Genomic DNA, 56,545 nt, shown 5'->3' with positions numbered 1-56,545 from the left:
TCGCGTAGGCCTCGGCCTCGAACCAGCACACGTGCACCACCGGCTGGTGCGGTCGCAACGGCGTCATCACGCCGAACACGCGCCGCCACCAGTGCCCGGCCGGATCGCGCTCCCAGAACTGCGGCGCGGTCAATTCCGCGTCCTGGCGATGGGCCCAGCCCCGGGCCGACCACAGCTCGGGACGGTCGTAGCCGCCGTCGTCGAGGAAGGCGAGGTACTGCTCGTTGGTCACCGGGGCCGCGTCGATCGCGAAGCCGGGCAACTGAATCCGGTGCGCGGGGCGCTCGTTGTCCAGGGCCCACGGGTCGGTATCGGTGCCCATGGTGAATTCGCCTGCGGGCACGACGACCTCACCGCCGACGGGAGCGGCGACAGTGGGCACCGCGCGCGCTCGCAGCACCGGCGCGCCGGTGCGCAGCTGATGGGTGGCCAGCATGGTCTCGTCGTGCTGCTGCTCGTGCTGGGCGATCATGCCGAACGCGAAGCCGCCGTCCACCAGCGGCGAACCGCGTAAGTCGCTGCGGTCCAGCACATCCCACACCTTGTCGCGCACGGTGCCGACGTAGTCGCGCGCCTGCGCCGGATCCAGCAGCGGCAGCGTGGGGCGATTCGCCCTCGCGTGTTTGAACGCGTCGTAGAGCTCGTCGATATCGGCGCGGACGGCGTCGCGACCGCCGACATCGCGGACCAGCCACAGTTCTTCCTGGTTGCCGATGTGCGCGAGGTCCCACACCAGCGGGCTCATCAATCGCGAATGCTGTGCCACCAGTTCGGCTTCGTCGATGCAGTCGGTCAGGGTGAGGGTGCGGCGCCGGGCCCGGGCGAGCACCTCGGCGATTCGATCGCGTAGTCGTTCGGTGCCGGAATTGTCGGCGGAGGGCAGGTAATGGACGGTCACGGTAGGTCTCCGGGGTTGGTTCCTGGCGGCTGCGCGCAGGCAGCGGTGCGGCCGGGCGCGCGCATGCGCGGGGCCACGCGGGCCCCGCTCTGGTCGGGAGTCGGGTGCGTGGGGGCGGGCGGCGGCAGGCCGCCCACCGGGCCGCCGTGTCGCGGACACGTCCGGATCACCGGGGTGCTCCTCGACCGCCTACCTCTGTGCTGACCGCGGCGTCCGCCGCGGTGGGTGGGCGGCCGCTGCGACATCGTCGCGCGGCGAGTTCGATCAGCCGGGCGGCCTCGGTGCTGCGCGCGTTGGCCGCGGCAAGAGTGAGCAGTTCGACGGCCACCGACCGGATGTCGGGATCGGCCAGGCCGTATCGGGCCGCGTCGAGCCAATGTCCGGCCAGCGGCGCGGCGACCGCGGTCGCCGCCGCCACCACGGTTTCGGCGGACATCAGCGCGTCGACGACGTGGATCGGCACGGCCCAGGCGTCACCGGGCTGCGCGTCGAGGTAGCGGACCTCCAGGTACCCGGAGGCACGGACCGGCGGGAAGAGCGTGGTGAGGTGATAGTCGAGATCGTCGCGGCCGGGCCTGCGGCCCACCTCGTCGTCCAAGGCGCCGGAGAGCCAGTCGGCGAAGGTCGCGCCGGGCGGCGGCAACCAGCCGGTGTCGGTGCGGTGGCCGTCGGCGGCGGGCACGTCGTCGTCGGGTCTTCGGACGCACAGCAGCGGCACGTCCAGCGCCCATCTGCTGTAGCCGCGGATCGGATCGGCCCAATCCATCAGCGGGGGCCGGGTCCTGCCGTTGTCCAGGCGCAGCCAGGCCCGCATGCGCTGCGAGGCCCAGTCACCCGGCGGCGCACCGCGCAACGTGGGCGAGCAGGCGAAGGCGGCCAGCAACGCCGGACCGACGGCATACAGTGCCGTCCAGCGGGCGGCGATCTCCGCCCGATCGGCGCCGGCGTCCACCGCGACCTGGGTCGCCGCGGTATTGCACATCATGAGTTTGCCGTAGGGGCCGATCCCGCTGAACGTCTGTTCCATGGCGCGATAGCGCGGCAGCTGGAGTAGGCGTTTGGGTCTGCGGTCCGCGTCGGCGGCAACGGAAACGGTCCGGATGGACCGGGATTCGAGGAGTTCCCGCAATCGGCGGGCATCGTCGCGAAGCGAAAGACACAGCTGCGCGGCATCAGCGAACGGTGCGCTGGACAATTCGATCTGACCGCCGGGTTCGATGGTGACCCGGCTGCCCCCTGGCAACGCTAGCGCCGGAGAATCGGGGGCGATGGACCGTGGTGCGTAAGGTCCGAGGGCATCCGCAAGGGCAGTCAGCTGCGGACGCGGGGCGGCCGAGGGGCCTGACGTCGAACACTCACCCTGAACGGTGAGCCATTCCAGTTCGGCGCCGATCAGCGCGGGTGGTCCCTGCTTGAAGCAGACACCGCCGATATAGGCCTCGGCGGCGGCTCGCGAACCGAGTTCCGGATCGTGGCTTACGCGGCTGACCAGCTCCGAGTGTTCCAGCGTGACCGCCATACCAACCTCCAGTGTGGATCCGAGCGCTGTGGTTTCGTGTCCGCCGTTGTGCTGTTATCGCGACGTTGTGGTGTCGTGCCCCGCGCGTTGCGATCTCTCCAGAGTAGCGAGGGGCACCGACAAGAATCTGACGGAAATCTGAATACGGCGCCCACCAGGCCCCGCGGTGACGCCAACTACTGTCGCAGGCATGCTGGATCACGATCGCGTCCGAGCCGATACACCCGGTTGCGCCACCGGCGCCGAACCGGGGCAGGTCTTCCTCGACAGTGCCGGCTCGTCGCTGCCGCCGCGGGTCGTCCTGGACACCGTCATCGCCCATCTCCGGCGCGAATCCGAGATCGGTGGCTACCGTGCGGCGAACGAACGGCTCGACGATCTCGCGGACGTGAAAACCGCGATCGGCGCGCTCATCAATGCCGCACCGGCCAGTATCGCGTTGAGCGACAGCGCATCTCGTTCCTGGGCCGACTTCTTCTACGCGATCCCGCTGGCCCCGGGCGATCGCATCCTGATCTCCGAGGCCGACTACGCGAGCAACGCCATCGCGGCATTGCAGCGCGCCCGCGCGAGCGGGGCCACGGTCGAGACGATCCCCAGCGACCACACCGGGCAGATCGATCTCGACGCGCTGACCGCACTGGTGGACGAGCGGGTGCGGCTGGTCTCGCTGCTGCACGTGCCCACCAACGGCGGCCTGGTCAACCCGGTCGCCGAGGCCACCCGGATCGCGCGCTCGGTGGGTGCGCTGGTGCTGCTGGACGCCTGCCAGTCGACCGGGCAGCTACCGATCGACGTCACCGCGTGGGACGTGGACGCGCTCTCGGCCACCGGGCGCAAATGGCTGCGCGGCCCGCGCGGCACCGGATTCCTTTATGTCCGACCGGAATTGGCCACCTCCCTGGAACCACAGCGCCTCGACCTGCACAGTGCGCAGTGGTCCGGCCCGGACGAATACCGGCTCGCACCCGACGCGAGCCGTTTCGAGTTCTGGGAGTGCGATGTCGCCGCGCGACTCGGCCTCGGCGCCGCCGTGCGCTATCTACTCGAACTCGGTCCCGAGAACGTGTACGCAGCCGTCGCCGAACGCTCGGCGTATCTGCGCAAGGCGTTGCCGGAAATTCCCGGAGTCACGGTGCGCGACATCGGCATTCGGCACAGCGGCACGGTGTCGTTCACCGTCGACGGCCACGAGCCGATCGCCGTGCGCGACCGGCTCGCCGAGCGCGACATCACCGTGACGGTGAGCCACGCCGGTTCCACCCTGCTGGACATGACCGCGCGCGGACTGACCTCCGTTGTCCGCGCGTCCCCGCACTGCTTCGTCGGCTTCGCCGAGCTGGACAGGTTCGTCGCCGCGGTCGCCGACCTGTAGTCGGCGGCTCGGCGGCCTTGCGCCGCAACGATGTTCAGGACAGGTGCAGATCCAGCGCGCGGTCGACCAGTGCGCGCACGTCGACCGTCGGGCCCACCAGCGCCAGACTGCGATTGGCCCGCAGCGCGGCGATCCCGTGCAGATTGGTCCACAGCGCGATCGCCCGCTGCGCCGGATCGGCCGCACCGGGCCCGGCCGCACCGACCAGCGCCGCGAACCGCCCGTACAGCGGCAGCGTGGTCCCGCGCAGGTTCTCACCGGAGCCCTCGAGCAAGTCGTGCCGGAACATCAGGGTGAACATCTCCGGCCGCTCGCCCGCGAACTCCACGTAGGCCACGCTCATCCGGGCCAGCCGCGCGCGCGGCGGCGCGGTGTCCACGTCCACGGCCGCGAAGCGGTCGATGAGATCGGCGAAGCCGCGGGCCGCGACGGCCGCCAGCAATGCGCGGTGAGTCGGGAAATGCCGGCGCGGTGCCCCATGTGAGACACCGGCCGCCCGCGTGATCGCCCGAAGTCCCAATTGCGCCGCACCCACCTCTTCGAGCAGGTCGACACCCGCGTCGACCAGGCGTTCACGCAGCGGCTGAGTCTCGACCATGCAGACATTGTCTACGAACCGCATCAATTCTCCTCACGCCGGGCGTAGACACTGTCTACTATCGTGCGGTAGACAATGTCTACCAAATCTTTCTGGAGGTCTTCGTGTGGTACTGGCTCTTCAAGTACGTCTTGCTCGGCCCCGTCTTGCGGGTGCTGGGTAGACCCGAAATCGAAGGGCTGGACCAGGTTCCGCGCACCGGGCCGGTGATCATCGCGGCCAACCACCTCGCGGTGATCGACTCGCTGTACCTGGCCCTCGTGCTGCCGCGGCGCGCCACGTTCCTGGCCAAGCAGGAGTACTTCACCGGTACCGGCCTGCGCGGGCGCTTCCAGCGCTGGTTCTTCTCGGTCTCCGGACAGGTGCCGGTGAACCGGACCGGCGGCAGCGCCGCGGCCGACGCGCTGGCGGCCGCGACCAGGATCCTGGAATCCGGCGGCGTCTGGGCGATTCATCCCGAGGGCACCCGCTCCCCGGACGGGCGCATCTACCGCGGTCGCACCGGCACCCTGCGGGTCGCGATGGCGACCGGCGCGCCGGTGATCCCGGTCGTGCTCTCCGGCACCGATCGCGTCAACCCCCGTGGCGCCCGGCTCCCCCGCTTCGGCAAGGTGCGGATCAGCTTCGGCGCCCCGCGCTACTACCTGCCCGCCGACCAGCACCGTGCCGCGCGTACCGCGACCGACGAGTTGATGCGGGAAATGGCCGCACGCTCCGGCCGGCACTACGTCGACCGGTACGCCGCCACCTTCCGCTGAGCCCGCACGCCGACCCGCGACACTCCAGCAACCGCCGACACGCTGGAAAAGGGTTAACGCCACGCGGGAATGGCGGGATAGTGGAGTGCAGGCCGGCAGGCGGCCGGAGCCGGTGACGAGGGAGTAGACGTTGAGCAGGTTCACCGACGAGATGTATGCGACGGCGCAGGCGTCGAGCCGGGGGCTGGTGACCGGTGAACCGGAGGCACCGCTGCGCCGGAGCTGGGGCGAGATCCATCGGATCGCCAGGCGGATGGCCGGCGGCCTCGCGGCGGCGGGCATCGGGCACGGGGACGCCGTCGGTGTGCTCGCGGGGATGCCGGTCGACATCGCCCCTGCCTGCCAGGCGATCTGGATGCGCGGCGCGTCGATCACCATGCTGCACCAGCCGACCCCGCGCACCGATCTGGTCGTCTGGGCCCGCGACACCGAAACCGTGCTGACCATGATCGAGGCGCGCGCGGTAGTGCTCGGCGCGCCGTTCGAGGCGGCCGAGCCGATCCTGCGCGAACGCGGCATCACCGTGGTGCGCATCGATCAGCTGCACGACGGCACCGACACCGATCCGGTGCCGACCACCGAGGACGATATCGCGTTGCAGCAGTTGACCTCCGGTTCCACCGGGTCGCCCAAGGCGGTGCGGATCACGCACGGCAACTTCTTCGTGAACGCCTACGCCATGTTCGACCGGGTGAAATTCCAGCTCGACGACGACGTGATGATCAGCTGGCTGCCGCTGTTCCACGACATGGGCATGGTCGGATTCCTCAGCGTCCCCATGCAAATCGGCGCCGAGGTGGTCTGCGTGACGCCGATCGACTTCCTCAAGCGCCCGCTGCTGTGGGCCGAGCTGATCACCAAGTACCGCGGAACGGTCACCGCCGCACCGAATTTCGCGTACTCGTTACTCGCGCGCAGGCTCAAGCAGGCCGACGACGGCGGGCTCGATCTCAGCAGCGTGCGCTACATGTGGAACGGCGCGGAACCGGTCGACCCGGACACGATGGAGGCGCTGGCCGCCGCCGGTAAACGCTTCGGGCTCAACCCGATGGCGCTCACGCCGGTGTACGGCATGGCGGAAACCACGCTCGCCGTGTCGATTCCGGATCCGGGCCTGGGTCAGGTCGTCGACGTCATCGACGCCGACCTGCTGGAGGCGCTCGGCAAAGCGGTGCCGGTGCCCGACGAACACGCCCACCACGGCAACGTGCGCAGGCTGCCGACGCTGGGCTACCTGGTCGATCATCTGGAGGGCCGGGTGGTCGACGCCGAACGTCAGCCGCTGCCGTCCCGTTCCGTCGGCGTCATCGAATTACGCGGCCCGGCAGTCACTTCCGGCTATGTCACGGTCGATGGCTTCCGGCCCGCACAGGACGCCGCGGGCTGGCTGGACACCGGCGACATCGGTTACTTCACCGACGAGGGCCTGATCGTGGTGTGCGGCCGGATCAAGGACGTCGTCATCATGGGCGGGCGCAACATCTACCCCACCGATATCGAACGCGCCGCCACCCGGGTGGCCGGTGTGCGTCCGGGCAACGCGGTGGCGGTGCGGTTGGACGCCGGGCAGAAGCGGGAGAGCTTCGCCGTGGTGGTGGAGAGCAACGACTACCAGAATGCCGAAGAGGTCAAGCGGATCGAACGCGAGATCGTGCACGCGGTGTTCTCCGAGGTCGGCGCCCGCCCGCGCACCGTCGCCGTGCTCGGCCCCGGCGCACTGCCCAAGACGTCGTCGGGCAAACTGCGCCGCGCCGCGACCGCGGTCCATCTGCGCTGAGGCCCGCTACCGGCCGACGATCGAACAGCGTTGGCGGCGTGGGGAATTCGCGCCGCCGACCTCAGTGCACGCGGTTCTGCGCGGCTTCCAGGCCGACCCGGAGCAGCAGCTCGACGGCGTCGGCGGCCTGCTCGACGATCACCGGAATCTCCTTGCGCTCCGGCGTCGCGAACGGCTTGAGCACGTAATCGGCGGGGTCCTGGCGCCCCGGCGGCCGGCCGATGCCGATCCGAGTGCGCAGATAGTCCTTGGTGGTCAGCGCGCTGGAGACGGAACGAAGGCCGTTGTGGCCGCCCTCGCCACCGCCGCGCTTGAGCCGGATCTCGCCGAACGGGAGGTCGAGCTCGTCGTGCACGACGATCACCTCGGTGGGCGGCACGGAGAAGAACTTCGCCAGCGCCGCGACCGGCCGGCCGGACAGATTCATGAAGGTCCGCGGCTTGGCGATGAGCACCTGGCGCCCGTCGAGCCGAGCCTGCAACAGGTCGGCGCCGGACTTCTTGTGCACACCGAAACGGCCGCCGACGCGCTCCGCGAGCACGTCGGCGACCAGGAACCCCACGTTGTGCCGGGTGCGCTCGTATTCGGTTCCGGGGTTACCCAGTCCGACCACGAGCGCGGGCCCGGTCACGGAGTCGGTCATCGAATGACCTGATCCAGCAGTACTTACTCGGCGCTCGCGGCTTCGCCCTCGGCCTCGTCGCCGTCCTCGGCCTCGGCCTGCGGCGCGGCGATGACGTTGACGATCAGGGTCTCCGCGTCGACGTTCAGGGTGACGCCCTTGGGCAGCGTGAGCTCGCCCGCGTTGATCTGCGTGCCCGCCTCGACACCCTCGACCGAGACCTCGATGGACTCGGGGATGTTCAGCGCGTCGGCCTCGATGGAGATGGTGGTGGCGTCCTGGGTGACCAGGGTGCCCGCGGCGGCCTCACCGGTGATGACGACGTTGACGTCGGCGTTGACCTTCTCGCCCTTCTTGACGATGAGCAGGTCGGCGTGCTCGATGTAGCGGCGGATCGGGTGCACCACAACGGATTTGGTCAGCGCGAGCTGCTTCTTGCCGTCGATCACCAGGTTCAGCACCGCGTTGGTGCCGTGCTCGCGCAGGATCGCGGAGAAGGCCTGGGCGTTGACCGACAGGTGCTGCGGGTCGGCCTGGTGGCCGTACAGCACGGCGGGCACGTTGCCGGCCCGGCGGGTACGGCGGGCGGCGCCCTTGCCGAACTCGGTACGGACGGCGGCTTCGAGAAGGTTGGCGTCGGACATGACTGGATCTACTCCCTACGGCGGTTCCGGGCTGTCAACAGTGCGCCAGGGACTGTTCTCCGCCCTGGCTTGGTTGGTCTACTCGTCGGGGCAAGAGGATGCGAACGAGGACGGCCGGAAGCCGCGCCGCGTCGATCACGGTGAACGCAAAATCAGGTCTGCGGTCACCCTCGCCGAGACAACCCGAACACCATACCGCAAGGGTTATGTACAGACGGAATCGGGTGACCCGGGCGGTTCCGGGACGCGGGTCGCGTCGCGACCGACCCGATCGCGTAGATTGGACCGGTTGCCGATCAGGTCGTCTGTGAAAGGTTGTTCCGTTGACCGCCTCCCCCGAGGGTCTCCCCGCCGAGGTTTCCCGACGGCGCACGTTCGCGGTGATCTCACACCCCGACGCCGGTAAGTCGACGCTCACCGAAGCGCTCGCGCTGCACGCCAGGATGATCTCCGAGGCGGGTGCGATCCACGGCAAGGCGGGCCGCCGCTCCACCGTCTCGGACTGGATGGAGATGGAGAAGGCGCGCGGCATCTCGGTCAGTTCGACCGCGCTGCAGTTCAACTACCGCGCCGAGGGCGCCGACGAGGACAGCGTGATCAACCTCGTCGATACCCCCGGCCACTCCGACTTCTCCGAGGACACCTATCGGGTGCTCACCGCCGTCGACGCCGCGGTGATGCTGATCGACGCCGCGAAGGGCCTGGAGCCGCAGACGCTCAAGCTGTTCCAGGTGTGCCGCCACCGCGGTATCCCGGTCATCACCGTGATCAACAAGTGGGACCGCCCCGGCCAGGCGCCGCTGGAACTGCTCGACGAGATCAACGAACGGATCGGGCTCACCCCGACGCCCCTGTTCCTCCCGGTCGGCATCGCGGGCGACTTCCGCGGACTGCTGCGCCGCGGCGAAGAAGGCGCGCCGCGCGAATACATCCACTTCACCCGCACCGCGGGCGGCGCGACCATCGCGCCGGAGGAGTCGCTGACCCCCGCCCAGGCCGAGGCCCGCGAGGGCGAGGCGTGGACGACCGCGGTCGAGGAGAGCGAACTGCTCTCGGCCACCGGCCAGGACCACGATCAGGAACTGTTCCTCGCCGGCCAGACCTCCCCGGTCATCTACGCCTCGGCGATGTTGAACTTCGGTGTGCGCCAGCTGCTGGAGACGCTGGTCTCGCTGGCGCCCGCTCCCGGCGCGCGCGCCGATGTGAACGGCAAGGAGCGCGCGACCACCGAACCGTTCAGCGCCGTGGTGTTCAAGGTGCAGGCCGGTATGGACGCCGCGCACCGGGACCGGCTCGCCTTCATGCGCATCGTGTCGGGTGAATTCGAGCGCGGCATGGTGGTGACGCACGCGCAGACCGGCCGCCCGTTCGCGACGAAATACGCGTTGACCGTGTTCGGCCGGGAACGCACCACCGTCGACACCGCCTACCCCGGCGACGTGGTCGGCCTGGTGAACGCGACCGCGCTCGCCCCCGGCCACACGCTGTTCGTGGACAAGAAGGTGGAGTTCCCGCCGATCCCGTCCTTCGCGCCGGAGCATTTCGCCGTGCTGCGCGCGGAGAGCGCGGGCAAGTACAAGCAGTTCCGCAAGGCCATCGACCAGCTCGATTCCGAGGGCGTCGTGCAGGTGCTGCGCAACGATATTCGCGGCGACGCCTCGCCGGTGCTCGCGGCGGTCGGCCCGATGCAGTTCGAGGTGGTCACCGCCCGGATGACGACCGAGTTCAGCGTCGAGACCCGGATGGAGAACCTGCCCTACACGCTGGCCCGGCGCACCGACGCCGCCTCCGCGGACGAGCTCGGCAGGCAGCGCGGGGTAGAGGTGTTCACTCGCAGCGACGGTGCGCTGCTCGCGCTGTTCAGCGACAAGTGGCGGCTGCAGTACATCGAGAAGGAATTCCCGAAGCTGACGCTGGAGCCGCTGGTCGCGACCGCGGACTGAGCGCGCTCGGTCAGCCTGCCTCTGGCGTCGCCCCCGGATCGCGCTCGACCGCGGAGATGACGCCCTCCTCCCTGGAGATGAGTCCCCACCTGCTCGACGTGAGGCGCAGGCTCGGCAGATCGCTCAGCGACAGCACCACCTCGTAGGTGCGCTCGTAGCCGGTGTGCGAGATGCGCCAGCGCCCGTCGGCGCAGCGCACGTATTCGTCGGAGTAGAAGGCCGCACCGCGCAGCAGCATGTTGTGCCCGGGGATGAGCACGGTGTCGGCGAGATACCAGGTGCCGGTGGCGGTGTCGCCGTCGACGTCGATCTCGGGGTGATCGCAGCGATGCTCGGTGATGACGTGCGGACCGAGGGTGTTGCGCATGAAAGCCAGGAACGCGTCGCGCGATTCGAATTGCAGATATTCGCTGTAGGTGGCGGTCGCCTCGGGAATCATGGTGTCCGCGAACTCATCCCAAGATTTCGTGTCGAGGGTGCGTAGATAGCGGAACTTCAATCTGTTGATCGCGGCGATGTCGTCCATTGCCGCACCGCCTGTTCCGGAATCGCTCGGCTCGCGCCCGTCGGCCACGCCCGCCCCCGGGTCGCCGCGGCCCTGCCCGTCGGTTCCCTGCTCCATCCTTCAACAATCCCATCCGAAGCCATATGACTTCACGACTTGAAGGATTTGTACCAGATCGCTATCACTCTTCGTCGGAGATTCCGACGTAGGTCGACCTTCCGGACAGAGTCGGGACCCCGCCGGATCAGTTCGCGATGGTGAAGCAGGTGCGGCAGAAGTCCTCGCCGAATTCGGTGAGCCGCAGACTCTTGCGCACGATCTTGGGCGCGCGGCCCGCTTTCTTCAGCGCGGCCTCCACCACCGGCTGCACCTCGAGCACCATGTACCGGCTCAGCACGACCGGATCCTCGGAGATCAGGGTCAGGCCCAGCCGGTTGAGGTTGATCAGATAGGGGCGCGAACGATCCGGGTAGCGCACGCCCGCCTGCTCGGGCACCGAGGTGAGATCGCCCTGCACCAGTTCCGAGCCGATGCCGAGCGGCCGGTTGGTGCGCACGTCGACCGAGGGCTGCGGGCCGTTCTGCGCCATGAAGCGCAGGATGCGCGCCTCGTCGGGCGCCAGTTCGTCCAGGATTCGGTCGTAGGCCGGGTGCACGTCCTCGGTGAAGTAGACGTCCGCGGAGCGGGCGAGCAGCGCGTCGCCGCGCCGGCGCAGCTCGTCGGTGCTCGCCGAGCGCAGGTAGGAACCGACCGCGAGGGCTTGCTGCTGCGCGCCGCTGTGATTGCCCGGCCCGTTCGGCGTCGGCACGTAGCTGACGATCTCGCGCACCGAACCCTCGGTGACGCCGAGCGCGCTACGAGCTATGGAGCGCAACGCATTTCCGGTCCGCTCGGCGATATCGGCGGAGGATTCGCCGTCCAGCGCGGCCTGGGTGATCTCCTTGGTGACCTCGTAGGTGGTGCCGACCGCCCACTGCCCGCCGCGCACCACGGTGCCCGCCGCCAGACCCGCGGCCCGGAACACCCCGCGAATCAGCCGGGCCTCGTTGCTGATCTGCCGCTGTTCGACATCAGAGCTGCGCTCCACAGCGCGGGAACCGGCTCGAGCGATGTCCTGTCCGGTCCTGTCGTTTGCCACGTCATACTCCGATATCGCCAGGTGAACGAATCCGCCCCACAGATTACTGCCCCCTGTGTCGTTGGTCATTGTCGCGGTAGGACCGAGCAGGAGCGGCATTGCCGACAAACACTGTGACCGATATCTCGGCACGGTTCACCGCGGAGCCACCCGCGCGAGCGGATCCGGTCGGTCTCGCCACAATAGAGTCCCGATGCCGACAGGGTGCTACTTTGATGTTCCGGTGAGGCGGCGGTCACCGGAGTGTCGGCAGGAGGGTGTCGTGTTAGAGAGCGTGTTCGGAATCCACCCGACAATCCTGCTCGAGCTATTGACGATCCCACTTTTTACCGGGGTCATCGGGTACATAACCAACTGGACCGGCGTGCTGATGCTGTTCCGGCCGATCGCGTTCCATGGGGTGCGACTACCCGGACTTCGCGCGTTGTACCCCTTCCTGCCCAAACGAATTCAAGTGCTGCCGCTGCTGAGTTATGACGGGCGATTCGGCTGGCAGGGCATCGTGCCCTCGCGTGCGGACAAGATGGCGAGCATCGCCGTCGACAAGGGGCTGGCCAAACTGGGCAGCGTCGCCGACTTCTACCGCGAACTGGAGCCGGACAAGCTCGCCGAACATCTCGCGAGCATCGCCGACGAACAGATCCAGGACATCGTCGAAGAAATTCTCAAACGGGAACATCCACAGCTCTGGTACAACCTGCCGACCCAAGTCCGCGAGATGGTGCACGCGCGGGTCAAGCAGCAACTGCCGGATATTCTGCGTGAGCTCACAGATGAATTGGGCGCGAATATTGATCAACTGCTCGATGTGAAGCAGATGGTGATTCGCTACTTCCAGGCCCGGCCGCAACTGCTCAACACGCTGTTCCAGGTACTCGGCGCAAAAGAGCTGCGGTTCATGATCAACTTCGGCTTTTTCTTCGGCGCGCCGATGGGCGCGATCGTGGTCGCCGTGCTGCACCTGACCGGATGGTCGACCCTGGTCGTGTTGCCGATCGGCGGCGTGATCATCGGCTGGGTGGTCAACTGGGTCGGCATCAATATGATTTTCGCGCCCGCGTACCCGAAGTGGTGGTGCCCGTGGCGGCAGGGGCTGCTGATCAAGCGCCAGTCCGAGATCACCGACGGCTACGCCGAATTGGTGTCCAGTCAGGTGATGACCGTCGCCAACATCGGCGACGAACTGCTCAACGGTCCGCGCTCGGACCGGACCATGCAGATGCTCGAGGACACGCTGCGCCCCGCCGCGGACCGCGCGCTCGGCCCCGCCCGGCCCGCCGTCAAGTTCATGCTCGGCAGCCGCGAATACGATGCGCTGCAGTCCACGCTGACCACCGAGGCCATGACCATCGCACCGATCGCGTTCGCCGATCCGGAGTTCAACGTGCGCCAGGGCAGGCATATCAACCAGTACATCGCCAAGCAGATGGCGGCGCTGAAGCCGCCGGACTTCGTGGACATGCTGCGCTCGGCCATCAAACAAGATGAGTGGCTGCTTTTTCTGCATGGCGGCGTGTTGGGACTCTTCGCCGGATACGCTCATATCCTGATCTTCGGAACAGGAGTGGCGACCACATGGCTGTAGCGAAACCCGGCCCCGGCGACGATGCCGGGGCCGTCGAGCACCATCCCGAGGGCGCCCCGGCGTCCACGGAACTCGCGCGACGGCCGGACAGCGAGGTCTTACGCCGCCCCGAATCCCCTTCGCGCGTCTCCTATCCCGTGGCCACCGCGCGTGCGGCCACCGGCGTCGCACGGGTCACCTGGAGCGCGCTGACCGGTATGACCGCGTGGAGCGTCGGCACCGCGGTCGGCGTCGGCGCGACCGTCGTCCAGCGCAGCATTCAGGGCGTGCCGCCGCGAGAAGTGCTGGCCGAGGCCGAATCCGAGGTGCGCGACCGGGTGCGCCGCGCGCTCGGGCTGCCGGAGGCGCCGAACGAGCCTGCCGGACAACCCGTTCCGACGCTGCGCGAGCAGGGCGCGGCGCTGCTGCGCCTGTCGGCGAGCACGCACGGCGAGGACGAGAACCATCCGGCCTTCGCGGGCATGCTCGCCGAGCTGACCCCCGACGAGGCCCGCATCCTGCGCTTCCTGCACATGGACGGCCCGCAACCGTCGATCGACATCCGCACCGGCCGCCCGCGGCTCGGCGCGGAACGACTCGGCTCCATGCTGACGCTGGTCGGCGAGCAGGCCGGACTGCGCTTCCCGAACCGAATCCAGCAGTACCTGACCAATCTGCGCAGGCTCGGCTTGGTCGAACACACCCGCGAGCCGGTCGGCAATCCGAACCGCTATCAGCTGCTGGAAGCCCAGGCACCGGTGCGAGAGCTGTTGAAGCGCTCCGGATTCGGCACCAAGGTGAGCTACCGCAGCGTCGCGCTCACCGGGTTCGGCGCGGACTTCGTACGCACCTGCATTCCGGTCGTCGTGTCCGACGATCGCGCCGCCGGCCACTAGGGCCTGACCCGGGCACCGCCGCGCAACAGCTGTGACTGCTGCGCGGGGGTGTGCGAGATCGGTGCCGCCGGGCTAAACGTCCTCCGCCAGCTCCATCCAGCGTTCCTCGGCGGCTTCCTTGTCCGCCACCACCTGCTTGAGTTCGGCGTTGAGCGTGACGAGCTTGTCCGGGTCGATGGCGGCGTCGGCGAGCGCGGTGTGCAGGCGCTGCTCGCGTTCGTCGAATTTCTCGATGGCGCGCTCCAGCCGGGACAGCTCCTTGCGGGCGGCACGCTGAGCGGCGGCGTCGGTCACCGGCCCGGTCGGCTTGTCGGCCGCGCGCGTGGCGCTCTGCCCTTGTGCCGCACGCTTTTTCAGATACTCGTCGATGCCGCCGGGCAGGTTGGTGAGTTTGCCGTCGCCGAACAGCGCCCAGGTCGTATCGCAGATGCGCTCGATCAGATAGCGGTCGTGACTGATCACCACGAGGGTGCCTGCCCAGTTGTCGAGCAGGTCTTCCAGCTGCTGCAGGGTGTCGATGTCCAGGTCGTTGGTCGGCTCGTCGAGCAGCAGCACGTTCGGCTCGGCCATCAGGATGCGGGTCAATTGCAGCCTGCGCCGCTCACCGCCGGAGAGGTCACCGACCGGGGTGCGCTGGCGCGCCGGGCTGAAGCCGAGTCGCTCGGCCAGCTGACCGGCCGAGATCTCCTTGTCGCCCAGCATGATTCGCTGCGCGACCTGCTGCACCGCCTCTAGCACCCGCATATCGGTCGGCAGATCGTCGAGTTCCTGCCGCAGCCAGCCGATCTGCACCGTCTGACCCTGAATCCGCTTGCCCGCGGCCGGTTCGGTGTCCCCGGCCAGGGTGCGCAGCAGCGTCGTCTTGCCGGAACCGTTCACCCCGACCAGACCGACCCGCTCGCCCGGCGCGAGCCGCCAGGTCAAGTCGCGCACCAACTCCCGGCCGTCCGGCGTGGTGAGGGTGGTGTCCTCGAGCTCGATGACGACGCGGCCGAGGCGCTTGCGGGCGAACGCGGCCAGCGAGACGCTGTCGCGCGGCGGCGGCACATCGGCGATCAACGCCTCGGCCGCCTCCACCCGGTAGCGCGGCTTGGAGGTCCGGGCCTTCGCGCCACGGCGCAGCCAGGCCAGTTCCTTGCGCGCCAGATTGCTGCGCCGCGCCTCGCTGGCATCGGCCTGCCTGGCCCGTTCGGCGCGGGCGAAAATCCAGTCGCCGTAGCCGCCCTCGTAGCTTTCGACCTTGCCGCCGACCACCTCCCAGGTGTCGGTGGCGACGGTGTCGAGGAACCAGCGATCGTGGGTCACCACGACCAGCGCGCTGCGGCGTTCGAGCAGATGCGCGGCCAGCCACTGCACGCCTTCGACGTCGAGGTGGTTGGTCGGTTCGTCGAGCACGAGCAGGTCGAGGTCACGGACCAGGGCGGCGGCCAGCGCGACGCGGCGCCGCTCCCCGCCGGAAAGGTTGTCGATCGAGGTCTGCAGGCCGAGCCCGGCGATGCCGATGCCCTCCAGCACCGAGCGGATTCGCGGATTCGCGGCCCACTCGTGTTCGGCGACCTCGTCCGGCCCGCCCGCTACCCCGTTCAAGTCGTCGGCCAGTCCCGCCAGCACGACCGACCCGACCGTCGCCCCCGCGGGCAGCACGCCGCGCTGCGTCACCACCGCGAGGCGCAGCCCGCCGACCCGGCTGACCCGGCCGCTGTCCGGCGGCTCGAGGCCGGTGAGCACCTCGAGCAAGGTGGTCTTGCCACCGCCGTTCAGACCGACGACCCCGATGCGCTCGCCCGCGTGCACGCCGAGTGACACGTTGTCGAGCAGCGGGGTGATCCCGAAGCTCTTGGAGACTTGCTCAAGGTTGATCAGGTTGGACATGGATCCTTCCGGGCTGCGCGGGGGCGGGACTGATACCGCCCTGAGCCAGGGTACTGAGCGCGTCCGCACGGGCCTCGACCAGCTGAGCGGTCCACGGGGTTGCGCAACGAACGGCGTTCGCCTAAATTCTTTGGTACGAACATCGTTCGTCACGAACAAAGTTAGTTCAATTAGGGCTCCCCGGAAGTACAGCCGCAGATGGGAGCCCCGCCTCGCAAGGTGAGGTGTGCGAGGGCGGCTCGATCCATTCGCGTTCCCTCCTGGAGGTTCTCCCATGCATGTCGGTCTCGGCCTGCCCATTTCCGATCCCGCAGCACTGCTCGACTGGGCCAGGCGCGCCGACGCCGGCCCGTTCAGCACGCTCGGCCTGCTCGATCGGCTCGTCTACGACAATCCGGAACCCCTCGTCGCACTGGCCGCGCTCGCCGGCGCCACCAACCGCATCAAGCTGCAGACCGAGGTGCTCATCGCGCCACTGCGCGAGCCCGCGCTGCTCGCCAAACAGGCGGCCACCCTCGATCGCATGTCCGGCGGCCGCTTCGTGCTCGGCCTCGGCGTCGGCGGTCGCGCGGACGACCACCTCGCCTCCGGCACCGACCTGCGTACGCGCGGCCGCCGCCTGGACGAACAGCTGGAGGTGCTGCGCCGCGTCTGGTCCGGCGCACCCTACGGCGCCGACTGCGGCCCGATCGGGCCCGCCCCGTCACGTCCCGACGGACCCGAACTGCTCTTCGGCGGCTTCCAACCCGCCGCGCTCGACCGCGTAGGTCGCTGGGGTGGCGGACTTCTCGCCGCCGCCGCGCCGTCCTGGGCCGGTGGCCTCTTCGACACCGCCCGGCGCTCCTGGACCGAGCACGGCCGCCCCGGCGCGCCGCGCATCGTCGCCCAGGTCAACGTCGCACTCGGCGATCGGCACCTGATCGATGCCGCCCGTGCCGCCATGGGCGCCTACTACGAATTCAGCGGTCGCGCCGACTACATGGTCGACGGCATGCTCACCACCCCCGACGACATTCGCTCGGCGATCAAGCAATTCGCGGATCTGGGCGCCGACGAGGTCATGCTCTATTGCTACGGCGACGACGCCGACCAGATCGACCGGCTCGCCGACGTGATCGCCTGATCAGTGCTTTCCGGGCGGCTCACTGTTGAGCACCCGGGCACCCGCGACCGGCCCGCTGGCGGTGCGCACGCTGCGGCACACACCCGCGCCGGCCAGTTCGGCCGCCACCGCCACCGCGGATTCCTCGCTCGCGCAAAGGAATGCGCAGGTGGGTCCGGAGCCGGAGACCAAGCCCGCCAGCGCGCCGGCATCGACGCCGGCGCGCAGCGTACGCCGCAACTCCGGCTGCAACGACAGCGCCGCCGCCTGCAGGTCGTTACCCAGCAGCGGGGCGAGCTGTTTCGGATCGCCGAAGGCCAAGGCCTGCATCAACTGCTGGGGTTCACCGAGCCGCGGCGGGGTGCCGTTGGCGCGCAGCCGGTCCAGTTCGGCGAACACCGCTGGCGTGGACAAACCGACCTTGGCCAGGGCGAGCACCCAGTGAAACGTGTTGCGGGACAGCACCGGAAGCAGGCGCTCGCCGCGTCCGGTGCCGAGCGCGGTACCACCGTGCAGTGCGAACGGGACGTCGCTGCCGAGTTCGGCGGCGAGCGCGGCCAGTTCCTCGCGGCCCAGCCCGAGGTCCCACAGCTCGTTGAGGCCGACCAGGGTCGCGGCGGCGTCGGCGCTACCACCCGCCATGCCGCCGGCCACCGGAATGCCCTTGGCGATGGCGATTTCCACCAGCGGCGCCCGGCCCGCCAGATGCGCGAGGCGAACCGCCGCTTTCCACACCAGATTGGTGCGGTCGGTCGGCACCTCCGCGGCGCCCTCACCGGAGACCCGCACCGCGAGCGAGGCCGCGGGGGCGATCTCCAGATCATCGCTGAGCGACAGCGCCTGGAAGACCGTCGTCAGATCGTGAAAGCCGTCCGCGCGCAGGTCACCGACGCCGAGATGGAGGTTCACCTTGGACGGTGCCCGCACGGTGATGGGACTGGGGACAACTGACAGCACGATGCCCTAGCGTAACGGGTGGGCTCGGCGGTTGCTCGCGTCGATATGCGCCTTTCACCCGATGTGAATCTTTCGGTTACGGCAACCCGCCGCCGGGGCCGTCTATCCAGCGATCAACGCTCCGGCAACCCTCGGGTCGCGGCGCGGAACGAAGCCTTGCCACCAATACCCCTTGGGGGTATGTTCGAACTGTCGGGGTACCCCCGGCCCGTATGATCGACCTAAGCGAAGGAGTCGGAGATGCCCAGTTCCACCTACACCGTCACGGGGATGACCTGCGGGCACTGCGTGAGCTCCGTCAAGACGGAGATCGGCAAGATCGACGGCGTCACGAGCGTCGACGTGGATCTCGCCAGCGGCGCGGTCACGGTCGCGAGCACCGCGCCGATCGCGGACACCGATATCGCCGCCGCCGTGGACGAGGCAGGTTACGAAGTCGCCGTCTGACCGCGCGGCTCGGCCGAAACCGGCCGGTCCCCTGGGTTTTTCGGACACCGAGAGCCGGACGGCACCCCGCCGTCCGGCTTCTGTGTGCAGGCACTGATATGGCGTATTCCGTAGTGTGCCCACACGAATCATCCACAGGCTCATCCACATCCGGCGGAGGGTCGCGCCGGTGCCGTGGCCACCTCCCGGCAGGCCAGCGGTCAAGATCAGCTTGCACCCGCGCTGAGCTGTAGTTCTCGCGTTACGCGGATCGATAAGGCAGCCAATCGAATCGGCCGCGAGCCCGGGCCGCAACCCCCGGCCCGCACGGTGTCAAACCTGAGTTATCCACAATCCACATCGCCGAATGGGTTGGCAACGCGGGGAAACCGACCAGTCCGGCGAACGAGTCAGGCTTGCGCGGCCAGCCGGACGAAAGCCGCGGTATCCAGCGTCTCACCGCGCGCCGTCGGCGCGATGCCCGCGGCGACCAAGCGCCGCTCGGCTTCGGCGGGCGAGCCCGCCCAGCCGGAAAGGGCCGCGCGCAGCGTCTTTCGCCGTTGCGCGAAAGCGGCGTCGACCACTTCGAACACGCGGCGACGATGCTCGGCATCGATCGGCCACGGCGGTTCGGCGTAGCGCTCGACCCGGACCAGACCCGAATCGACCCGCGGCACCGGCCAGAAAACCTGCGTGCCGACCGCACCCGCGCGCCGGACCTTGCCGAAGAAGCCCGCCTTCACACTGGGTACGCCGTAGACCCGGCTGCCCGGCTCGGCGGCGAGCCGGTCGGCCACCTCCGCCTGCACCATCACCAAAGAGACCGCGAGGCTGGGCAATTCGGCCAACAGGTGCAGCAGTACCGGCACCGCGACGTTGTACGGCAGGTTCGCCACCAGCGCGGTCGGCGTCGCGGGCAGATCCGCGGCCGCCACGCGCAACGCGTCCGCCGGCACCACCGACAGCCGGTCGGCCAGGGCCGGCGCCCGGTCGGCGACGGTCACCGGCAGGTGGCGCGCGAGCACCGGGTCGATCTCGACCGCGACCACCGAATCCACCACATCGAGCAGGGCCAGCGTCAGCGAACCCAGTCCGGGCCCGACCTCGAGCACCACGTCGTCACGCCCGACCCCGGCCGCCGTGACGATGCGCCGCACGGTGTTCGCGTCGTGCACGAAGTTCTGCCCGAGCTGCTTGGTCGGCCGCACGCCGAGTCGCTCGGCCAGCACCCGCACCTCGGCGGGGCCCAGCAGGGCGGCACTCCCACGACCAGCAATTTCGGCTTCGGACACCCAGAGAACCTATCAACCCCGCCGCGGCGTTCCTACCGCTCGGCCGGGCTCGCCTTGATGCGGTCCAGGAACGCGTCGATGGCGCTCTGCATGGCGGGGTTGATCTGGGTGTGCTTGCCGGTGCCGAGGACGGTCTGGAAGTCGACGCCGTTGGCGGCGAACTGCGCGGCCAGCGCGCCGTGCAGCGGGGCGGGCACGACGGTGTCGGTGACGTTGAGCAGCAACAGGATCGGCGCGTTGTATCCGGTGGTGGGCACGGTCAGGTACTCGTTCAGCGCGGACCGGATGGGCTCGGTGGCGAGCGACTCGTCGAGCAGATCGGCGACGCCGAGCCCGCGCACCCGGTCCCCGATGCGGTCCAGGCACAGGGTGCCGACGCTGTCCAGCACGGCGCGGCCCTGCGGGGTGAGGTACTGATCGACGCGCACGTCGGGGTGCGCGGCGCGCAGGCCCGCCAGGATGCTGACGAAGAAGCTCATCGCGCCGTCGGCGTCGGGCAGCGGGGGCACCAGCGGACCGGCGAGCGGCAGCACCTTCTCCACGTCGGATTCGGGGTCGATCGCCACGGTGCCGCGGAAATCGAGGTCCGGCGCGTAGGTCACCTGCCGGTGCGCGGTGGCCAGCGCGGCCTGGCCGCCCTGTGAGCCGCCGAAGACCGCCCAGGTGCGGGAGAGTTCGGGATGGGCCGCGCGGGCGGCGTGCAGCAGGTCGAGCGTGGCCGTCGCCTCGGTGCTGGTCTCGAGATAGGGATGCGGGCCGGTGTTGAACCGGCCGAGCCCCAGGTAATCCGGCGCGACCACCGCGAAGCCGCGGGACAGGAAGCCCTGGATCAGCGCGTCCTCTTTGGCCCGGCTCTCCGGATACGGCCGACCGGCCGGATCCGACTGGCCGCCGCAGCCCATGCCGAGCCCGGTGGTGCCGTGGTCGTAGGCGATGATCGGCCAGCCCGCCGCGGGGGCGGTGCCGCGAGGCACGAAGAGCGCGCCGCTGGCCGGCCGGGGCGTCCCGTCCGAACCGCGCATCCAGTACTCGACGATCGAACCGCCCGAGGTGCCGCGCCACCCGTCCGGCTGCGCGATCTCCGAGATCAGCGAGCCGGGGGCGGCCGCGTGGGCGGGGGCGATCTGCCCGAACAACGCGGCGCTAGCCGACAAGATCGTCACCGCGACTGCCCGCCGGCACATCTGGAGAACTCGCACCGCACACCTCACAACCCGACCCACACCGTCACCAAACCTGGACGAGTGTATAGATCAATCGGATAGTGCCAGGTCGGCGTGGCGCGGCCGCGAATCAAAAACGAATTCGCGAGTCACCGGGCGTGACCGGCGTCACCGGTCAGCTGATGCCGAGCCGGCTGGTGCAGGCGGGCCACGCGCCCCAACCCTGGCGGGCGCGAGTGACTTCGGCGATGGCGATCTGTTCCTCGCGGGTGGCGAGATCGGCGCGCGGCGCGTACTTCAAACCACCCTGACGTTCCCAGGTGCCCTGGTCGAATTGGATGCCACCGTAGTAACCGTTGCCGTTGTTGATGCTCCAGTTGCCGGTGGACTCGCAGCGGGCCAGCGCGTCCCAGATCGCGCCGTCACGCACCGGCGGCACCTCGGTGCCGGGCTTGGCGCCCTTGCGCACGGTCTTCGGCTGGGCCGTGACCGTCACCGTCGAGTTGATCGGCTTTCGGTCCACCTCGACGCCGTTGACCATGGTGACCGCGAACGTGACGTCCTGCACGCCGGGCGCGCCGGGGGTCTCCACCACCGACCGGCTCATGTTCATGGTCGGGTCTTCGATCACGTTCTCCGGCGGATCGAGCGGTAGCGTCTCGGTCCGGTTCTCGGTTCGCTTACGCGTCACCGTGATTCGCTGACCCTCGGTGAGCGGCGTGGACGCCGCGGGCTCGACGGTGTCCTGTTCGAGCAGCGGAACGCCCGCCACCGCGAGGAATTCGCCGACCGTCGGCGCCGCGAGGCGGACATCGACGAAGGAGCCGGCGCCGTCGCGCAGCGCGACCGATCGCGGCGTCGCGACCTGCAGCGCGGCGCCTTCCAGTGGCAGCTTCTCATTGCGCGCGGGGGAAACGTAGACCTCCCGGGGCAGCTCGAGTTGTTCGAGCGCCTCACCGGCGGTCAGGCCGGTGGTCCACACCTTGCGCGCCTGGCCGTCGACCTGCAGTTCGACCTCGCGGGCCCGATTGAGCGTGATGGTCGCGCCGTCACCGATCCGCGCGGCCAGCGCGGGAGCCACCTTGTCGCGCTCGGTGACGGCGAAACCCGCCGCCCGCAGCACGCCGCGCACATCGGTGGACATCGTGGTCTCGAACAGCTTCTCGCCGTCCACGACCACGGTCACGGTCTTGCGGTTCACGATCGCCAGGCCGGCCCCGACGATCAACGTCATCAGCAGCGCCGCGACCGCCGCGTACAGCAGCGGCGAACGGGACTGGTTGATCCGCGCGATCGGCCACAGCATCGCGGAGCGATCCAGTGGGACGTGGCGGTCGGGCGACGGATGGGCCATGGTCACAGCACGATAACGAAGGGGTCAGGGGTCGACAACCTAAAGTTGCTTCAGCTGGGGCTTTCAATATCACGGAGCGATATCGACACCGCAGGTTAATCACGAAACGGGGCTATCACAGTGACGTAGGACACACTTCGCATATCCAGGCCCCTTGCGGGTATCCGCGCGGGGCGGCCGGGATCCGGCGCTTCGGTCAAATGCCGTAGACGCGGCGCGCGTTGGCCGTGCTGAGCTTCGCGAGTTCCGCCGGATCCTGTTCTCGAATTTCCGCGAGCGCGCGCACGGTGTACGGCAGGCAGTACGGCTCATTGGGCGCGCCGCGAAATGGATGCGGGGTCAGATAGGGCGCGTCCGTTTCGACCAGAATTTGCTCGTCGGGCACGACCTTCGCGGCCTCACGCAACTCGTGCGCATTCTTGAAACTCACCGTGCCGGAGAAACTCAGCACATAGCCCTCGGCCACGCAGGACAGCGCCATATTCGTATCCGACGAAAAGCAGTGGAAGATCACGGTGTCCGGCGCGCCCTCGTCCAGCAGCACGGTCAGCAGATCGTGATCGGCTTCGCGATTGTGGATCATCAGCGGTTTGCGCAGCTGCTTCGCCAGATCGATGTGCCAGCGGAAGCCCTCGATCTGCGTCTCGATATCGGCACAGCCGTCCAGCTTGCCCGGCCAGTAATAGTCCAGGCCGGTCTCGCCGATCGCCACCACCCTGGGGTCCGCGCCGAGCCGTGCCAACTCCGCCTTCGCCGCGTCGTCGAGCGCGTTCGCACGCGTCGGATGCAGGGCGACCGCGGCGTACACGCGCGAATCCCAGTGCGCGGCTTGCACAGCCCATTGCGCCGCCGCCAGATCGTCGGCGACGGTCACCACCTGCCCGACGCCGACCGAGGCCGCCCGATCCACGATCGCCGCGGTCGAGGCCGCGTCGGTGGCGCCGCAGGCATCGAGGTGGGTGTGCGCGTCGATGATCGGCGCGAGCGGCTCGGGCAGGTCCGGAGCTGGGCGCTTGCCGCTCATCGGACGCCCCCGGCGACCCCGGCGACGGTGCAGTGGATGTTCACGCGAACGAGGAAGACCACGCGGATTACAGTAGACGCACCATGAGCGACGTCGACCGCCCCGCCTTCTACATCACCACGGCCATCGCGTACCCCAACGGTGCGCCGCATATCGGGCATGCGTACGAGTACATCTCGGCCGATGCCATCGCCCGGTTCAAACGTCTCGACGGGTACGACGTCTTCTTCATGACCGGCACCGACGAGCACGGCCAGAAGATGCAGCAGACGGCCGTCGCCGAGGGCATTCCGGTGCAGGAGCTCGCGGCGCGCAACTCCGATGTGTTCGAGGCGATGGACAAGACGCTCGACATCTCCTTCGACCGGTTCATCCGCACCACCGACGAGGATCACCGGGCGGCCAGCGTGGCGATCTGGGAGCGGATGCTCGCCAACGGCGACATCTACCTCGGCAACTACTCGGGCTGGTACTCGGTACGCGACGAGGCGTTCTACACCGAGGAAGAGACCACGCTGCTCGATGACGGCACCCGGATCTCCACCGAGTCGAAGACGCCGGTCACCTGGACCGAGGAATCGAACTACTTCTTCCGGCTCTCCGCCTACCAGGACAAGCTGCTCGCACTGTACGAGGAACATCCCGAATTCATCGCGCCCGCAACGCGACGCAACGAGATCGTCAGCTACGTCAAGGCGGGGCTGAAGGATCTGTCCATCTCGCGCACCACCTTCGACTGGGGTGTGCCGGTGCCGGGTCATCCCGATCACGTGATGTACGTGTGGGTGGACGCGCTCACCAACTACATCACCGGCGTCGGCTTCCCGGACACCGAATCCGCTGCATTCCAGCGGTTCTGGCCCGCCGACGTGCACATCATCGGCAAGGACATCACACGGTTCCACACCGTCTACTGGCCCGCGTTCCTGCTGTCGGCCGGGGTGCAGCTGCCGAAACGCGTTTACGTGCACGGGTTCCTGTACAACAAGGGCGAGAAGATGTCCAAGTCGGTCGGCAACGTGGTCGACCCGCTGGCGCTGGTGGAGAGCTACGGTCTGGACGCGGTGCGCTTCTTCCTGCTCCGTGAGATCTCCTACGGCCAGGACGGCAGCTACAGCCACGAGGCGATCGTCGGCCGGATCAATACGGATCTGGCCAACGAATTCGGCAATCTCGTGCAGCGCAGCACCAAGTTGGTGGCGCGGGACTGCGGCGGCGTGGTGCCGACGCCCGGCGAGTTCACCGCCGACGACCGCGCGCTGCTCGACCTCGCCAACGGGCTGCTCGACCGCTGCCGCACCGAATTCGACACTCAGCAGCTACATCTCGCGCTGGAGGCGATCTGGCTGACGCTCGGCGAGACCAACCGGTACTTCTCCGCGCAGGCGCCGTGGGCGCTGGCCAAAGCGGGTACGCCCGAGGATCTGGCGCGCGAGGCGACCGTGCTGTACGTGACGCTCGAGGTGCTGCGCATCGTCGCGATCCTGGTGCAGCCGGTGATGCCGGGTTCGGCGGGCAAGATCCTCGATCAGCTCGGCCAGTCCGAGCGCACGTTCGCCGATATCGCGACCCCTATCGCGCCCGGTGTCGCGCTGCCCGCGCCGGAACCGGTGTACCCCAAGTACATCGAGCCCAAGGAGTAACCGCGCTCTCGGCGGCCGACCCCCTACCGGTGCGTAATCGCCTGGCGCGCACCGGGATAATGCCGGGTTACGGTTACTCGTGGTCGGCCGACGAGGGAGGGCAGTTATGCGCCGGGAGTTAGCGACAGAGGCGACAGCGCGGGTGGCGGGCGGCACCGCGCGGCCGAGTTCCGGCTTCGCCGACCGGCATCGGGCGGCCCGCGACGCGGTGCTGGTCTCGCAGCGCGGACGCCTGATCGAGGCAATGGTCGAATGCGTGGACTGCAAGGGCTATCCGGCCACGACGCTCACCGATATCGTTGCCCGGGCCCGGGTTTCACGCAGCACGTTCTACGAGCACTTCGCCAACAAGGAGGAGTGTTTCGTCGAGGCGGTGCACACCGGCGTCGATATCGTGGCGAGCCGGATCGCCGAGGAACTGGCGCAGCTGGCGCCGGACGCCGACGCCGCGGCGCGGATCGAGTCGATCGTCGTCACCTTCTGCGAAACCGTGGCCACCGAACCGGATTTCGCCCGGCTGATCCTGGTCGAATCGTTCAAGGTGAACCAGCAGGCCGTCGATTACCGCGATCTCGCGGTGGATCGCTTCGCCGAGCTGTACCGGATCTTCTATCAGCAAGCGCGCCAAGCGGATCCGGCGCTGCCCGCGCTGTCCGACGAGCTGATCGCGCTCATCCCGGACGCTATCGGCGAGCGCACCCGTCGCGTCATCATCGCCCAGGGCCCGGCGCACGTCCCCGCGCTGGCCCCCTTGTTCATCGAGTTCGTCACCACGACCCTGGCGCTCTAGGACCTGTCCAGGCCCGCCCGCCGACGAGTGGCCCGGGGCCACCCGTCGGCGACAGTTCACTTCCAGCGGGCGAGCAGCCGCTCGATCTCGGTGGTGAGGGCGCGCTGCAAGAACGGGCCGAAGCTGATCCGGGCCACACCCTGATCGGCAAGCACCGCCTTGTCCGACTTGTCGGGCAACCCGACCATGCTGATCGGCAGCGGCAATTCGGCGGTGAGCCTGCGCACGTCGGCGTCTTCGCGCGCACCGGCCGGGAAGAGCACGTCGGCGCCCGCGGCGGCGGCCAGGCGCAGGCGTTCGATCGCCCGGTCCACCCGGTCGGACTCGTCGCCGTCGGCCCGGATGAACAGATCGGTCCTGGCGTTCACCACGACGTGCACACCGGCCGCGTCGGCGAACTGACGCAGGCCGTGCACGAGGTCGGCGTGCTCCTGCGGCGCGCGCAGCCGCCCGCCCTCGCTGTGCACCGTGTCCTCGATATTGAGGCCGACGGCCCCGGCTTCGAGCAGGCCCTCGATCAGCTGGGCGGGCTCGAGACCGTAGCCCGATTCCAGGTCCACCGACACCGGCACCTCGACGGCCTCGGTGATCTGGCGGACGCGGGTGAGCGACTCGGCGAAGGTCATGCCTTCGCCGTCGCTGCGACCGATCGAGTCGGCGACCGGGTGGCTGCCCACCGTGAGCGCGGAAAATCCCGCGGCCACAGCAACTTTCGCGGACCACGCATCCCAGACGGTGGGCAGGACGGCCGGATCGCCGGGGCGGTGCAGCGCGAGGAATTCCTTGGCCTTGTTCTCGAGTGAAGTCATGGGACCATCTTCGCTCAGGGCGGGGTCAAGCGGGTGATCGCGCCGGTGAAGCTGGTGACGTACAGCGCGCCCGGATCCCAGCCGGGGCCCGCACCGAAGCGGGCCGAGGTGGCGAACGGGATGCCGTCGGCGACGACACAGGTCCGGGCGGTGTCGGGATCGATGCGCAGCACCCGCCCCGCCGCGTTCAAGGCCAGGTACACGGCACCGTCGGGGCCGACGGTCAGATCGTCGGCGGCATTGAGCGGACCGAAGCCGGGCACGGTGATCCGGGCGGGTTCCGCGTCCGGCCGCGTCAGGTCGACCGCGGCCAGCGTGGTGACGGGCTCGAAGGTGGTGGAGACGAAGAGTTTGCGCCGCGTGCCGTCGTAGGCGAGGCCGTTCGTCGACGTCAGCTCGGCGACGAACGGACGCGCGCCGGTGCCGTCCGCGTCGATCCTGGTGAGCGTGTTCGGTGAGCCGAGGTCCCGGCTCACCACGAAGCCGCCGTCGGGCAGCAGGGCCAGGCCGTTGGGCGCCGTCAGCCCGCGGGCCACGGTCGCGACGGTGCCCCGATCCAGGTCCAGCGCCTCGATCGTGCCGTCGGCTCGCCCGGCGAAACCGCTGCTCAACGAGCCGCCGGTGGTGAAATACGCGGTGGCGCCGGACACTACGATGCCGCCTGGGGAACTCGCCTGTGCCAGTTCCGTGCGCGACCCGTCCGAGCCCAGTCGGCGCAGCGCTCCGCCCACGCCGGACGCGGGCACCTCGGACAGCAGCATTCCGCCGCGGCCATCGAACGCCAGGTTCTCGAGGATGCCGTATCCGGACGCCACAGTCGACGACGCCCACCGCGCACACCCTTCGGCGGGGCCGTCCTCGGCGACCGCCGAGCCCGTCGCCGCGACCGTGGCGAGCGCGACGCCCACCGCGAGCACGCTGTCGACCAGAACACGGCGCATCGCCATCGAATCGTCCTCCCCTGCAACACCGTCTGTCGCGGCCCCAACCTAGCGCCCGGTGGACGAGCGGGCGGGAGAATCCGATCCCTTTGTCAGGCTGCCGATTTCCGTGGCCGCGACCTGTCGGGTCGCACAACCGCGCCGGTCAGTCCGCGTCGTCGCGGCGCGCGGTGAGCACGGCGTCGTACAGTTCGTTGCGGGAAACGTTGTGGTCCGCGGCGATTCGGGCGCAGGCGGCCTTGAGGCGCAGGCCGTCCGCGGTCAGCGCTTCGACCTCGGCGACTAGATCGGCGGGGTCCGCCGATGTCGGTTGCGCGCCCGCGAGCACGACGGTGATCTCCCCGCGCGCGCCGTCGACGGCCCAGGCGGCGAGTTCGGCGAGGGTGCCCCGCACCACCTCCTCGTAGGTCTTGGTCAATTCCCGGCAGACAGCGGCGCGCCGGTCGGGGCCGAGCACCTCGACCGCGTCGGCCAGGCAGTCGGCGAGGCGATGCGGCGCCTCGAAGAAAACGCAGGCTCGCGATTCGGCGGCCAAGGTGCGCAACCACTCTCGCCGCTGCCCGGACTTGCGCGGTGCGAAACCGTCGAAGCAGAACCGCTCCACCGGCAGCGCGGACAGCGCCAGGGCCGTGGTGACCGCCGACGGTCCGGGCAGGCAGGTCACCGGTAGATCGCGTTCGGCGCAGGCCGCGACCAGCCGGTAGCCGGGATCGCTGACCGACGGCATGCCCGCATCGGTGACCAGCAGCACCGTGCGTCCCGCCGCAATATCGCCGAGCAGCGCCGGAATCCGCGCGGTCTCCACGTGGTCGTAGAAGCTCACCACCCGGCCGGTGATCTCCACCCCGAGCGCCTTGGCCAGCGACTTGGTTCGCCTGGTGTCCTCCGCCGCGACGATGTCGGCCGACCCGAGCGCGTCGCGCAGGCGCTGCGACGCGTCCCCGATATCGCCCATCGGCGTCGCCGCGAGCACCAGCCTGCCCGCTCCAGTCGCCTCGTCCGCCACCGTTCTCCCGTCTCACGCGTCCGCCGAACACCGAACCCGAGCAGCCTAGCCACCCGTGGCCCGCCGCTCGAAGACCCTTCTCCCGAAACGTCCCGGCGACCACACCGGCCCCGGCCGTTCGGTATGTGATCGTGACCACGCGCCGGCTACCCGCGTGCTATGTGACCAACACAGCGGCGTACTCACCGATGCGGGACCTCACGGGGCGCACAGCATACGATCGGGGCGTGACACAGGTGACCGACCAGCGCGCGACCGCACCGTTCGGGGCCGTGCCCTCCTGGTCGAGCCCCGCGCCACGGCGGCCGTCCCCCGATTTCGGGCCGACCGACACGCTGCGCGGCTGGCTGGTCACCGCGTTCCTCACCGCGATCGCCGCGGTCACCCGGTTCACCATGCTGAACTACCCGACCGACGCGGGCACCCCGGTCTTCGACGAGAAGCACTACGCACCGCAGGGCTGGCAGATGCTGACCGGCGGTTGGGTCGAGGACAACCCCGGGTACGGGCTGGTGGTGCATCCGCCGATCGGCAAGCAGCTCATCGCGATCGGCGAGGCGATATTCGGCTACAACGGCTGGGGCTGGCGTTTCGCCTCCGCGGTCGCAGGCACCGTGCTCGTGCTGCTGGTGATCCGCATCGTCCGGCGGATGGCCAGATCGACGCTGATCGGCGCGATCGCGGGCATCCTGCTGATCGCCGACGGGCTCACCTTCGTCTCCTCGCGCATCGGCATGCTGGACATCTTTTTGGCGCTGTTCGTCACCGCGGCCTTCGGTTGTCTGATCGTCGACCGGGACGAGGTGCGGGCCCGGATGGCCCGGGCAGACGCGGAGGGACGGATCGGGGTGACCCGGTGGGGTCCCCGGCTCGGCGTGCGCTGGTGGCGTTTCGGCGCGGGCGTCATGCTCGGCCTGGCCTGCGGAACGAAATGGTCCGGCGTCTATTTCATCGTGGCGTTCGGGCTGCTCAGCGTCTGCTTCGATCTGACCGCACGGCGCGCGTACGGCGTGCGTAGTCCCTGGTACGGCACCGCGCTCCGAGATATCGGGCCCGCGCTGTACGCGCTGGTGCTGGTGCCGCTGGGGCTGTACCTGGCGAGCTACTGGGCCTGGTTCACCAGCGAGACCGGTATCGATCGCTACATGGCGGGTAACCCGTCCGCACCGGCGGATCCGATCGGCACCGGCGGCTTCTGGTCGCACATCGTGCCCGACGCCCTGCGCTCGCTGTGGTATTTCAACGCCAGGGCCTTGGAATTCCATGAGGGCCTGACCAATTCGGCGGGCAACCACCACCCCTGGGAATCGAAGCCGTGGACCTGGCCGATGGGCCTGCGTCCGATGCTCTACTACTACGCCGACAACGGCGTCAGCGGTTGCGGGCAGACCCAGTGCGTCAAGGCGGTGATGCTCATCGGCACCCCCGCGATCTGGTGGCTCGCCCTCCCCATGATCGCGTGGCTGCTGTGGCGCAGCGTGGTACGCCGGGACTGGCGCTACGCGGCCGTGCTCGTCGGTTACGGCGCGGCGCTGCTGCCCTGGTTCCTGACCCTGGACCGGCAGATGTACTACTTCTACGCGGTCGCCCTCGCACCGTTCCTGGTGATGGGCATGGCCTTGGTGCTCGGCGACGTGCTGGGTCCGTCGCGGCGAATACCGGTGCCGCGCAGCCCCGTCGGCACCTACCTACCGGTGGCGCCCGACGAACGACACGCGCTCGGACTGCTCGCCGTCTGCCTGTACCTGGGCCTGGTGATCGCGAACTTCATCTGGCTGTGGCCGATCCTCACCGCGCTGCCGATCACGCCGGGCAACTGGCACGACCACCTGTGGCTGCCCAGCTGGCGCTAGGTTCGCTCACCCTTCCAGGGCGGCCTGCACATAGCGCAGCGCCGCCGCGTCGTCGAGACCGAGCCGGCGGACGGTGGCGACATAGGCCGTCGCCGCCCGTCCCGCGACATCGCGCGTCGGGTCGCCCGAGGAGGCGATGAAAGAGCCCTGCCTGCCCCGGGTTTCGACGACACCGTCGGCCTCGAGTTCGCGGTATGCGCGCGCGACCGTGTTCGGCGCCAGGCCGAGTTGCGCGGCCAGCGCCCGGACAGTGGGGATCTTCGTGCCCGCGGTCAGCACGCCCGAGCGCACCTGGGCGATGATCCCCATGCGTAACTGCTCGTACGGCGCGACCGCCGACTCATGTGACACCGTGATATTGAACATCGCTCACTCACAAGTCATCCCGGGAAAGTGGACAGGACAGGCAGCGGGGTCCGCCGCGGCCGGAACCCAATTCGGAGCCGGGGATGCGCAGCACCTCGATGCCCGCGTCCTCCAGCCGCGCGTTGGTCATCTCGTTGCGCTCGTAGGCGGCCACCACGCCCGGCGCCAGCGCGAGCGTGTTGTTGCCGTCGTCCCACTGCTCGCGCTCCGCGGTGACGCCGTCCAATCCGGTGTCGATCACCCGGAGTTTGTCGATGCCCATCGCTTTGGCCGCCGCGACCAGGAACGGGTCGGGTCCGCTCATGCTGACCCGGCCGTCGCCGTTGCGGGCGCTGTAGTCCTCGTCGCGTTGGATGGTGAACGCGCACAACGAGTCACGCACCGCGGGGTACATCACCAGGGCGTCCTGGTCGACCATCGTGCAGACGGTGTCCAGATGCATGGTCGCCCGGTTCTGCGCGATCGGGACGACCAGCACCGTATGTGCGAGATCGTCGTCGAACAGGCTGCGCGCCAACGCTTCCGCGCCCGCGGGCGTGGTGCGCTCGCCGACGCCGACCGCGACCACCCCGGGCCCGAGCAGCAGCACGTCGCCGCCCTCGATGGGTGCGGTGTGCGATTCGTAGGCGCGGCGCACGCCGAGGAAGCGGGGGTGGAACGCGTAGATCAGGTCGGTCAGCGAGGTCTCCCGGATCCGGGCGGGCAGCGCGAGCGAGGTGATCGCGACGCGCGGGCCGACCCAGAACGACGAGTCCCTGGTGAACAGCAGATTGGGCAGCGGATCGATGACGAAGTCGGCGCCGTGGTGCATCCGCCGGACCAGCGAGGTGGCGTCCGGGCCGAACGGCAGTTCATCGAAGGTCATGCCGGCCATCAGGATGTTGGCCAGGTCCCTGGCCCGCACCCCGCGCAGGAAGGCGGCGAGCTGATCGGCCAGCGAGTGGCCGAGCCTGCGCGCGTCCACGGCGGCGGAGATGCCCTGGATCCGCGCGGCGCCGCTCACCGCGAGGGTTTCGGCGAGCAGGTCGGCCAGCAGCAGCACCTCGACGCCGCGTTCGCGCAGCACCCCGGTGAACGCGTCGTGCTCCTGCTGCGCGCGCTCCACCCAGGGGATGCCGTCGAACAGCAGCTGATCGTTGTTGCGCGGGGTGAGCCTGCGCAATTCGTCGCCGGGCCGGTGCAGCAGCACCGTGCGCAGCGTGCCGACCTCGGAGGTCACCGTCAACCGCGAGCCGGGACCGTCCGGATCCAGCCCGTCCGCGTCCGAACCCTCTCCGTGCCGCGCGGGCACAGCGTCTGCTCCCATGCTCAGACCGTAGTTCGCCGCGGCCACAAGAGCACGTAATTCCGGCCTTCGTTGCGGTCTTGCCGCGTCCACAGCAAACCGGAGCCTCGCCCACCGCCGCCGGCATTAGTTGACGTATCCCCCTTATGACCAGGCCAGAAGCGGTTCGGACCAGGCGAACGGGAGGACATGCCGTTGTCCCGATTTCGCCCCAGGCACCCCTAACCTCAAGTATTGTTCAGGGGAATGGAGGAGCGTGAATGTCGACAGCCGATTGGCGTGCGAAGGAGCTGACCCCCGGGCAGCTTTCCGAGCGTAGCGGAGTAGCAGTGTCCGCGTTGCACTTCTACGAACGCGAAGGACTCATCAGCAGCCGCCGGACCAGCGGTAATCAACGCAGATACGCCCGTGAGACGCTGCGGCGCGTCGCCTTCATCCGCATTTCCCAACGAGTCGGCATCCCGCTCAGCGAAATTCGCGACGCCCTCGATCAGCTGCCGGAAGGCCGCAATCCCACTCGCCGGGACTGGGAGACCCTGTCCACCAACTGGCGCGCCGATCTCGACGACCGCATCACTCAGCTGATTCGATTGCGCGACAACCTCACCGGCTGCATCGGTTGCGGCTGCCTGTCGCTCGGCAGCTGCAAACTGGTCAACGAACACGACCGGCTCGGCACCGAGGGCCCCGGCGCCCGCGTGCTCGATGTGCAGCTCAACTGCGCCGCGCGGCCAGCAACCGGGTGAATCGGGCGCTCGCGCGCCGCATCACGAATTCGTAGGGGTACGCGAATTTCCGCGCCCACCAATAGCCGAACCGGATGTCGAAGGACGTGTAGATCAGGAACCGGTTGCGCGCCATACCGCGCAGGATCGCCTCGGCCACGTGCTCGGGTGCGACCGCGTGCTTGGTGAACGACGCGGTGAGCCGCTGGATGCGCGGTTCCTCCCGGTCGACGCCGACCAGTTCGACGCTGTGCACCAGCGGGGTGTCCACCGCGCCGGGCACCACCAGGTGCACCGCGATGCCGTGCTGATCCAGATCGAAGCGCAGCACCTCCGAGACGCCGCGGATGCCGTACTTGCCCGCGCTGTAGGCCGCGTGCCAGGGCAGCGCCAGCAGACCGGCCGCCGAGGACACGTTGACCAACGCCCCGCCCTTGGCCGCGCGCACCATGGGCGGCACGAAATTCTCGATCACGTGGATCGGGCCCATCAGATTGACGTCGACCATGCGCCGCCAGTGCTTGTGCTCGAGGTTCTCCACGGTCCCCCAGGCCGAGGTGCCCGCGACGTTCATCACGATGTCGAGGCTGCCGTGCTCGGCGTGCACCTGTTCGGCGAAGGCGGTCACGGCGTCGTAGTCGGTGATGTCGAAGGCCTTCGCGACCAGCACGACCCCGCCGTCGCGCCGGATATCGGCCACCGTCGTGTCAAGCCCGCCTGCATCGATATCGGTGAGCACCAGCTGTCCGCCCGCCGCCGCGGCGGCCTGCGCGGTGGCCCGGCCGATCCCGCTGGCAGCGCCCGTGATCAGCACTTTTGCGTCCCGCACCGTCCTGCGGCCCGATCGCCCCATACCTCGCACCACTGCGCATCCCCATCTCGAATTGCTCGAACCGGCTCACCGCAGGGTACTTGGACCGGGCTCAGCGGCCCAGTACGGCGAGCATTCCGGCCACCGCGCGCGGCCAGGTGTACTGCTCGGCACGACTGCGCGCCGCCCTTCTGCGGCCCGCGGTCGGCATCGCCAGCACCTCGGTGACCGCCTGCGCGAACGCGGAGCCGCGGTCGGCCGCCACCGCGCCGCACTCGGCGGTCAAGATGTCGGCCAGCGCCGAGGAGCGGCTCGCCACCACCGGCGTGCCCGCCGCGAGCGCCTCCAGCGCGGCCAAGCCGAACGTCTCGTGCGGCCCCGGCGCCAGCGAGACATCCGCGGTGGCAAGCAGTTTCGCGACCTCGGTGCGTTCGGAGATGAACCCGGTGAAATGCACGGCGGGCAGCCCACCGGCCAGTGCGGGCAGCGCCCGCGCCCGGCGTTCCAGGGCTTCCCGGCGCGGCCCGTCACCCGCGACCACCAGCCGCACCTCGGTACCCGTCGCGCGCAGCGCCGCGACCGCCTCGATGCTGCGCTCCACCCGCTTCTCCACCGACAATCTGCCGCAGTGCACGAGCAGCGGATGTTCCGGCACGCCGAGGTCGGCGCGCAGCCTGCCGTCGTGCCGGCGCGGGCTGAACAGCTCCAGATCCACCCCGAGCGGCACCAGTTCGACATTCCGCGCCCCGATCCGCAAGAACTCCTCGCGGGCGAATTCGGTGGTGCAGACCACGATGTCGTAATCGGCGGCGGTGCGGCCATTCGCCACGTCGGCGCAGCGCCGGGCCGCCGCGCGCGGCAGCACCTGGCCGAGCAGCCGGTCGAGCCGTTCGTGCGAAATCATCACGCCCGCCACGTCCCGGCGCCGGGCCCAGCGGCCGAAGCCGCGCAGGGTGAGCCGGTCCGACACCTCGAGCACATCGGGGCGCAGCCCGGTCAGCACATCGGCGACGCGCCGCGGATCGGCCGCGCGATAGCCGCCGGTCCACGGAATAGCCAAGGCGGGCAACGCTATCCGGACCACGCCGGTGGGCAGCAGCTCTTCCGAGCGACGTGCTCCCGGCACGATGAGCACCACCTCGTGGCCCGCCGCGACGTAGCCCTCACCGAGGTGATGCAACGCAGTGCGCAACCCACCCGAGCGCGGGCCGTAGAAGTTCGCAAGCTGAACTATGCGCACCTCGCTGATGGTGCAGCCAGTCGGGTTATCTTCGGAACCGATGCGCCCAACGCGGCATGAACAGCCGTGAAAGACCCGGCTAACCGGCTAGTTGGCCGATTCGTGCCAGACCCGGATCAGACCGTGCCCGAGCTGGACGGGCGGTACCGGCCAGAGTTCGGCCCGCACCGCGATCCAGTCGGTGCCGTCGAAACGAACCCGTAATTGCAACGCGGTGGTGTCGTCGGCCGTGGACTCGGTCAGTGCGGCGCACGCGGCCCGGAATCGCACGCTGTCGTCCGGATGCAGGCTCGGGCGTTCGATCGCCCAGCGGTCCAGCGGCGGCGCCGGCGCCGTGGTCCACTCGTAGATGAGGCCGGAGGACAGCGAGACGAAGCCGACGCCGTCGCCCGCGCGCCGCGACACCGCCCGCAGCATGGACATGTCGACATCGGGCCGGGCCGGCTCGGCGTCGGTGAATTCGTGCATCACCGCACGGATCCGGCGGGCCGCCGGATCGGCCCGCGTGACCATCTGGAAGGTGCGCACACAGTCGTCGTCACCGATCATGTCGACCTCGCTCTGGTGCCGGCCGCGCAGCGCACTCACCATCTCGAAGTAGTCGATCCGTCCCGCGAAACGCACCATGCGGCCGAAGGCTTCGGGCGGCGTCCGGATCACCCGCACGTCGGCGGGCGCCCGCGCGAAGACCAATTCCTCCAAACCCGGCCCGTGGTGGGCCAATTCGGTGTCGGCCTGCCAGTCCCACGCGGCGACCCGCGGTTGTTCGGCCGGATGCACATCTTCCGGCGCCGCCCACACCTGCACGCCGTGCACCTCGTCGAACGCGCAGCGAATGGGCACACCGAGCACGAGCAGGCCCTCCGCACAACGGGTTACGGCAACAGCGGTCTCGACGCACTCCTGCACCACCTCGGTGATGAGCTGCGGGGCAAGGGTATGCAGCTCCCGCCGGATCCGCAGCAGACTCCCCCAGTCCTTGACCTTCGCACCGTCGGCGACCAGCGTCGGCACCTCGAGCGCACCGTCGGCCGTGCGCCCCAGGGTCTCGATCAGCAGCCAATCGTGTTCAGGGCGTTGGTGGTCGGGGTCGCCGGTCATATGCCGGCCGCACCCCGGCTCGCTCGCGGCAGATCCAGGTCGAGCGGGATGCGACCCATCGCGAGATGCGCCTCCACCTCGTCGGCGGGCATCGGGCGTGCGATCAGAAAGCCTTGCGCCCGATAGCAACCGAGGCCGACCAGGGTGCGCGCGGCAACGGCCGTCTCGACTCCCTCGCCGACCACGCCGAGCCCGAACGAACCCGCAAGCCCGATAATAGATTTCACGATGGCGAGGTCGTCGGTGCTGGCGCCGAGCCGCTGCACGAAACCGCGGTCGATCTTCACCGCGTCGACCGGCAGCGCCTTCAGATGCGAGAGCGAGCTGTAACCGGTGCCGAAATCGTCGATCGCGATCTGCACGCCCATGCGCTTGAGCCCGCGCAACGTCACCTGGGTGCGGGCCAGGTCCTGCACGACCACGTGCTCGGTGATCTCGAGGCAGATCGAGCTGCCGTCGATGCCGAACAGCCGCAGGATGTCCTCGATCCGTTCCACGAAGTCGAGGCTCACCAGCTGCACCGGCGAAACATTGATCCGCATCACGACATTCGCGGCCAGGCCGCGCCGGCGCCACTCGGCGAACTGTGCGCACGCCGACCTGATCACCCAGCGGCCGAGTTCGCCGGCCAGGTTGGTCGCCTCCGCCACGGTGACGAAAGCCGCGGGCGGCAGCAGGCCCCTGGTCGGATGCATCCAGCGGACCAGCGCCTCGAGCGCGACCACCCGGCCGGTCCGCAGATCGACCTCGGGCTGATAGTGCAGCAGCAGCGAGCCGTCGGACACCGCGCCGCGCAGATTCAGCTCGACATCGTCCTGCAGCTCGAACTGGGCGCGCATGGCGTCGGTGAAGACCGCGACACCGTTGCCACCGCCCGACTTCGCCGACAGCAGCGCGTGATCGGCGCGCCGCAGCACGTCCGCGACGGTCGTCTCCCCCGGAATGCCGACGGCCACACCGATACTCGCCGCGCGGCTCACCGATTCCCCGCCCACGGTCACCCGCCGCCCGATGAGCTGCTGGATCCGGGTGCCCTCCTCCTCGGCGGCGACCGCGTCCATCGGCTTGGCGGGCACGATGACGAACTCGTCGCCGCCCAGGCGCGCGATCATGTCGTCCGGATCGAGGTGCTCGCGCAGGCGCGAGGAGAGCGTGCGGATGAAGTTGTCGCCCGCGGTGTGGCCGAGAAAATCGTTGAGCGCCTTGAGCCGGTCCAGATCGAGGAAGAACGCCGCCACCGGCCCCGGACTGCCGGGGCGCAACCGCTCGTCCATGTGCTCGAGCAGCGCGCGCCGGTTCGCGAGGCCGGTCAGGTCGTCGTGCAGCGCGATGTAGCGCAGCCGCTCCTCGGCCACCACCCGGGCCTGCAATTGCGCGAACAGCGCGGCGATCGCCTTGAGCACGTTGAGTTCCCGGGTGCTCCACTCCCGATCGCCGGTCTTGATGAAACCGAGCACGCCGGTCGACTCCCCGCGGGAGAGCAGCGGGACCGCGGCGGTGGTGACGACGGGGATGCCGGAGGCCCGCCGCATGGTCTCCTGATAGTCGGCGAACTCCGGCGTCGGCCGCGCGATCATCGGCTCGGTCGCGTGCTCGAACGCACGGAACACCGGATCGGCGCCCTCGAAGTAGACGACCTCGAGCGGGTCCGGGTCGGGCACCTGCGGCCGATGCGGCCACTCCGCGATCAGCACCGAGGCCCGCCGCTCGCGGTCGGTATGCCGGACGTAGCTGAAGTCCACGTCGAAGTACTCGACGAGCTGCGCGAGGACCCGTTCGGTCGCCTCGGCCATGGTCGTGGCGTCGACACCCATCAGCTCGGAGGCGACCTGGGTCACCAATGAGTCGAGCGTCCGCCGAGGCACCTTGTCTCCGATCACGCTATCCACGGGTGTCCACGCCCGGCACCGGACGCCGCCTGCTGTTCGCCGGGGCAGCGGCCGGATCGCTCAGGCATTGCACCAACGCCATGGTCTCATGCTCAGGTACTTCGAGTAGATCCGAGAAACGAAGCGACGCCAGTGTATCCACGGTATGCGGGAAACTCGTGGCTGGTGCGCTGGGGAGTCGCGCTTTTCGGCTGCTGTGTGCACCCATCGGCTCACCCCACCGTTCCGGGGTCGGTATCCCACGCTCCGCGACCACGCTGCCGGACTCGTATCGGCGCACCTTGCAATCCAATGGCAACCGCCCGACCAGCTCGATTATCCCACCAGATCGGATCGGCCCGGCGGTGATCTTCCGAATCGAGACCCCGCGGGAAATGGCCTGCAATCCCCCCGCTGAGACCGCCAGCAACCCGGGCCCGCGCGTGCGCGGCGCTCGCCTCGACAGCCATACCGTTCCTACTCCGTTGCTCCGCATCCGCACGCGGTCGTCGAACCGGGGTCGACATCTTCACCCGTAATTCTGCTTCTCGGACGAGTTTGCCTAGGGCAGTATCCGTCATCCGACCAGAATTGACCAGATGTCTGGTTAATCTTCCGAAAACTGGGCGCGAGCCTGTAAATCAGCCCTGGTCAGAACCCGTCTCACGGCCGAACAGCATAGCGTGTCGACCGGTCGGTTCTAGCACAGCTAACTTTCAGCAAGTTAAACCAGGATCGAGATGAACAGCTCCACCGAATCGTGGCCCTGCCAGATCTCGATCTCTTCCCGATAGGCGCGGGTGATCTCCGCGGAGGCCGTCGCGTCGTCGACCTGGGCCCACACGTCCTCGACCGGATCGTGGTAATCCCCGTTCGGCGCGAAGCGGGCGTAGACGCCCTTCGGCACCCGGACCAGCACGTCGCCGATCGGCACCGCCTCGGGTTCGCGGTAGTCGAAGCACACCACGGCGTTGTAATTGCCCGCCGGATCCGGCACGTACACCGTGTACATCGGCCGGTCGGCGCCCTTGCGGTCGCGCAGCCGATCCTTCAAGAACTCGATCAGGTCGCTGTTACTGACCTTGAAGCTCGGGCGCACCCGCGGCACCACCAGGCCGCCGTAGATCGCCTCACCACGCACCGCGATCGCGTAGGTCATGACCGCGCCTCGCCTGAACACATAATCGCCTCGATCATCGCGCGTCGACCGCCAGGTACAGCTCGATCTTGTACGCGTGCGGGTAACACTCGAAATCGCCGGTGTAGGTCCGTTTGATCTGGTTGTGTTCCTCGGCGTACGCGATCTGGGTCCAGAGGTCGGTCATCACCTGCGGGAAGTTACCGACCGAGGAGAACCGCGCATAGGTGCCGCGCGGCAGCCGGGCCACCAGATGACCACGGGTGACCTCAGCGAACGAGGCGCACTGATAGCCGACGATCTGGGTGTTGTAGGTGCCGAGCTCGCCGGTGTAGTCGGTGTACGCGCTGGCCAGCGGCCCACCGAGCTCCTGGTGCAGCACGGCCGCCCAGGCGGCCTCGAGATCGTGATCCCGCAGTTCTCCGAGCGCACGCTTGGGGCTGCGCACCGGCAACCCGGCAACCCACGTTTCGTCCCGCTCGACGATTTCAAACTGCATGGAAAGACTCTTTCGAGGTGAATCCGGGGGCGAGGCCCGCATCCGGTCGGTCAGAAAGGCCATGCTATCAACACAGACCGCGTGGTAACGATCACATGTCCGGGTCGTTATCTGTCCTCACCAACCCGCTGAACTGGACAGATGACCGGACAAAGCCGGAACCGAGGCCTTGGTTCGCCGCTGCGAATCGACCCGGGACTTCCGGCGTGCCGCCAGGTCGCGGGCCTCGCCCTGATGCCGGCGGCCTTGCCGACGCTCGGTCATGACGACGCCCCGGAATTCGTCGGCGACTACGGTGGACTGTATGTCACGTCGGGAGCGCAGGACGTCGAGCCGGCCGACAACAGCCGGTCCGTGCCTGGTGCGATGGTCCGGGTGATCGGGTGACCGACGCCTATCGCAGCATCGCCGAGCTGGACGCCGCGGTCGCCGACTGCTTCGCCTGCCCGCGGCTGGTGGCTTGGCGCGAGCAGGTGGCGCAGACCAAGCGGGCCGCGTTCCGGAACGAAACCTATTGGGGCCGCCCGGTTCCCGGCTTCGGCCCGGACGATGCCCGGCTGCTGCTGGTCGGTCTCGCGCCCGCCGCGCACGGCGGCAATCGGACCGGGCGGATGTTCACCGGCGACCGCAGCGGTGACGTGCTGTTCGCGGCGCTGCACGCAGTGGGCCTGGCCAATCAACCGACGGCGATCCATCGCGACGACGGCCTGCGCCTGTCCGGCGTCCGCGTCACCGCGCCCGTGCACTGCGCGCCGCCGGACAACAAGCCGACCCCGGACGAGCGGGACCGCTGCCGGCACTGGCTCGCCACCGAATTCGCCCTGCTCGCTCCGACCGTCCGCGCCGTCGTCGTGCTCGGCGGCTTCGGCTGGCAGGCCCTGCTCCCCGTCCTCGCCGAAGCCGGCTGGACCATCCCCCGCCCCGCCCCAAGTTCGGCCACGGCGCCCACTACCTCCTCACCCCCGCCACCCCCGCCCGCGCCCCCCTCCACCTCTTCGGCTGCTACCACGTAAGCCAGCAGAACACCTTCACCGGCCGCCTCACCCCCACCATGGTCGAAGAAGTCCTCACCGCCGCCAAATCCGCCGCCGACCTCGAATAGGCGCATTCGCCCGTTCTCGACCTGCCGAAAACCGCACCGACGAGTATAGTGATTCCTATACTCGTCGAGGTGGCAGACTCTGGTTGGGACATCTATGTGGTCGACGAGGTCCGCGATTGGATCACGCAGTTGGACGAACCCGATTACAGCCGGGTGGTGCAAGCCATCGACATCCTGGCCGATTACGGCCCCGGACTCGGGCGTCCGCTCGTCGACACGCTAACGGTTCGAAACTGCCTAACCTGAAAGAACTTCGAACCGGCACTACCCGCATTCTGTTCGCCTTCGCCCCCTGGCGATCGACCGTGCTCTTGGTCGCCGGGGACAAGGACCGCCAGTGGAGATCGTGGTATCGATCGGCAATTCCACTGGCAGAACACCGCTATGAGACCTACCTGAAAGAGCGCCGAGAGGAAATGGAGAACCCGCGATGACCGGATACTCACGCTGGCAAGACATCCGGACCGAGTTCGTCGAACGGGCCGGCGGCGAAGACACCGTCGCCGTCGGCAAAGAGGAACTGCTCGCGGAAATGATCGGGCACCGACTGGCCGAGATCCGCCGCTCCCGCGGGTTGACACAGCAACAGATCGCGGCGCGAATGGGCGTCACCAAAGGACGGATCTCCCAGATCGAACGCGGACAGATCGCGGGCTACGAACTACTGGCCCGCTACGCCGCGGCACTCGGCGGACGGCTGCGCCAGTCGATCCAATTCGACGACGGTGAAGTGGCCGCCATTGCCTGAATCCTTGTCCAGGTCCGAAGCACCGATGCCGGCCAACGGGCACGGCCTAGAGGTTTAGCCGACTGGCTGGTCGCGCTGCAGGCGTTGCCTGCGAGTGGACGGGGAATGGTCGGGTGGGCGTTTAGGGTGGGGGCGGGGCGGAGGAACGGGGGCGGCGTGGACGCCCGGAGCGGACGGAGCGGGCATGCCGAGTGATCAGATGGTGTTCTTGCTGGTGGATCTGGTGCTCATCGCGGTGGCGGCGCGGGTGCTCGGGCGACTGGCCGAGCGGCTGGGGCAGCCCGCGGTGATCGGTGAGATCACGGCGGGGATCATCGCCGGGCCGACGATTCTCGGGGCGCACCTGTCCGGGATCGTCTTTCCGCACGATATCCGTTCCTACATAGCCGCTTTCGCGAACGTCGGCGTCATGATCTTCATGTTCCTGGCCGGGTTGGAGATCGACCGCGGGTCGTTCGACGGCAACCGGCGCGCGGTGGCGAGCATCTCGCTGTCGGCCTACTTCGTGCCGTTCCTGCTGGGATGCGTTGTCGCGCTGACCGTGCTGCCCCGGCACCACGACGGCAGCCGGCTCGTGTTCGCCTTGTTCATCGGCTGCTCGCTGGCGGTCACCGCATTCCCCGTGCTGGCCCGCATCCTGTTCGACCGGGGCATGATGGGCACCCGCATCGGGCAGCTCAGCCTCGCCAGTGCCGCGATCGACGACATCCTGGCGTGGACGGTGCTGGCGTTCGTGATCGGCATGGCCAAGCCGGGCGCCGGGCAGCAGTGGCGGCTGCTGCTGTTCATCCCGCTGGTCGCCGCGATCTGGTGGATCGTGCGACCGCTGCTGGCCCGGGTCTCCAATTCCCGTGCGGCGAACCGCAACAACATGATGGTGTTCCTGGCCGTCTCCGGCGCATTGCTCTTCGGCGCGGCCACCGAATGGATCGGCCTGCACCTGATCTTCGGCGCCTTCCTCTTCGGCGTGATCTTCCCGCGCACGCACCGCCCGGTCGTGGAATCCGGTGCGCAACTGTTGAGTTCGGTCTTCCTGCCCGCCTTCTTCGTCATCGCGGGACTCCAGGTGGATCTGGGCTCGCTCGACAAGGCGGGCATCGCCGAACTGCTGGCCATCCTGCTCGCCGCACTGGCCGGGAAGCTCGGCGGCACCTACGCCGCCGCCCGATTCACCGGGATCGACAGGCGTTCGGCCGCCGGGTTGGCCAGCCTGATGAACACCAGGGGACTCACCGAATTGATCATTCTCACCATCGGATTGAGCACCGGGCTGATCGGCGTGCAGCTGTATTCGATCCTCGTGGTGATGGCGCTGGTGACGACCGCGATGACCGCCCCGCTGCTGCGCCTGTTCGGCGTGACCGGCAGGTCGGCCGAGCCCGCGCCGGCGACCGGGGATGGGGTACGGTCCGCATCATGACCGGTCGACCATCGGAAACCACGGCACCACAAGACATCTCGCAGGCCCGGGTGCCAGCCGCCTTCGTCGACGTGGACGAAACCCTGGTCCGCGAGATCACCTTCCTCTCCCTGTTCACCTTCGACGCCGAGCGCCGCGCCGATATCGACGGCCCCGCCACGCTCCGCGAGTTCTTCGCACTGCGCGAGCAGGGCATGGGCCGCGCCGAATCTCACCGCTGGTTCTACCGGCTGTGGGCGGGACGCTCGGTCGCGGAGGTCCACAGCATCGGCCGAGAGTGGTTCACCACGCGGCTCGCAACCTCCGAATTCTTCAATCCCGCAGTGCGGCAAAGCCTGCAATTGCTGGCCGGCTCCGGCACCCGAATCGTCCTGGTATCCGGCTCGTTCGACGCCGCGCTGCGCCCGATCGCGGCGGCGATCAGCGCCGACGAGATCCTGTGCACCACTTTGGCCGTCGAGAACGGTTGCTACACCGGCGAAGTCACCGCCACCATGGTCGGCGACGACAAATCGGCCGCGCTGCACGCCTATGCGGCGCGCGCGCAGATCGACCTGTCGGCCTGCGCCGCCTTCGGCGATCACCATTCCGACGCCGCCATGTTCGACCTGGTCGCCCATCCGGTGATCGTCGGCGACCGGGATCGCGCGCTCGACGACTATCCGGCCGAACGGCTTCCCGGCTGAACAGCGTTCCAGCGGAACGGCTTCGGACTCAGCGCCGGCCGCGGAAGGTACGGCGCAGGTCCGCGACCCACGCGTCCGGCACCTCCCACGGAATGAAGTGCCCGCCCTCGTCGTGCGCGGTCAGGTTGACGTGGTTGTACCACTCGGCCCGATCGCTGGCGAGCCAGCTCTGCACCCGCTGCTCCGCCGTGGTGACGCCGGGCGGGTTCTCGTGCCCGACGAAGGTGATGCCGGTGGGAGCCTCGACGACCGGGACGCGGTCGTGGTCGGGTTCCCACGGGTAGCGATTCGCGTTGGCGTAGTAGCGGATCGAGGTACCGATGGCATTGTTCACCCAGAAGATCATGGCGTGGGTGAGCAGGTCGTCCTTGCTGAAGACCTGTTCCACGTCGCCGTCGTTGGCGCTCCAGGTGACCCAGCGTTGCAGGATCCAGGCGAGCAGACCGGCGGGTGAATCGGTGAGACCGTAGGCGAGCGTGCTCGGTTGCAGCAGATGGGCCGCGAGGTGCACCGCGAAACGACGCTCGAGCGAGAGCAGCTGCCGATAGGCCGGCTCGGACAGTCCTGCCGGAATCGGTTGCCCGCCACTGAGATCCCAGGCCCGGTCGCCGCTGAACAGGGTGAGCTTCTGCCCGGAGCCGATATGGATGCCGTGCAGTTCGGCGGCATACTTGTGACCGAGCTGACCGGTGACGAGCGCGCCGACATCACACCCGGCGGCCGCGTACTTCCGGTGGCCGAGCGTCCCGGTCATCAAGGTGTGCCAGAGGTCGGCCACCTTCCAGAAGTTCATGTCGGGATGTTTCGGCAGCGGCGTGGAGAAGCCGAAGCCGGGCAGCGACGGCACGATGACGTCGAACGCGTCGGCCGGATCGCCACCGAACGCCGCGGGATCGGCCAGCGGATCGATCACTTTGGCCCAGTGCCAGAAGGTCCACGGCCAGCCGTGGGTGAGGATCAGCGGCGTCGGCGCGGGACCGACGCCGGGCTTGCGCAGGAAATGGATCGGCACGCCGTCGATCTCGACCCGATAGTGCTGGTAGGCGTTGATCGCGGCTTCGGCTTTGCGCCAGTCGAATTCGCCGATCCAGTACTCGACGAGTTCCTGCAGGTAGCGGCGGCTGACGCCGTAGCTCCAGTCGTCGTTGTGCACGTCGTCGGGCCAGCGGGTGAGCCGCAGCCGGGTTTCCAGATCGGCCAGTACGTCGTCGGCGACGTGGATCGGCGTGGGGGTCAGCGGGAACGGGTCGGTCATGAGATTCCTTCCGGGACAGGCACAGCGGCGCTCACTGCGCGTCCATGAGCACGGCCAGCCGTTCGAGTGCGGGCAGCGCGGCGGCGATGGCGCGGCGTTCCTCCGCGGACAGCGCCTCGGCCAGTTCGGCGAGACGGCGGACGCGTTCCTGATGCCGGGTCTGCACGATCCGCGCGCCGTCGGCGGTGACCGCCACGAGGGTCGCCCGGCCGTCCGCCGGGTCCGGTGTCCGCCGGACCAGCCCGTCTCGTTCCAGGCGCTGCACGAGCTGGGTGATGGCGGGCTGGGTGATCTGCTCGGACTCCTTCAACGCGGTCAGCCTCAGCGGGCCCTTGTGCGCCAGCGTGTGCAGCACCGACAGCGTGGTGAACGTGTGTTTCTCCGCGGTGGGCAGCCGGATGGACCGGCGGGTGAACTCGCCCATCACGCGGGCGAGGTTGTCGGCCAGCTCCACCAGGGCACCCATGGCGGGAAATGTATCACTGATTTATTTAAGCTGCTTATGCAATATCAGAAATGACTTGCCGACACTCTCGCGGTCAGCGGCGTCGCCGCTGGTGCGCCCTACTGTGCAGGAATGGCTAACCAGCACGGCCAGCACGAGCGGCGGCGCACGGCGAGCGAGTGGCGGGCGATGGTGCGCGCCTCGCCCTTCCTGCCCGCGATCGTGCTGGTGTTGCTGGTCGGGGCTGCGGCCGGGCTCTTCGCCGGGTCCTACACCTACGCGCTGGCCAATCCCACGCCCCGATACATCCCGATCGCCGTGGTCGGTTCCCAGCAGGACGCGCCGATGCGCGAATTCCTCGCCGAGTTGCAGCGCGCCGTGGACGATTCGCTGGACCCGCACAGCTACGCCACCGTCGCGGCGGCCCGCTCGGATGTCGAGGAGCAGCGGGTCTTCGGCGTCCTCACGACGCGGCCCGGCGGCCTTGCGCTCGAGGTCTCGGGCGCCTCGGGGCAGTCGGTGGCGCAGCTGCTGAGCGAGGCCGCAGCGTCCGCGGGCGCCGTGGCGCGGGTTCGGGTCGACGTGACCGATATCGTGCCGCTGCAGCGGGGCGATCCGCGCGGGCTGGCCATCTTCTACATCTCACTCGCCGCGGTGGTCATCGGGTTCATCGGCGCGACGCAGTTCAGCGTGCACGCCGCCGCGCTCACCCCCGCCGAACGGATCGGCTTCACCGCCGCCTATTCGCTCGTCGGCGGCTTCGCCATCGCGGCGATCGTGGACTGGGTGCTCGGCGCGCTCCGGCTGCCGTTCCTGGCGTCCTGCGGCATTCTCTCGTTGACGATGTTCACCTCCGGGATGGTGTTCACCATGTTCAACACCCTGGTCGGCCGCTGGGCGATCCTGCCGACCTGGGGTCTGATGGTGCTGCTCGGCAATCCGTCCTCCGGCGGCGCGGTCTCCTGGCCGCTGCTGCCCTCGCTGCTCGGCCATATCGGCCGCTGGCTGCCGCCCGGCGCCTCGGTGAACGCCCAGCACACCGCGGTGTATTTCCCTGCGCACCAGCACCTTTTCCCGTTTCTGGTGCTCGCGGGCTGGGCATTCGTCGCGTGCGCGGTGTTCTGGATCTGGCGCGGCCGCCACCCCGGCGGCCGTTCCCTGGTCAGTGCGCACACCGCCGGAAAATAGCTGCGCGTCCGGCCACCGTGGCAGAATCGAACCCACTATGACTGTCCTGACCAGCGCTGTTCCCGATCGGCTACCGCGCGGCCCGCACCGGCTGAGCCGCGACGAGGTGGTCACCTCGCAGCGGGATCGGTTGTGCATCGCCGCGTTGGAGGCGATCGCGGAACAGGGCTACGGGCCGACCACGATCGCCGATATCGTGCGCCGCGCCAAGGTGGCCCGGCGCACGTTCTACGGCCTGTTCGACAGCAAAGAGGAATGCTTCACCGCCGCCTTCGATTTCGTCGTCGAGGTGGTGGCGCGCGAACTCGACCGGGTGGTCGCCGAGTCCGGCGCCCGTGGTTTCCGCGACCTGGTGCGCAGCACCCTCGCCGCCTACCTCGACTTCCTCGCGGCCGAGCCCGCGGCGGCCCGCGCGCTGCATGTCGAAACCCTGGCCGCCGGACCGGGACTCACCGCGCACCGGGCGGGCGTGCAGCGGATGTTCGCCCACCGCATGCTCGCCGCGGCGCGGATCGGCGTGCGCGACGGCGATCTCGCGGCCGCCCCCGACCCGCAGCTGGTCGACGTACTGACCGGTGGCATCGACGATCGGGTGCGCGCCACCCTCATCGAATTCGGCCCGCAGGCCCTCCCCACCCTGGCGCCGGTCCTGAACCGAGCAGCCTTGGCGCTGCTGGGATCCGGCTGAGCACGCTCACCAGCCGGTATCGCCCGCAACCGGAATGTTCACCCAGCTGGGCTCGTTCGGGTCGAGCTGCAGGTGCTGCGGCTTCAGTTCGCTCTCGTTGAGCAACGGGCGCAACGGAATACTGCTCGGGAAGTTCCCCGCGAACACGTCGACGCGCAGCCGGTGACCCGGTTGCAGCACGCCGTCGGTGGCGAAGACGCCGAGGTCGACCACGGTCGGTTGCCCGGGCACGATCGGCCGGCGGCTGTCCAGGGTGAGGATCGGATACGGGTCGGTGTAGTCGCCGTTGGGCGAGCGGGTGGATTTCGCGTCGTCCACCGCGCGCAACGACGCGGTGCGCTGACCGGTACTCCACACCGTCGAACGGCCATCGGGTGCAACGTCGTTCACCGTCACGGTCCAGTAGCCGTCGGTGGCGTCGAGCACCGTGTTGAGGTGCACGGCGATCGGACCGGAGATCTGCGTCGCCTGGCGCACGGGTGCGGTCGTGAACGTCAGCGCGTTCGTCTCGCTGATCCGCGCATCCTTCGTGCAGACGTCGAAGGCGGCGATGATGCCCGCTGTACCGTGCGCCGCGTCGCGGGAGCACAGGGTGGACAGGCCCGGCGCGATGGTCACGCGCGCGGGTCCGCCCGGTGCGGCGGTGAGACTGCCGTCGTAGGCGCTGCCGGGTGCGGTGCCCGAGGACGCCGCGTCCAGATACATACGGCGGTAATCCATTCCGGGACGCGGGAACGACGGCGCGGTGGTCCAGCCGCCGCCCTGCTGCCACAGATGCACCTGGTCGTATCCGTCGATGCCGTTGTCGATGCCCTTGAGCCACTTGTCGAACCAGGCCCGCTGCAGCACGTCCAACGCCGGCGGCGCACCCGGAAGTCCCAGGCCCGCACCGGTGGTCACGTGGTAGGTGTCCCCCATGACGAGCTTCTTCTGGTCGTCCGGCACATTCACCGCATTGAAGATGCGCGGCGAGGAGTAGGTGAAGATGTCGTGCCAGCCGCCGTAGACGAAGGTCGGCACGGTGATCCGCTCCGGGTGCCCGATCCAGGCGGTGCGCAGCGCACTGTCCTCGTCGAGGATGGCCCGCATCTCCGGCTTGATCTGATCGATGCTCGGTGTCGCCAGCGCTTCGATGATGAGGTTGAAGAAGGTGAATGGATCGCGGACCCGATCGGCCAGCCAGGTCCAGTCGAACTTGCCGCCGATGATGGAGACCAGGTCGGGGATCAGCTTGGTGCCGTCGACCGCGAGCAGCCATTCGGGGATGAACCCGATGCCGAGCGCCCCACCGGGCGCGGCGACATCACGAATCAGGTCGCTACCGGGCACGATCGGGAAGATCGCGCGCAGGGCCGCCGGTTGGCGCTCGGCCGTGTGCAATTGGTTGATCGCGGAGTACGAGATGCCGCTCATGCCGATCTTGCCGTTGGACCACGGCTGGGCGGCGGCCCAGTCCACGACCTCCGCACCGTCCTGCTGTTCCCGATCGCCGAAGACCTGCCACATGCCCTGGGAGAAGCCGGTCCCGCGCACGTCGACGACCACCTGGGTGTAGCCGCTCTGCACGAGCTTGCGGTCGACGCCGAACGTCCGCGCGGCGCCGCCGGGCAGCGCTCGCATGAGATCGCTGAGACCGCTCATACCGTAGGCCGAAAGGTCGAAGCCCTGCAGAATGCGCAGCAGCGGTTCGCCCAGACCGGGCACCGCCAGCGCCGAATCCGCGATATTCGCAATGAGTTTCGTGTACGGCGTGAGATTGACAATGGTCGGCATCGGCTCGGCCACCGGTTGCCCCGACGCGTCCGCGGGCCGGTACACATTGCCTTTCAGCACGGTGCCGTCACTCATGGTGATCGGCACGTCCCAGTCGATATAGACGTTCGGATATTGTTGCGGGCCTTGATGAGTCGCGATGAATTGCGCGTCGAGCGAATCGTTTTCCGCGACCGCCGGCCCGGAGGTGAGCGATACGGCCACCCCCGCGATCACCGTGCCTGCGGTGACAATGGCGGCCAGGAACCTCGTCGGACGTCGGCGTCTGATCATCCTTCGCGAACCCTCCCACAGTGGGGAACTACTTCGTTCCCCTCAACGAGGGGTTACAGTAACGTCCGTCACTGCGACGCACAATGGTGACCGGCGGCACTTCCCGACATGTGGACACACGCCCCGATGTTCAACTCGCCGACACCAATTCCACACCCGCGTCGGCTATTTCCGGACGCGCGCGCTCAGGGTGCCGGGAAATGCTCGGCCAGGAATGCGGCGAAGGTGTGCCGGGAAATCTGCGAACCCCAATCTCCCCAGCGGAAATCGAAGATGTGCTCGCCATAAGGCACTGCGATCAAACGATTTTCGACGCCGACCCGGCGCAACCGCTCGGCCAGTTCGGCCGAGCCCCGGTACGGCGCAACGTGATCCCTGGTGCCGTGCATGATCAGGGTCGGCGGCACATTGGGTCGCACGTAGGTGACGGGCGAGGCCGCCTTGTATCGATCCGGGAATTGCTCCGGGCTGCCGCCGGTGTAGTCCGCGAGGAAGGTGTGCATCCGCGCGGGCAGTCCGCTGTCGCGCCACGCCTCCACCAGGTCCGGAATCGGATAGAAGACCGCGACCGCCTCGACCGCGGTATCGGTGACCGCACAGCTGGGCGGCACCCGGTCGTCGGCGTAGGCGCCCATCAATGCCAGGTTGCCGCCCGCCGAGCCGCCCGCGATCATGACGCGCTGCGGGTCGATGCCGTAGGTCTGCGCCTGCTGTTTGATCCAGCCCACGGCGCACTTCACATCCCCGGGTGCCTGATTCCAGGTGGCCGGCGGTGCCAGCCGGTAGTCGATGGCGAAGACGGCGTAGCCCTTGTCGTTGAGCCACCGGTGCCATTTCGGCGCCTCGCCGCGATCGCCGTGCGCCCAGCCACCACCGTGCACCCAGACCACGGCCGGACGGGGTCGCGCCGGGGTCCCGGCGGGCAACTTCACGTCGAGTTTCAGATCCTGGCCGTCGATGGTGTGGAAGACGGTGCTCAGTTCGTCCACGGGTGCGCCGACGTTCGCGCCCCCGGTGAAGTACTCGCCGAAGGACAGTTTCGCGTCATGGCGCACCGCGGTCCCCCACGCCGCCGCCAGCGGAAAGCCCGAGGCCACCACGCCGAGCAGGCAGACCAGGCCGGTCACCGCCGCCGCACGGCGCACCCCGGTGCGGCTGCGCGGCGCGAAGGCGATCAACGACAGCACGAATCCGGTGACGCCCAGCGGGATCAGGTACAGGCCGTAGTCGCTCACCACGTGCGTCAGCGCCACGAAAGGCGCGGGAATTCGCACGGCGATGATCACGTACGCGAACAACGTCAGCAACCCGGCCACCACCGCGGCCAGCGCCGTCATGATCCACCGAATGACCATTCGATCATTAACCCACGACGGCCCGCACCTGCGCGGATGGCACGCCGACCGGTCCGGGGCGGCGGTCTCGGCTCAGCAGTCCTGCCACTGGGCGATCGCGTCGGCCCACTGCCGGTTGTCGGTGAACTCGGCGAATTCGCGGCGATCGATCAATACGTAGATCTCGCCCGCCGTCGTCGTCTTCAGGATCAGCGGCTTGCCCGAGTTCAGCAGCCCGCCCATCAATCTGCCGTAGAGCGCGGTGAACTCCCGGCGCAGCGAAACGATCGCCGCCCGCGACAGCAGCAGGTCCCCGTTGTCGCTCCAATCCGCGAGGACGAGCACATCCTCGTCGAGCTCGATGCGCCCGCGGCGCGGAAACAACGCCCGCTGGCTGACCACGCCCGCCGCCTTGTCCGCGGCCGTGTGCTGCCGCAATTCGTCCACGGTGGCCGCGATGTAGCGGCCGCTCCGCAGCACAGTCGTCATTTCGAAACCTCCGGCTGGATGGCAGCGTCACCGGAATTCTGTCGCCGCGAGCGGGCGCGCCGCATCGGCCGCGCGACCGGATCGGCGTACTCCGGAGGACGGAAGTTTCCGCGCCCGGCGGTCCTCCTTACCGCCGATGACGACGGCCCGGCTCATCCGCTAGGAGTACGCGCGGCTTTACCCGGACGACCCGGCCACCTCGCGCAACGGACACCCCGGGCTCAGCGCTGCGCCGAGGCCGGGTCGATGAGAACCGCACGGGCGTAAAGGAGTTGGAAGCCCAGCCGCTGCACGTTCTGCTGCGACTTCGAGCCGGGCAGCGTGGTGACCACCGCGAGGTCGCAGCCCGCGGCGGCCGCGGCAGCCAATCGGGTCGACAGCAGCGAGGCCTGCACGCCGCGCCGCCGGAACTCGGGCAGGGTCGCGGCACCGCAGAGTTGGGCGACGCCCTCGTGCAGGCGCAGGCTCGCGGCGCCGGCCGCGGCGCCGTCGAGCCACGCGATCGAACCGGAAAAGCCGCTCGCCCCCGCCATGTCGCGCATCGCGTTCGCGAGCACCTCGCGCGGGAACGCTTCGTCGGAGCCCACGCCCTGGGTATCCGGCGCGGCGAACCCGTCGATGAAGATATCCAGCCAGCGATCGAATTCGCCGGGCCCGACCGCGCGCACCTCGACGCCCGCGGCCGGTTGCGCCGCCCGCCCGGGGGCGAGCGGCAGGCCGAGCACATTCTCGAAGCCGGTCAGCACATAGCCGCGCCGGGTGAGGCGGTCAACGACACCGGGATCGGCCAGGGTCGACACCTCGAACTGCACCGGCGCGCCGCGTTCGGCGTAAGCCCTTTCCACCGCCTCGAGCACCTCGTCGTCGAACTCGTCGCCCATGCCGACGCCGACCACCTTGTCCAGCGGTGAATACGCGCCCGCCCACACCGCGAGACCGCTGCCGATCGGTTGCCGCAGCACCCGCTCGCGCGGATCGCGCCGCGCGGCGCCCTGCGCACCCTCGGCCATCAACGACCGCTCGGCGCGCTCGATGCGGGTGGCGAGGTCGATCCCGGCGAACAGACTCAGGTCGTTGGACATGGCTGCATTCCTACCAGCACCGAGTTCGGGGGCGCGCCCGCTTTTTTCGCGACCGGCGCAATCGCGGTGGCGGCCCTGGAATTCCGTTGCCAAAATGCAGCCTTCCTCGTGTGGCGACGCGCCCGGGCTGGCGCAAGGATGTTGGTGTTCAACACGTTTCGCCCCACGAGGAGCTCTTTCAGTGTCCCAGATCAATCTCGAATTAGTCACCCAGGTGTACCACGCGTTCGGCGCGCGCGACTTTTCGGTCATCGAGCGACTTTTCGACCCCGATATCGAGATCAAGGAGGCCGCACAGTTGCCGTGGGGCGGACGGCATGTCGGGCACGAAGGCGCCAATACGTATTTCGGGACGATGCTGGCGCACATCGACGCGAATGTGGTGCCGCAGAGCATCTTCGCGGCGGGTGACGACGTGGTCATGATGGGCCGCGGGGTCGGCACGACCACCGGCGGCGACGTCGCCTTCGACGTCCCCAACATCCATGTCTGGCACCTGCGGGAGGGCCGCGTCGTCGGCTTCGACAACTACGTCGACACCCCGGCCATGCTGGCCGCGCTCGACGGCGCGGCGCACCCCAACTAGATCGCGCGCCGCGATCGACCCGCCCCGGGCTGTACCACCCGACTCGGCCCGGGCAGCGCACTCCCGTTGATCCGGGAGTACCCCACCGGCCGGCGGTTCTTCGAGAAACCGTCGGCCGGTTCGCGTTTCACGCTAAGGCAACGGCAGCGGCGGCGCGGCGGGAAAGGTGACCGGCAACGCGGTCACCGCGCGGTGGAACGGCCCAGGCCGCCAGATCAGCTCGCTCGGCGCGACCGCGAGGCCGATCTCGGGCAGCGCGTCCAGGAGTTGATCGATCGCATCCTGCGCGATGAGATAGGCCAGCGAGCTGGCCGGGCACACATGCGGTCCGGTGCCCCAGGCCAGATGAGATCGGTTGCCCGCGTACTGATTCGCGGCGATCGCAGGATCGGTGTTGCAGGCCGCCATGCTGATCACCACCGGTTGGTGCGCGGGCAACCAGATGTCGTCGATCAGGATCGGCTGCCGCGGAAAACTGATGCAGAAGTTCGCCATCGGGGGATCGTTGAACAGCACCTCGTCCAGCGCGTCGCGGGTGGACAGGCTGCCGCCGAGCACGCTACCGCCGAATCGCTCGTCGGTGAGTATCAGCAGCAGGGTGTTGACGATCAGATTCTGCTGCGGCTCGATACCCGCGCCGTACAGCGTCGCCAGCTGGTGCACCATTTCCGTATCGGTCAGCTCGGCGGGATGCTGCAACATCCGGGTGGTCACGTCGTCGCCGGGCGCGGTCCGCTTGCGCTGCGCCAATTCCAGCAGCGCGGCGACGAGCATCTTGTTTCCCCGGTCGGCGTCGACCCCTTCGAAGATCGCGGCCATTCCGGTCGCGGCCTGCTGCGCGATTTCGGCTGGACAGCCGAGCAGCGCGTTCAATACCGCGAAGGCGAGCGGAAAAGCATACTGGCGCACCAGGTCCGCCGATCCATCCGCGCAGAACGCGTTGATCAGCGGTATCGCGATCTCGGCCACCGTGTCGTGCAGACCGTATTGGTCGACCTTGTCCAGGCCCGCCGTGTTCACCTGGCGATAGCGCGCGTGCTCGGCGCCCGCGCTGCGCAACGCATTCGGGCGCCACTGCATCATCGGCAATACCGGGCAATCGGACGGAATGTTCTGCTGCCAGGCCCGCGGGTCGGCCGGAAAATGGTCCGGGTCGTTGAAGATTCGTACCGCGGTGTAATACCCGATCACCAAGGTGGCGGGTACGCCCGCCGCCAGATCCACCGGCACCAGCGATCCGTACTGCGCGCGCATCCGCCGATAGGCGCCGTGCGGATCCGCAGCGAACTCCGGTGAATACAACGAGACCCGGGGGCCGTCGGTGTCGATGGGGGAACCGTGCGGGGCTTGACCGGCCCGGCTGTCTGCGGCGGGTGGGGGCATCGTCATTGCGGAGACTCCAGGCGTTCGTACTACAAGCCTCGTGAGAGTAGGCAGCAAACTGTCCGCGCGTATCGGAAATCGCCGACAAACCACCGCTCGAAGCGTGAATCCGTTCCGGGCAGAAAGACATTGACGCACCGCCGCCGGAAACATTTCGCCCGCCACTCCGGCCGACATGTTTGCCACCGCCGCACCGCAATGGTTCTATTGGCCCGCGCCGAATGGTTTGTGGCCCGACATCTGATGACGGACTTGGCATCGAGGCAGCCGATCTGCTGAGCAGACCTGTTGTATCGGCGAAAGGAACCGTGCCTCGATGGCTGCCCGTCGGTGTCGCTGGGGTGTTGTCGCACTTGCCGTGGCCGTCGCGGTGCTGCCCGCCACCGCACCCGCGGCCGCCGACACCGGCGCGGACTGGACCACACCGCCCACCGGCGCGAACGACTGGACCTGCGTGCCCGCGGCGGCCTACCCGCAACCCGTGCTGCTGGTGCATGGCACGTGGGACAACCAGAGCGCCTGGGACACCCTCGCCCCGCAGCTGAAAGCGCATGGCGTGTGCGTGTTCTCGCTCAATTACGGGCACGCGCCCACCAGCATGCGCGGCGCGGTGCCCGGCGTGTTCGGCACCGCCGATATTCGCACCTCGGCCAAGGAGTTCGCCGCGTTCGTCGCCCGGGTCCGCGGCGCCACGGGCGCGGCGCGGGTGGATATCGTCGCCCATTCACAGGGTGGCCCGCTCGCGCGGCAATATCTGCGCTTCGAAGGCGGCGCGGACCGTGCCGACCCCGCCCGGAACAAGGTCGACCATCTCGTCACCATCGCCGCCACCCATCACGGCACCACCGCCGACGGGCTCGGCTATCTACTACCCACCGGCAGCGCCTCCGTGATGTCGGACGGCATGATCGCCCGGGTGCTCGGCACCGCCGCCGCCCAGCAGCTGGCGAGCAGCGAATTCCTGCGCACGCTGAACGCCGCGGGCGACACCGAACCCGGCATCCACTACACCGCGATCGCCACTCGGGTCGACCACGTGGTCACCCCGCCGGAAGCGACCTTCCTGCGCGCCGGCGTCGGCGCCACCGTCGACAATGTCTGGGTGCAGGACGTGTGTCCCACCGACACCTATCACCACGGCATCCTGCCGAACTCGCCCGCCGTCGCCTATTTGGTGCACAAAGCGCTCGGACTGCCGTATTCCGACGACCCGTGCCCGGCCGAACAACCGGAATAGCACAATTCCGATCCCCCCGATCCGAGGGGCGAAAACCAGACCGAGAACCCGGTTCGAACAGGCGAAACACCGTATGGACACGCCGAGAGCGGCGCGCGCATCATGATGCTACGTCCGGTGCCGTTTGTCGGGGGAACGTCAAAGGAAACCCGCACGGATTGGAAAGACCCATGTTTATCAAGAAATTGGTGGCGACCGCAGTATTCGCCATCGCGGCCACCGGAATCACCATGGCGACGGCCCACGGCGAAGCGGAATTGGCCGATATCAGCGTCAGCGCGGTGGACGGCCCGATCGGCTATACGACGACACTCGCCGCCGATCATTCCTCCGCCACGGTCACCCTGGCGTCGGGCCGGTTCGTCCTGACGCCGGACGCGGTTCAGGTGCTCGCCGACGACGGCGCCGTGGTCGGCGCGATTCCGACGACCTTGCGCGTGGAGGCGGGCCGAACCCTTTCCGTCACACCGGCTTTGGCCAGTGACACCACGTTGACTCTGACCCCGGTGGGCGGGCCTGCCCCGGTCGCGGCCAGCTCTCAGGATCTGCCGTTCATGCACACCGTCGGCGGCGGTGGCGCCATCCTGGCCGGCGCGGTGGTCGGCTGCGTGGTCGGCATCCTGATCGGGATCTGGTTCTTCCTGGTCGGCGCGATCATCGGCTGCGCCATCGGTGCCGCCATCGGCGGTTTCATCGGCGCCGTGTCGTAGCCGTTCCCTGGTCCCCACCCGCAGTCGGGTCCGGTAGTCCCGGACCCGACTGCGCTACACGCAGTATTCGCAGGCGCCACTGGCCGGCAGCTGGATGAAGCACTGCGCGCAGACCGCCGGACGCGTCGGCTGCGGCTTGACCTCTGTCTGCACGGCGGTGCTCACCGAACGACGGCCCGCCACCTTCGGCGTGAGCGGCGGCACGCCCATCTCCGCGGGCATCGCCGCGCCGTGGAATTCGTAACACTGCCACCGGGCGTACGCGGCGTGCGTCTCCAGATCGTTCGGGATCGGCAGGCCCGCGAGTTCGAGCACGTACTTGTAGGTGTCGCCGACGGTGTGATTGCGGCGCACGCACAGCGCGGTGAGCGGCGGCTCGCCCGCCTTGTGGCAGCGCCGGGCGATCTTGCGCAGGATCGCGTCCATCCAGGTGCGGGTCGGGGCCGCGGTGTGCACCCCGGACGCCTCCTGCACCCGCTCGGCCAATTCGTTCACGGTGATGAAATGTCCATACCCCGTAGCGATTTCGGAAAGTTCCGCGTGCGCGGCCAAGGCCCACGCCACTGTCGCCTCCCGCAACGACACTGCTGTGCCGTCACCCGCCCGCCATGCTCCCGCCGTCGTGGGTACCGAATTTCTGATCA

At 68.8% G+C, this 56,545-nt stretch carries 55 protein-coding genes and 1 pseudogene (2 of these 56 running past the window's edge); 24 read left to right on the top strand and 32 right to left on the bottom strand.

Annotation, left to right across the window (positions count from 1 at the left end; translation table 11 throughout):
- Both egtB and egtA read right to left on the bottom strand, forming a co-directional pair.
- Window positions 1-898, bottom strand: partial view of an ergothioneine biosynthesis protein EgtB gene (egtB, locus tag TY25_RS18380; RefSeq protein WP_042257812.1) — the 5' portion only. The gene continues 449 nt to the left of window position 1, outside the view; only the first 898 of its 1,347 coding nucleotides appear in the window; its start codon is at window positions 896-898; its stop codon lies beyond the left edge, outside the window.
- A gap of 166 nt (window positions 899-1,064) precedes the next feature.
- Window positions 1,065-2,417 carry an ergothioneine biosynthesis glutamate--cysteine ligase EgtA gene (egtA, locus tag TY25_RS18375; protein WP_042257810.1) on the bottom strand — a complete coding sequence of 451 codons (1,353 nt, stop codon included), beginning with the start codon at window positions 2,415-2,417 and terminating at the stop codon, window positions 1,065-1,067.
- A 190-nt stretch (window positions 2,418-2,607) separates the two neighbouring features.
- Here egtA and TY25_RS18370 point away from each other — a divergent pair, with 190 nt between their 5' ends.
- Entirely contained in the window at window positions 2,608-3,792 is a 1,185-nt protein-coding gene (locus tag TY25_RS18370) for an aminotransferase class V-fold PLP-dependent enzyme (protein ID WP_042257807.1), read from the top strand.
- 34 nt (window positions 3,793-3,826) lie between these two features.
- Here the strand turns inward: TY25_RS18370 and TY25_RS18365 are convergent, their stop codons facing one another.
- Window positions 3,827-4,390: a TetR/AcrR family transcriptional regulator gene (locus tag TY25_RS18365; protein ID WP_042257806.1), complete on the bottom strand. Its 564-nt coding sequence runs from the start codon at window positions 4,388-4,390 to the stop codon at window positions 3,827-3,829.
- A 104-nt stretch (window positions 4,391-4,494) separates the two neighbouring features.
- Here TY25_RS18365 and TY25_RS18360 point away from each other — a divergent pair, with 104 nt between their 5' ends.
- Together TY25_RS18360 and TY25_RS18355 are read left to right on the top strand one after the other, a co-directional pair.
- Window positions 4,495-5,148, top strand: coding sequence for a lysophospholipid acyltransferase family protein (locus tag TY25_RS18360; RefSeq protein ID WP_042257805.1), 654 nt, complete (start codon window positions 4,495-4,497; stop codon window positions 5,146-5,148).
- A gap of 130 nt (window positions 5,149-5,278) precedes the next feature.
- Window positions 5,279-6,925: a fatty acyl-AMP ligase gene (locus TY25_RS18355; RefSeq protein WP_042257803.1), complete on the top strand. Its 1,647-nt coding sequence runs from the start codon at window positions 5,279-5,281 to the stop codon at window positions 6,923-6,925.
- Between the two features lie 61 nt (window positions 6,926-6,986).
- Here TY25_RS18355 and pth read toward each other — a convergent pair whose 3' ends face one another.
- Window positions 6,987-7,568 carry an aminoacyl-tRNA hydrolase gene (gene pth / locus TY25_RS18350; protein WP_014988202.1) on the bottom strand — a complete coding sequence of 194 codons (582 nt, stop codon included), beginning with the start codon at window positions 7,566-7,568 and terminating at the stop codon, window positions 6,987-6,989.
- Between the two features lie 23 nt (window positions 7,569-7,591).
- Window positions 7,592-8,191: a 50S ribosomal protein L25/general stress protein Ctc gene (locus tag TY25_RS18345; protein ID WP_042257801.1), complete on the bottom strand. Its 600-nt coding sequence runs from the start codon at window positions 8,189-8,191 to the stop codon at window positions 7,592-7,594.
- 323 nt (window positions 8,192-8,514) lie between these two features.
- On the opposite strand from TY25_RS18345, the gene TY25_RS18340 reads away from it, so the two are divergent.
- Entirely contained in the window at window positions 8,515-10,134 is a 1,620-nt protein-coding gene (locus TY25_RS18340) for a peptide chain release factor 3 (RefSeq protein WP_042257799.1), read from the top strand.
- Between the two features lie 10 nt (window positions 10,135-10,144).
- Here the strand turns inward: TY25_RS18340 and TY25_RS18335 are convergent, their stop codons facing one another.
- Together TY25_RS18335 and TY25_RS44110 are read right to left on the bottom strand one after the other, a co-directional pair.
- Window positions 10,145-10,660 carry a nuclear transport factor 2 family protein gene (locus tag TY25_RS18335; RefSeq protein WP_042258030.1) on the bottom strand — a complete coding sequence of 172 codons (516 nt, stop codon included), beginning with the start codon at window positions 10,658-10,660 and terminating at the stop codon, window positions 10,145-10,147.
- 223 nt (window positions 10,661-10,883) lie between these two features.
- Window positions 10,884-11,726, bottom strand: a complete 843-nt coding sequence (locus TY25_RS44110; protein WP_226887164.1) for an Abi-alpha family protein — start codon at window positions 11,724-11,726, stop codon at window positions 10,884-10,886.
- Window positions 11,727-12,000: 274 nt separating this feature from the next.
- On the opposite strand from TY25_RS44110, the gene TY25_RS18325 reads away from it, so the two are divergent.
- Together TY25_RS18325 and TY25_RS18320 are read left to right on the top strand one after the other, a co-directional pair.
- Complete coding sequence (locus TY25_RS18325) at window positions 12,001-13,362, top strand: DUF445 domain-containing protein (protein ID WP_226887163.1); 1,362 nt, start codon at window positions 12,001-12,003, stop codon at window positions 13,360-13,362.
- Window positions 13,353-14,237 carry an Abi-alpha family protein gene (locus tag TY25_RS18320; RefSeq protein ID WP_042257797.1) on the top strand — a complete coding sequence of 295 codons (885 nt, stop codon included), beginning with the start codon at window positions 13,353-13,355 and terminating at the stop codon, window positions 14,235-14,237. Before TY25_RS18325 ends, TY25_RS18320 begins: the two co-directional genes overlap by 10 nt.
- Before the next feature lie 72 nt (window positions 14,238-14,309).
- On the opposite strand, the gene TY25_RS18315 is transcribed toward TY25_RS18320, so the two are convergent.
- Complete coding sequence (locus TY25_RS18315; protein WP_042257796.1) at window positions 14,310-16,109, bottom strand: ABC-F family ATP-binding cassette domain-containing protein; 1,800 nt, start codon at window positions 16,107-16,109, stop codon at window positions 14,310-14,312.
- Between the two features lie 274 nt (window positions 16,110-16,383).
- On the opposite strand from TY25_RS18315, the gene TY25_RS18310 reads away from it, so the two are divergent.
- Complete coding sequence (locus tag TY25_RS18310) at window positions 16,384-17,232, top strand: LLM class flavin-dependent oxidoreductase (RefSeq protein ID WP_042257794.1); 849 nt, start codon at window positions 16,384-16,386, stop codon at window positions 17,230-17,232.
- Here TY25_RS18310 and TY25_RS18305 read toward each other — a convergent pair whose 3' ends face one another.
- Complete coding sequence (locus TY25_RS18305; RefSeq protein ID WP_042257793.1) at window positions 17,233-18,168, bottom strand: 4-(cytidine 5'-diphospho)-2-C-methyl-D-erythritol kinase; 936 nt, start codon at window positions 18,166-18,168, stop codon at window positions 17,233-17,235.
- A 240-nt stretch (window positions 18,169-18,408) separates the two neighbouring features.
- On the opposite strand from TY25_RS18305, the gene TY25_RS18300 reads away from it, so the two are divergent.
- On the top strand, window positions 18,409-18,615 hold the full coding sequence (locus tag TY25_RS18300) for a heavy-metal-associated domain-containing protein (protein WP_029900442.1): 207 nt from the start codon (window positions 18,409-18,411) through the stop codon (window positions 18,613-18,615).
- Between the two features lie 389 nt (window positions 18,616-19,004).
- On the opposite strand, the gene rsmA is transcribed toward TY25_RS18300, so the two are convergent.
- The 4 genes from rsmA to TY25_RS18280 all read right to left on the bottom strand — a co-directional run bounded on the left by rsmA (window position 19,005) and on the right by TY25_RS18280 (window position 23,427).
- Window positions 19,005-19,886 carry a 16S rRNA (adenine(1518)-N(6)/adenine(1519)-N(6))-dimethyltransferase RsmA gene (gene rsmA / locus TY25_RS18295; RefSeq protein WP_042257791.1) on the bottom strand — a complete coding sequence of 294 codons (882 nt, stop codon included), beginning with the start codon at window positions 19,884-19,886 and terminating at the stop codon, window positions 19,005-19,007.
- Between the two features lie 32 nt (window positions 19,887-19,918).
- Window positions 19,919-21,070: a lipase family protein gene (locus tag TY25_RS18290; RefSeq protein WP_042257789.1), complete on the bottom strand. Its 1,152-nt coding sequence runs from the start codon at window positions 21,068-21,070 to the stop codon at window positions 19,919-19,921.
- A gap of 154 nt (window positions 21,071-21,224) precedes the next feature.
- Window positions 21,225-22,352, bottom strand: a complete 1,128-nt coding sequence (locus tag TY25_RS18285; protein WP_042258028.1) for a resuscitation-promoting factor — start codon at window positions 22,350-22,352, stop codon at window positions 21,225-21,227.
- A gap of 247 nt (window positions 22,353-22,599) precedes the next feature.
- Window positions 22,600-23,427, bottom strand: a complete 828-nt coding sequence (locus TY25_RS18280) for a TatD family hydrolase (protein WP_042257787.1) — start codon at window positions 23,425-23,427, stop codon at window positions 22,600-22,602.
- A gap of 32 nt (window positions 23,428-23,459) precedes the next feature.
- Here TY25_RS18280 and metG point away from each other — a divergent pair, with 32 nt between their 5' ends.
- Both metG and TY25_RS18270 read left to right on the top strand, forming a co-directional pair.
- Complete coding sequence (metG, locus tag TY25_RS18275; protein WP_256594159.1) at window positions 23,460-25,070, top strand: methionine--tRNA ligase; 1,611 nt, start codon at window positions 23,460-23,462, stop codon at window positions 25,068-25,070.
- A gap of 106 nt (window positions 25,071-25,176) precedes the next feature.
- The gene (locus TY25_RS18270; protein ID WP_042257785.1) at window positions 25,177-25,860 is read left to right on the top strand and encodes a TetR/AcrR family transcriptional regulator; all 684 of its coding nucleotides are present in this window, start codon (window positions 25,177-25,179) and stop codon (window positions 25,858-25,860) included.
- A gap of 56 nt (window positions 25,861-25,916) precedes the next feature.
- Here TY25_RS18270 and TY25_RS18265 read toward each other — a convergent pair whose 3' ends face one another.
- From TY25_RS18265 to rsmI, 3 genes are all read right to left on the bottom strand, one after another.
- Window positions 25,917-26,669, bottom strand: a complete 753-nt coding sequence (locus TY25_RS18265; protein ID WP_042257782.1) for an isocitrate lyase/PEP mutase family protein — start codon at window positions 26,667-26,669, stop codon at window positions 25,917-25,919.
- A 14-nt stretch (window positions 26,670-26,683) separates the two neighbouring features.
- Window positions 26,684-27,616: an SMP-30/gluconolactonase/LRE family protein gene (locus TY25_RS18260; protein ID WP_052383045.1), complete on the bottom strand. Its 933-nt coding sequence runs from the start codon at window positions 27,614-27,616 to the stop codon at window positions 26,684-26,686.
- Between the two features lie 139 nt (window positions 27,617-27,755).
- A complete protein-coding gene (gene rsmI / locus TY25_RS18255) occupies window positions 27,756-28,616 on the bottom strand; it encodes a 16S rRNA (cytidine(1402)-2'-O)-methyltransferase (RefSeq protein ID WP_081868945.1) in 861 nt (286 codons plus the stop codon).
- Window positions 28,617-28,843: 227 nt separating this feature from the next.
- Between rsmI and TY25_RS18250 the strand changes: the two genes are divergently transcribed.
- Entirely contained in the window at window positions 28,844-30,469 is a 1,626-nt protein-coding gene (locus TY25_RS18250; RefSeq protein WP_042258023.1) for a dolichyl-phosphate-mannose--protein mannosyltransferase, read from the top strand.
- Window positions 30,470-30,475: 6 nt separating this feature from the next.
- Here TY25_RS18250 and TY25_RS18245 read toward each other — a convergent pair whose 3' ends face one another.
- Complete coding sequence (locus TY25_RS18245; RefSeq protein ID WP_014988223.1) at window positions 30,476-30,835, bottom strand: GntR family transcriptional regulator; 360 nt, start codon at window positions 30,833-30,835, stop codon at window positions 30,476-30,478.
- 7 nt (window positions 30,836-30,842) lie between these two features.
- Window positions 30,843-32,141 carry an arginine deiminase gene (arcA, locus tag TY25_RS18240; protein ID WP_226887162.1) on the bottom strand — a complete coding sequence of 433 codons (1,299 nt, stop codon included), beginning with the start codon at window positions 32,139-32,141 and terminating at the stop codon, window positions 30,843-30,845.
- A gap of 239 nt (window positions 32,142-32,380) precedes the next feature.
- On the opposite strand from arcA, the gene soxR reads away from it, so the two are divergent.
- Entirely contained in the window at window positions 32,381-32,866 is a 486-nt protein-coding gene (gene soxR / locus TY25_RS18235; RefSeq protein WP_029900455.1) for a redox-sensitive transcriptional activator SoxR, read from the top strand.
- On the opposite strand, the gene TY25_RS18230 is transcribed toward soxR, so the two are convergent.
- The 6 genes from TY25_RS18230 to TY25_RS18205 form a co-directional block, all read right to left on the bottom strand.
- On the bottom strand, window positions 32,835-33,698 hold the full coding sequence (locus tag TY25_RS18230) for an SDR family oxidoreductase (RefSeq protein ID WP_042257778.1): 864 nt from the start codon (window positions 33,696-33,698) through the stop codon (window positions 32,835-32,837). The genes soxR and TY25_RS18230 overlap by 32 nt on opposite strands.
- 70 nt (window positions 33,699-33,768) lie before the next feature.
- A complete protein-coding gene (locus TY25_RS18225; RefSeq protein ID WP_042257777.1) occupies window positions 33,769-34,896 on the bottom strand; it encodes a glycosyltransferase in 1,128 nt (375 codons plus the stop codon).
- 87 nt (window positions 34,897-34,983) lie between these two features.
- On the bottom strand, window positions 34,984-35,997 hold the full coding sequence (locus TY25_RS18220) for a GAF domain-containing protein (RefSeq protein ID WP_042257775.1): 1,014 nt from the start codon (window positions 35,995-35,997) through the stop codon (window positions 34,984-34,986).
- Window positions 35,994-37,811, bottom strand: a complete 1,818-nt coding sequence (locus TY25_RS18215; protein ID WP_042258020.1) for a putative bifunctional diguanylate cyclase/phosphodiesterase — start codon at window positions 37,809-37,811, stop codon at window positions 35,994-35,996. The genes TY25_RS18220 and TY25_RS18215 overlap by 4 nt, the downstream gene beginning before the upstream one ends.
- Before the next feature lie 778 nt (window positions 37,812-38,589).
- Window positions 38,590-39,024: an effector binding domain-containing protein gene (locus TY25_RS18210; protein ID WP_042257773.1), complete on the bottom strand. Its 435-nt coding sequence runs from the start codon at window positions 39,022-39,024 to the stop codon at window positions 38,590-38,592.
- Between the two features lie 34 nt (window positions 39,025-39,058).
- Entirely contained in the window at window positions 39,059-39,502 is a 444-nt protein-coding gene (locus tag TY25_RS18205; protein ID WP_042257771.1) for a GyrI-like domain-containing protein, read from the bottom strand.
- A gap of 141 nt (window positions 39,503-39,643) precedes the next feature.
- Between TY25_RS18205 and TY25_RS18200 the strand changes: the two genes are divergently transcribed.
- From TY25_RS18200 to TY25_RS18175, 7 genes and pseudogenes are all read left to right on the top strand, one after another.
- Window positions 39,644-39,889: a hypothetical protein gene (locus tag TY25_RS18200; protein WP_042257770.1), complete on the top strand. Its 246-nt coding sequence runs from the start codon at window positions 39,644-39,646 to the stop codon at window positions 39,887-39,889.
- Window positions 39,886-40,604: pseudogene (locus TY25_RS18195) on the top strand (uracil-DNA glycosylase). Before TY25_RS18200 ends, TY25_RS18195 begins: the two are co-directional and overlap by 4 nt.
- Window positions 40,605-40,673: 69 nt before the next feature.
- Window positions 40,674-40,850, top strand: coding sequence for a type II toxin-antitoxin system RelE/ParE family toxin (locus tag TY25_RS44105; protein WP_226887553.1), 177 nt, complete (start codon window positions 40,674-40,676; stop codon window positions 40,848-40,850).
- Window positions 40,838-41,038: a type II toxin-antitoxin system RelE/ParE family toxin gene (locus TY25_RS44100; RefSeq protein WP_226887530.1), complete on the top strand. Its 201-nt coding sequence runs from the start codon at window positions 40,838-40,840 to the stop codon at window positions 41,036-41,038. The genes TY25_RS44105 and TY25_RS44100 overlap by 13 nt, the downstream gene beginning before the upstream one ends.
- A complete protein-coding gene (locus TY25_RS18185; protein ID WP_042257768.1) occupies window positions 41,035-41,352 on the top strand; it encodes a helix-turn-helix domain-containing protein in 318 nt (105 codons plus the stop codon). Before TY25_RS44100 ends, TY25_RS18185 begins: the two co-directional genes overlap by 4 nt.
- Before the next feature lie 184 nt (window positions 41,353-41,536).
- Window positions 41,537-42,772: a cation:proton antiporter gene (locus TY25_RS18180; RefSeq protein WP_042257766.1), complete on the top strand. Its 1,236-nt coding sequence runs from the start codon at window positions 41,537-41,539 to the stop codon at window positions 42,770-42,772.
- Window positions 42,769-43,458 (top strand): HAD family hydrolase, encoded by a 690-nt coding sequence (locus tag TY25_RS18175; protein ID WP_042257763.1) that lies wholly within the window; start codon window positions 42,769-42,771, stop codon window positions 43,456-43,458. Before TY25_RS18180 ends, TY25_RS18175 begins: the two co-directional genes overlap by 4 nt.
- Window positions 43,459-43,486: 28 nt before the next feature.
- Here the strand turns inward: TY25_RS18175 and TY25_RS18170 are convergent, their stop codons facing one another.
- Both TY25_RS18170 and TY25_RS18165 read right to left on the bottom strand, forming a co-directional pair.
- The gene (locus TY25_RS18170; protein ID WP_042257761.1) at window positions 43,487-44,713 is read right to left on the bottom strand and encodes an epoxide hydrolase family protein; all 1,227 of its coding nucleotides are present in this window, start codon (window positions 44,711-44,713) and stop codon (window positions 43,487-43,489) included.
- Between the two features lie 31 nt (window positions 44,714-44,744).
- Window positions 44,745-45,179, bottom strand: coding sequence for a MarR family winged helix-turn-helix transcriptional regulator (locus TY25_RS18165; protein ID WP_042257759.1), 435 nt, complete (start codon window positions 45,177-45,179; stop codon window positions 44,745-44,747).
- A gap of 111 nt (window positions 45,180-45,290) precedes the next feature.
- Here TY25_RS18165 and TY25_RS18160 point away from each other — a divergent pair, with 111 nt between their 5' ends.
- Both TY25_RS18160 and TY25_RS18155 read left to right on the top strand, forming a co-directional pair.
- Window positions 45,291-46,346 carry an ABC-2 transporter permease gene (locus TY25_RS18160; protein ID WP_042257757.1) on the top strand — a complete coding sequence of 352 codons (1,056 nt, stop codon included), beginning with the start codon at window positions 45,291-45,293 and terminating at the stop codon, window positions 46,344-46,346.
- 37 nt (window positions 46,347-46,383) lie between these two features.
- The gene (locus tag TY25_RS18155) at window positions 46,384-47,034 is read left to right on the top strand and encodes a TetR/AcrR family transcriptional regulator (RefSeq protein ID WP_042257755.1); all 651 of its coding nucleotides are present in this window, start codon (window positions 46,384-46,386) and stop codon (window positions 47,032-47,034) included.
- A 6-nt stretch (window positions 47,035-47,040) separates the two neighbouring features.
- Here TY25_RS18155 and TY25_RS18150 read toward each other — a convergent pair whose 3' ends face one another.
- The 4 genes from TY25_RS18150 to TY25_RS18135 form a co-directional block, all read right to left on the bottom strand.
- Window positions 47,041-49,080 (bottom strand): CocE/NonD family hydrolase, encoded by a 2,040-nt coding sequence (locus TY25_RS18150; protein ID WP_042257751.1) that lies wholly within the window; start codon window positions 49,078-49,080, stop codon window positions 47,041-47,043.
- 185 nt (window positions 49,081-49,265) lie between these two features.
- Window positions 49,266-50,435, bottom strand: coding sequence for an alpha/beta hydrolase (locus TY25_RS18145; protein WP_042257749.1), 1,170 nt, complete (start codon window positions 50,433-50,435; stop codon window positions 49,266-49,268).
- Window positions 50,436-50,507: 72 nt separating this feature from the next.
- Window positions 50,508-50,903, bottom strand: coding sequence for a hypothetical protein (locus TY25_RS18140; protein WP_042257748.1), 396 nt, complete (start codon window positions 50,901-50,903; stop codon window positions 50,508-50,510).
- Between the two features lie 221 nt (window positions 50,904-51,124).
- Entirely contained in the window at window positions 51,125-51,967 is an 843-nt protein-coding gene (locus TY25_RS18135; protein WP_042258018.1) for a GNAT family N-acetyltransferase, read from the bottom strand.
- 199 nt (window positions 51,968-52,166) lie between these two features.
- Between TY25_RS18135 and TY25_RS18130 the strand changes: the two genes are divergently transcribed.
- Window positions 52,167-52,571, top strand: coding sequence for a nuclear transport factor 2 family protein (locus TY25_RS18130; protein ID WP_042257746.1), 405 nt, complete (start codon window positions 52,167-52,169; stop codon window positions 52,569-52,571).
- 132 nt (window positions 52,572-52,703) lie between these two features.
- Here TY25_RS18130 and TY25_RS18125 read toward each other — a convergent pair whose 3' ends face one another.
- Window positions 52,704-53,960, bottom strand: a complete 1,257-nt coding sequence (locus TY25_RS18125) for a cytochrome P450 (RefSeq protein ID WP_042257745.1) — start codon at window positions 53,958-53,960, stop codon at window positions 52,704-52,706.
- 310 nt (window positions 53,961-54,270) lie between these two features.
- On the opposite strand from TY25_RS18125, the gene TY25_RS18120 reads away from it, so the two are divergent.
- Window positions 54,271-55,191 carry an esterase/lipase family protein gene (locus tag TY25_RS18120; protein WP_042257743.1) on the top strand — a complete coding sequence of 307 codons (921 nt, stop codon included), beginning with the start codon at window positions 54,271-54,273 and terminating at the stop codon, window positions 55,189-55,191.
- Window positions 55,192-55,361: 170 nt separating this feature from the next.
- Window positions 55,362-55,901, top strand: coding sequence for a DUF8020 domain-containing protein (locus TY25_RS18115; protein WP_042257741.1), 540 nt, complete (start codon window positions 55,362-55,364; stop codon window positions 55,899-55,901).
- Between the two features lie 54 nt (window positions 55,902-55,955).
- Here the strand turns inward: TY25_RS18115 and TY25_RS18110 are convergent, their stop codons facing one another.
- A protein-coding gene (locus tag TY25_RS18110; RefSeq protein WP_226887161.1) for a hypothetical protein crosses the window boundary here: on the bottom strand, window positions 55,956-56,545 show its 3' portion. The gene runs 1 nt beyond the window's last position; 590 of the gene's 591 nt are visible here — the last part of the coding sequence; the start codon is cut by the window's right edge — 2 of its three bases fall inside, at window positions 56,544-56,545; it ends in the stop codon at window positions 55,956-55,958.

The sequence above is a fragment of the Nocardia brasiliensis NBRC 14402 genome (genome assembly GCF_000308475.2).
GTDB classification, from domain to species: Bacteria; Actinomycetota; Actinomycetes; order Mycobacteriales; family Mycobacteriaceae; genus Nocardia; species Nocardia brasiliensis.
The sequence above is the reverse complement of the archived record's forward strand: the minus strand, read 5'-3'. Positions and strand labels throughout refer to the sequence as shown.

Coding starts and splice junctions, on each gene's coding strand:
- TY25_RS18175 (WP_042257763.1), top strand. CDS start 42,769: ATGACCGGTCGACCATCGGAAACCACGGCACCACAAGACATCTCGCAG.
- TY25_RS18270 (WP_042257785.1), top strand. CDS start 25,177: ATGCGCCGGGAGTTAGCGACAGAGGCGACAGCGCGGGTGGCGGGCGGC.
- egtA (WP_042257810.1), bottom strand. CDS start 2,417: ATGGCGGTCACGCTGGAACACTCGGAGCTGGTCAGCCGCGTAAGCCAC.
- TY25_RS18185 (WP_042257768.1), top strand. CDS start 41,035: ATGACCGGATACTCACGCTGGCAAGACATCCGGACCGAGTTCGTCGAA.
- soxR (WP_029900455.1), top strand. CDS start 32,381: ATGTCGACAGCCGATTGGCGTGCGAAGGAGCTGACCCCCGGGCAGCTT.
- TY25_RS18150 (WP_042257751.1), bottom strand. CDS start 49,080: ATGATCAGACGCCGACGTCCGACGAGGTTCCTGGCCGCCATTGTCACC.
- TY25_RS18120 (WP_042257743.1), top strand. CDS start 54,271: ATGGCTGCCCGTCGGTGTCGCTGGGGTGTTGTCGCACTTGCCGTGGCC.
- TY25_RS18310 (WP_042257794.1), top strand. CDS start 16,384: ATGCATGTCGGTCTCGGCCTGCCCATTTCCGATCCCGCAGCACTGCTC.
- TY25_RS18160 (WP_042257757.1), top strand. CDS start 45,291: ATGGCTAACCAGCACGGCCAGCACGAGCGGCGGCGCACGGCGAGCGAG.
- TY25_RS18245 (WP_014988223.1), bottom strand. CDS start 30,835: ATGTTCAATATCACGGTGTCACATGAGTCGGCGGTCGCGCCGTACGAG.
- TY25_RS18140 (WP_042257748.1), bottom strand. CDS start 50,903: ATGACGACTGTGCTGCGGAGCGGCCGCTACATCGCGGCCACCGTGGAC.
- arcA (WP_226887162.1), bottom strand. CDS start 32,141: ATGGGAGCAGACGCTGTGCCCGCGCGGCACGGAGAGGGTTCGGACGCG.
- TY25_RS18345 (WP_042257801.1), bottom strand. CDS start 8,191: ATGTCCGACGCCAACCTTCTCGAAGCCGCCGTCCGTACCGAGTTCGGC.
- TY25_RS18230 (WP_042257778.1), bottom strand. CDS start 33,698: ATGGGGCGATCGGGCCGCAGGACGGTGCGGGACGCAAAAGTGCTGATC.
- TY25_RS18205 (WP_042257771.1), bottom strand. CDS start 39,502: ATGCAGTTTGAAATCGTCGAGCGGGACGAAACGTGGGTTGCCGGGTTG.
- TY25_RS18180 (WP_042257766.1), top strand. CDS start 41,537: ATGCCGAGTGATCAGATGGTGTTCTTGCTGGTGGATCTGGTGCTCATC.
- TY25_RS18300 (WP_029900442.1), top strand. CDS start 18,409: ATGCCCAGTTCCACCTACACCGTCACGGGGATGACCTGCGGGCACTGC.
- TY25_RS18155 (WP_042257755.1), top strand. CDS start 46,384: ATGACTGTCCTGACCAGCGCTGTTCCCGATCGGCTACCGCGCGGCCCG.
- TY25_RS18215 (WP_042258020.1), bottom strand. CDS start 37,811: ATGGGTGTCGACGCCACGACCATGGCCGAGGCGACCGAACGGGTCCTC.
- TY25_RS18315 (WP_042257796.1), bottom strand. CDS start 16,109: ATGTCCAACCTGATCAACCTTGAGCAAGTCTCCAAGAGCTTCGGGATC.
- pth (WP_014988202.1), bottom strand. CDS start 7,568: ATGACCGACTCCGTGACCGGGCCCGCGCTCGTGGTCGGACTGGGTAAC.
- TY25_RS18290 (WP_042257789.1), bottom strand. CDS start 21,070: ATGTGCCGGCGGGCAGTCGCGGTGACGATCTTGTCGGCTAGCGCCGCG.
- TY25_RS18145 (WP_042257749.1), bottom strand. CDS start 50,435: ATGGTCATTCGGTGGATCATGACGGCGCTGGCCGCGGTGGTGGCCGGG.
- TY25_RS18125 (WP_042257745.1), bottom strand. CDS start 53,960: ATGACGATGCCCCCACCCGCCGCAGACAGCCGGGCCGGTCAAGCCCCG.
- TY25_RS18365 (WP_042257806.1), bottom strand. CDS start 4,390: ATGGTCGAGACTCAGCCGCTGCGTGAACGCCTGGTCGACGCGGGTGTC.
- TY25_RS18220 (WP_042257775.1), bottom strand. CDS start 35,997: ATGACCGGCGACCCCGACCACCAACGCCCTGAACACGATTGGCTGCTG.
- TY25_RS18280 (WP_042257787.1), bottom strand. CDS start 23,427: ATGAGCGGCAAGCGCCCAGCTCCGGACCTGCCCGAGCCGCTCGCGCCG.
- TY25_RS18260 (WP_052383045.1), bottom strand. CDS start 27,616: ATGGCGATGCGCCGTGTTCTGGTCGACAGCGTGCTCGCGGTGGGCGTC.
- TY25_RS18115 (WP_042257741.1), top strand. CDS start 55,362: ATGTTTATCAAGAAATTGGTGGCGACCGCAGTATTCGCCATCGCGGCC.
- TY25_RS18200 (WP_042257770.1), top strand. CDS start 39,644: ATGACCGGACAAAGCCGGAACCGAGGCCTTGGTTCGCCGCTGCGAATC.
- TY25_RS18320 (WP_042257797.1), top strand. CDS start 13,353: ATGGCTGTAGCGAAACCCGGCCCCGGCGACGATGCCGGGGCCGTCGAG.
- TY25_RS18165 (WP_042257759.1), bottom strand. CDS start 45,179: ATGGGTGCCCTGGTGGAGCTGGCCGACAACCTCGCCCGCGTGATGGGC.
- TY25_RS18265 (WP_042257782.1), bottom strand. CDS start 26,669: ATGACTTCACTCGAGAACAAGGCCAAGGAATTCCTCGCGCTGCACCGC.
- TY25_RS18370 (WP_042257807.1), top strand. CDS start 2,608: ATGCTGGATCACGATCGCGTCCGAGCCGATACACCCGGTTGCGCCACC.
- TY25_RS18210 (WP_042257773.1), bottom strand. CDS start 39,024: ATGACCTACGCGATCGCGGTGCGTGGTGAGGCGATCTACGGCGGCCTG.
- TY25_RS18335 (WP_042258030.1), bottom strand. CDS start 10,660: ATGGACGACATCGCCGCGATCAACAGATTGAAGTTCCGCTATCTACGC.
- TY25_RS18170 (WP_042257761.1), bottom strand. CDS start 44,713: ATGACCGACCCGTTCCCGCTGACCCCCACGCCGATCCACGTCGCCGAC.